51 protein-coding genes, 1 tRNA gene and 1 riboswitch (2 of these 53 running past the window's edge) are annotated in these 56,645 nt (G+C 63.3%); of the genes, 21 read left to right on the top strand and 31 right to left on the bottom strand.

The features are described from left to right. From JYP46_RS11790 to JYP46_RS11775, 4 genes are all read right to left on the bottom strand, one after another. A protein-coding gene (locus tag JYP46_RS11790; protein ID WP_113155724.1) for an FKBP-type peptidyl-prolyl cis-trans isomerase crosses the window boundary here: on the bottom strand, positions 1-211 show its 5' end (the start). Its footprint begins 224 nt before the window's first position; 211 of the gene's 435 nt are visible here — the first part of the coding sequence; it begins with the start codon at positions 209-211; its stop codon lies off the left edge, out of view. Positions 212-462: 251 nt separating this feature from the next. After that, on the bottom strand, positions 463-885 hold the full coding sequence (locus tag JYP46_RS11785; protein WP_206548184.1) for a VOC family protein: 423 nt from the start codon (positions 883-885) through the stop codon (positions 463-465). A 115-nt stretch (positions 886-1,000) separates the two neighbouring features. Then, entirely contained in the window at positions 1,001-2,254 is a 1,254-nt protein-coding gene (locus JYP46_RS11780; RefSeq protein ID WP_206548183.1) for an RNA polymerase sigma factor, read from the bottom strand. Next, complete coding sequence (locus tag JYP46_RS11775; RefSeq protein ID WP_113155721.1) at positions 2,251-2,637, bottom strand: YciI family protein; 387 nt, start codon at positions 2,635-2,637, stop codon at positions 2,251-2,253. The genes JYP46_RS11780 and JYP46_RS11775 overlap by 4 nt, the downstream gene beginning before the upstream one ends. Before the next feature lie 174 nt (positions 2,638-2,811). Between JYP46_RS11775 and JYP46_RS11770 the strand changes: the two genes are divergently transcribed. Further along, a complete protein-coding gene (locus tag JYP46_RS11770; RefSeq protein WP_113155720.1) occupies positions 2,812-3,516 on the top strand; it encodes an orotate phosphoribosyltransferase in 705 nt (234 codons plus the stop codon). A 139-nt stretch (positions 3,517-3,655) separates the two neighbouring features. Here JYP46_RS11770 and JYP46_RS11765 read toward each other — a convergent pair whose 3' ends face one another. Continuing rightward, positions 3,656-4,525, bottom strand: coding sequence for a dihydrodipicolinate synthase family protein (locus JYP46_RS11765; protein WP_206548182.1), 870 nt, complete (start codon positions 4,523-4,525; stop codon positions 3,656-3,658). Between the two features lie 194 nt (positions 4,526-4,719). Further along, positions 4,720-6,729, bottom strand: coding sequence for an OmpA family protein (locus JYP46_RS11760; RefSeq protein ID WP_206548181.1), 2,010 nt, complete (start codon positions 6,727-6,729; stop codon positions 4,720-4,722). A gap of 181 nt (positions 6,730-6,910) precedes the next feature. Here JYP46_RS11760 and JYP46_RS11755 point away from each other — a divergent pair, with 181 nt between their 5' ends. The 3 genes from JYP46_RS11755 (at position 6,911) to JYP46_RS11745 (ending at position 8,283) form a co-directional block, all read left to right on the top strand. Continuing rightward, positions 6,911-7,360, top strand: a complete 450-nt coding sequence (locus JYP46_RS11755; protein ID WP_113156378.1) for a YcgN family cysteine cluster protein — start codon at positions 6,911-6,913, stop codon at positions 7,358-7,360. Positions 7,361-7,412: 52 nt separating this feature from the next. Then, on the top strand, positions 7,413-7,829 hold the full coding sequence (locus JYP46_RS11750; RefSeq protein ID WP_206548180.1) for a nuclear transport factor 2 family protein: 417 nt from the start codon (positions 7,413-7,415) through the stop codon (positions 7,827-7,829). A gap of 103 nt (positions 7,830-7,932) precedes the next feature. Further along, on the top strand, positions 7,933-8,283 hold the full coding sequence (locus JYP46_RS11745) for a hypothetical protein (protein WP_113155717.1): 351 nt from the start codon (positions 7,933-7,935) through the stop codon (positions 8,281-8,283). Between the two features lie 217 nt (positions 8,284-8,500). Here the strand turns inward: JYP46_RS11745 and JYP46_RS11740 are convergent, their stop codons facing one another. Then, positions 8,501-9,229, bottom strand: coding sequence for an SIMPL domain-containing protein (locus JYP46_RS11740; RefSeq protein ID WP_113155716.1), 729 nt, complete (start codon positions 9,227-9,229; stop codon positions 8,501-8,503). Positions 9,230-9,339: 110 nt separating this feature from the next. Here JYP46_RS11740 and JYP46_RS11735 point away from each other — a divergent pair. Continuing rightward, positions 9,340-9,416 (top strand) — tRNA-Ile (locus JYP46_RS11735). A 415-nt stretch (positions 9,417-9,831) separates the two neighbouring features. Here the strand turns inward: JYP46_RS11735 and JYP46_RS11730 are convergent. The 3 genes from JYP46_RS11730 to JYP46_RS11720 form a co-directional block, all read right to left on the bottom strand. Next, a complete protein-coding gene (locus JYP46_RS11730) occupies positions 9,832-10,263 on the bottom strand; it encodes a hypothetical protein (protein WP_206548179.1) in 432 nt (143 codons plus the stop codon). Positions 10,264-10,458: 195 nt separating this feature from the next. After that, positions 10,459-14,103, bottom strand: a complete 3,645-nt coding sequence (locus JYP46_RS11725; RefSeq protein WP_206548178.1) for a DUF7929 domain-containing protein — start codon at positions 14,101-14,103, stop codon at positions 10,459-10,461. 11 nt (positions 14,104-14,114) lie between these two features. Then, positions 14,115-16,106 carry an NHL repeat-containing protein gene (locus tag JYP46_RS11720; RefSeq protein ID WP_206548177.1) on the bottom strand — a complete coding sequence of 664 codons (1,992 nt, stop codon included), beginning with the start codon at positions 16,104-16,106 and terminating at the stop codon, positions 14,115-14,117. A 468-nt stretch (positions 16,107-16,574) separates the two neighbouring features. Between JYP46_RS11720 and JYP46_RS11715 the strand changes: the two genes are divergently transcribed. Genes JYP46_RS11715 through JYP46_RS11705 form a run of 3 tightly spaced genes read left to right on the top strand, consistent with a single transcriptional unit; the run spans position 16,575 to position 19,154 of the window. Next, a complete protein-coding gene (locus JYP46_RS11715) occupies positions 16,575-17,147 on the top strand; it encodes a sigma-70 family RNA polymerase sigma factor (protein ID WP_206548176.1) in 573 nt (190 codons plus the stop codon). Further along, on the top strand, positions 17,144-17,800 hold the full coding sequence (locus tag JYP46_RS11710) for an anti-sigma factor (protein WP_113155712.1): 657 nt from the start codon (positions 17,144-17,146) through the stop codon (positions 17,798-17,800). The genes JYP46_RS11715 and JYP46_RS11710 overlap by 4 nt, the downstream gene beginning before the upstream one ends. Further along, entirely contained in the window at positions 17,793-19,154 is a 1,362-nt protein-coding gene (locus JYP46_RS11705) for a S8 family serine peptidase (protein WP_206548175.1), read from the top strand. Before JYP46_RS11710 ends, JYP46_RS11705 begins: the two co-directional genes overlap by 8 nt. On the opposite strand, the gene JYP46_RS11700 is transcribed toward JYP46_RS11705, so the two are convergent. The 4 genes from JYP46_RS11700 to JYP46_RS11685 are packed head-to-tail and all read right to left on the bottom strand — an operon-like array spanning position 19,151 to position 23,647. Next, entirely contained in the window at positions 19,151-19,939 is a 789-nt protein-coding gene (locus tag JYP46_RS11700) for an ABC transporter ATP-binding protein (RefSeq protein ID WP_206548174.1), read from the bottom strand. The genes JYP46_RS11705 and JYP46_RS11700 overlap by 4 nt on opposite strands. Beyond that, positions 19,939-20,919: a FecCD family ABC transporter permease gene (locus JYP46_RS11695; RefSeq protein ID WP_206543940.1), complete on the bottom strand. Its 981-nt coding sequence runs from the start codon at positions 20,917-20,919 to the stop codon at positions 19,939-19,941. The genes JYP46_RS11700 and JYP46_RS11695 overlap by 1 nt, the downstream gene beginning before the upstream one ends. Further along, the gene (locus JYP46_RS11690; RefSeq protein ID WP_206548173.1) at positions 20,916-21,785 is read right to left on the bottom strand and encodes an ABC transporter substrate-binding protein; all 870 of its coding nucleotides are present in this window, start codon (positions 21,783-21,785) and stop codon (positions 20,916-20,918) included. Before JYP46_RS11690 ends, JYP46_RS11695 begins: the two co-directional genes overlap by 4 nt. Continuing rightward, positions 21,785-23,647: a TonB-dependent receptor plug domain-containing protein gene (locus JYP46_RS11685; RefSeq protein ID WP_206548172.1), complete on the bottom strand. Its 1,863-nt coding sequence runs from the start codon at positions 23,645-23,647 to the stop codon at positions 21,785-21,787. The genes JYP46_RS11690 and JYP46_RS11685 overlap by 1 nt, the downstream gene beginning before the upstream one ends. Positions 23,648-23,772: 125 nt before the next feature. Beyond that, a riboswitch (cobalamin riboswitch) is annotated at positions 23,773-23,984 on the bottom strand. Positions 23,985-24,260: 276 nt separating this feature from the next. Here JYP46_RS11685 and JYP46_RS11680 point away from each other — a divergent pair. The 10 genes from JYP46_RS11680 (at position 24,261) to JYP46_RS11635 (ending at position 36,510) form a co-directional block, all read left to right on the top strand. Further along, on the top strand, positions 24,261-25,913 hold the full coding sequence (locus tag JYP46_RS11680; protein ID WP_206548171.1) for an ABC transporter substrate-binding protein: 1,653 nt from the start codon (positions 24,261-24,263) through the stop codon (positions 25,911-25,913). Positions 25,914-25,993: 80 nt separating this feature from the next. Then, on the top strand, positions 25,994-27,031 hold the full coding sequence (locus JYP46_RS11675) for an ABC transporter permease (protein WP_206543936.1): 1,038 nt from the start codon (positions 25,994-25,996) through the stop codon (positions 27,029-27,031). 12 nt (positions 27,032-27,043) lie between these two features. Further along, positions 27,044-28,201: an ABC transporter permease gene (locus tag JYP46_RS11670; protein WP_113155705.1), complete on the top strand. Its 1,158-nt coding sequence runs from the start codon at positions 27,044-27,046 to the stop codon at positions 28,199-28,201. 25 nt (positions 28,202-28,226) lie between these two features. Then, positions 28,227-30,341: a dipeptide ABC transporter ATP-binding protein gene (locus JYP46_RS11665; RefSeq protein WP_206548301.1), complete on the top strand. Its 2,115-nt coding sequence runs from the start codon at positions 28,227-28,229 to the stop codon at positions 30,339-30,341. Between the two features lie 156 nt (positions 30,342-30,497). Continuing rightward, the gene (locus tag JYP46_RS11660; protein WP_206548170.1) at positions 30,498-31,460 is read left to right on the top strand and encodes a peptidase inhibitor family I36 protein; all 963 of its coding nucleotides are present in this window, start codon (positions 30,498-30,500) and stop codon (positions 31,458-31,460) included. Positions 31,461-31,659: 199 nt separating this feature from the next. Next, positions 31,660-33,012: an NAD(P)-dependent oxidoreductase gene (locus JYP46_RS11655; protein ID WP_206548169.1), complete on the top strand. Its 1,353-nt coding sequence runs from the start codon at positions 31,660-31,662 to the stop codon at positions 33,010-33,012. A gap of 14 nt (positions 33,013-33,026) precedes the next feature. Then, positions 33,027-34,337 (top strand): NAD-dependent dihydropyrimidine dehydrogenase subunit PreA, encoded by a 1,311-nt coding sequence (gene preA / locus JYP46_RS11650; RefSeq protein WP_206543934.1) that lies wholly within the window; start codon positions 33,027-33,029, stop codon positions 34,335-34,337. Positions 34,338-34,467: 130 nt separating this feature from the next. Continuing rightward, positions 34,468-34,965 carry an RrF2 family transcriptional regulator gene (locus JYP46_RS11645; protein WP_206548168.1) on the top strand — a complete coding sequence of 166 codons (498 nt, stop codon included), beginning with the start codon at positions 34,468-34,470 and terminating at the stop codon, positions 34,963-34,965. 30 nt (positions 34,966-34,995) lie between these two features. Beyond that, positions 34,996-35,463 (top strand): carboxymuconolactone decarboxylase family protein, encoded by a 468-nt coding sequence (locus JYP46_RS11640; RefSeq protein WP_206543933.1) that lies wholly within the window; start codon positions 34,996-34,998, stop codon positions 35,461-35,463. 102 nt (positions 35,464-35,565) lie between these two features. After that, positions 35,566-36,510, top strand: a complete 945-nt coding sequence (locus tag JYP46_RS11635) for a DMT family transporter (RefSeq protein ID WP_236042182.1) — start codon at positions 35,566-35,568, stop codon at positions 36,508-36,510. A 2-nt stretch (positions 36,511-36,512) separates the two neighbouring features. On the opposite strand, the gene JYP46_RS11630 is transcribed toward JYP46_RS11635, so the two are convergent. The 4 genes from JYP46_RS11630 to paaI all read right to left on the bottom strand — a co-directional run bounded on the left by JYP46_RS11630 (position 36,513) and on the right by paaI (position 39,907). After that, positions 36,513-37,388 carry a PaaX family transcriptional regulator gene (locus JYP46_RS11630; protein WP_113155698.1) on the bottom strand — a complete coding sequence of 292 codons (876 nt, stop codon included), beginning with the start codon at positions 37,386-37,388 and terminating at the stop codon, positions 36,513-36,515. A gap of 40 nt (positions 37,389-37,428) precedes the next feature. After that, positions 37,429-38,025: a TetR/AcrR family transcriptional regulator gene (locus tag JYP46_RS11625; RefSeq protein WP_113155697.1), complete on the bottom strand. Its 597-nt coding sequence runs from the start codon at positions 38,023-38,025 to the stop codon at positions 37,429-37,431. Between the two features lie 106 nt (positions 38,026-38,131). Then, positions 38,132-39,442 (bottom strand): phenylacetate--CoA ligase PaaK, encoded by a 1,311-nt coding sequence (gene paaK / locus JYP46_RS11620; protein WP_206548167.1) that lies wholly within the window; start codon positions 39,440-39,442, stop codon positions 38,132-38,134. A gap of 27 nt (positions 39,443-39,469) precedes the next feature. Then, complete coding sequence (paaI, locus tag JYP46_RS11615) at positions 39,470-39,907, bottom strand: hydroxyphenylacetyl-CoA thioesterase PaaI (RefSeq protein WP_113155696.1); 438 nt, start codon at positions 39,905-39,907, stop codon at positions 39,470-39,472. Between the two features lie 115 nt (positions 39,908-40,022). Here paaI and JYP46_RS11610 point away from each other — a divergent pair, with 115 nt between their 5' ends. Continuing rightward, a complete protein-coding gene (locus JYP46_RS11610) occupies positions 40,023-41,261 on the top strand; it encodes a cytochrome P450 (protein ID WP_206548166.1) in 1,239 nt (412 codons plus the stop codon). Positions 41,262-41,279: 18 nt separating this feature from the next. After that, positions 41,280-43,310, top strand: coding sequence for a phenylacetic acid degradation bifunctional protein PaaZ (gene paaZ / locus JYP46_RS11605; protein ID WP_206543931.1), 2,031 nt, complete (start codon positions 41,280-41,282; stop codon positions 43,308-43,310). Positions 43,311-43,561: 251 nt separating this feature from the next. On the opposite strand, the gene JYP46_RS11600 is transcribed toward paaZ, so the two are convergent. The 5 genes from JYP46_RS11600 to pobA all read right to left on the bottom strand — a co-directional run bounded on the left by JYP46_RS11600 (position 43,562) and on the right by pobA (position 47,715). Continuing rightward, entirely contained in the window at positions 43,562-44,626 is a 1,065-nt protein-coding gene (locus tag JYP46_RS11600; protein WP_206548165.1) for a 3-carboxy-cis,cis-muconate cycloisomerase, read from the bottom strand. Between the two features lie 107 nt (positions 44,627-44,733). Beyond that, a complete protein-coding gene (gene pcaG / locus JYP46_RS11595) occupies positions 44,734-45,348 on the bottom strand; it encodes a protocatechuate 3,4-dioxygenase subunit alpha (protein ID WP_206548164.1) in 615 nt (204 codons plus the stop codon). After that, positions 45,348-46,088, bottom strand: coding sequence for a protocatechuate 3,4-dioxygenase subunit beta (pcaH, locus tag JYP46_RS11590; RefSeq protein WP_206548163.1), 741 nt, complete (start codon positions 46,086-46,088; stop codon positions 45,348-45,350). Before pcaH ends, pcaG begins: the two co-directional genes overlap by 1 nt. Beyond that, positions 46,085-46,483: a 4-carboxymuconolactone decarboxylase gene (pcaC, locus tag JYP46_RS11585; RefSeq protein ID WP_206548162.1), complete on the bottom strand. Its 399-nt coding sequence runs from the start codon at positions 46,481-46,483 to the stop codon at positions 46,085-46,087. Before pcaC ends, pcaH begins: the two co-directional genes overlap by 4 nt. Positions 46,484-46,542: 59 nt before the next feature. After that, a complete protein-coding gene (gene pobA, locus JYP46_RS11580) occupies positions 46,543-47,715 on the bottom strand; it encodes a 4-hydroxybenzoate 3-monooxygenase (protein ID WP_206548161.1) in 1,173 nt (390 codons plus the stop codon). Positions 47,716-47,826: 111 nt separating this feature from the next. Here pobA and JYP46_RS11575 point away from each other — a divergent pair, with 111 nt between their 5' ends. After that, positions 47,827-48,732: a helix-turn-helix domain-containing protein gene (locus JYP46_RS11575; RefSeq protein WP_206548160.1), complete on the top strand. Its 906-nt coding sequence runs from the start codon at positions 47,827-47,829 to the stop codon at positions 48,730-48,732. 110 nt (positions 48,733-48,842) lie between these two features. On the opposite strand, the gene JYP46_RS11570 is transcribed toward JYP46_RS11575, so the two are convergent. The 8 genes from JYP46_RS11570 to aptA all read right to left on the bottom strand — a co-directional run. Further along, positions 48,843-49,826, bottom strand: a complete 984-nt coding sequence (locus JYP46_RS11570; protein WP_113155688.1) for an ABC transporter substrate-binding protein — start codon at positions 49,824-49,826, stop codon at positions 48,843-48,845. A gap of 43 nt (positions 49,827-49,869) precedes the next feature. Further along, positions 49,870-50,730 (bottom strand): ABC transporter permease, encoded by an 861-nt coding sequence (locus JYP46_RS11565; protein WP_206543923.1) that lies wholly within the window; start codon positions 50,728-50,730, stop codon positions 49,870-49,872. Beyond that, positions 50,727-51,653, bottom strand: a complete 927-nt coding sequence (locus tag JYP46_RS11560) for an ABC transporter permease (RefSeq protein WP_206548159.1) — start codon at positions 51,651-51,653, stop codon at positions 50,727-50,729. The genes JYP46_RS11565 and JYP46_RS11560 overlap by 4 nt, the downstream gene beginning before the upstream one ends. Before the next feature lie 159 nt (positions 51,654-51,812). Then, on the bottom strand, positions 51,813-52,637 hold the full coding sequence (locus JYP46_RS11555) for an ABC transporter ATP-binding protein (RefSeq protein WP_113155686.1): 825 nt from the start codon (positions 52,635-52,637) through the stop codon (positions 51,813-51,815). 15 nt (positions 52,638-52,652) lie between these two features. Then, positions 52,653-54,104, bottom strand: coding sequence for a dihydropyrimidinase (hydA, locus tag JYP46_RS11550; protein ID WP_206543920.1), 1,452 nt, complete (start codon positions 54,102-54,104; stop codon positions 52,653-52,655). A gap of 51 nt (positions 54,105-54,155) precedes the next feature. After that, positions 54,156-55,406, bottom strand: a complete 1,251-nt coding sequence (locus JYP46_RS11545; protein WP_113155684.1) for a Zn-dependent hydrolase — start codon at positions 55,404-55,406, stop codon at positions 54,156-54,158. A 13-nt stretch (positions 55,407-55,419) separates the two neighbouring features. After that, positions 55,420-55,713 (bottom strand): cupin domain-containing protein, encoded by a 294-nt coding sequence (locus JYP46_RS11540; protein ID WP_090327048.1) that lies wholly within the window; start codon positions 55,711-55,713, stop codon positions 55,420-55,422. Position 55,714: 1 nt separating this feature from the next. Further along, positions 55,715-56,645, bottom strand: the 3' portion of a protein-coding gene (gene aptA / locus JYP46_RS11535; RefSeq protein WP_113155683.1) for an omega-aminotransferase AptA. The gene runs 398 nt beyond the window's last position; the window shows 931 of its 1,329 coding nt (coding positions 399-1,329); its start codon lies beyond the right edge, outside the window — the gene reads right to left on this strand; it ends in the stop codon at positions 55,715-55,717.

The raw sequence follows: 56,645 nt of genomic DNA, 5'->3' as shown, positions 1-56,645 counted from the left end.
CGCCATAGGCTTCTGCGGCAGGAATGGTCAGCGTTCCGCTCTCACCCTGCTTCATGCCCTGAATCTGCCGGTCGAGGCCGGGAATGATCTGGCCGCTGCCGACCTTGAACTCAAGCGGCTCGCGTCCGGCTGATGAATCGAACTGCGTGCCGTCAGCCAGCTTGCCAGTGTAATGAATCCTCACGACATCGCCGCTTTTGACCTGGCTCATGTCTGTCTCTCAATCGCTTTTGTGTGAGAAGATGGTGACGCGGCATAGCGCTCAGCGTCGGTGAACAGGGGGTGCGGCAGCGCCCTTCACCCCTTGCTGACACAGCCTAGTGCGTCAGATACGGCCCTGTAAAGCGATTGTGGCAAAACGGCCGGGGACAGCGCGGCGTCCCCGGCCTTTGCGGCAGTTCTTTCTGGCCCGGCGCTTGGGGAGCTGGTTGATGCGGACCAACCGCCGCGATCTCTGACGGTCTACTTTCCGGTGATGGCCCAGTTCACGCCAAACGGATCGCGGATCTGCCCGTAGCGGTCTCCCCAGAACATGCGCTCAAGCGGCATCACGACTTCCACGCCCGCGCCAACGGCGCGCGACCACCACCCGTCCACATCCTCCACGGCCAGTGTGAGCGTGTATCCGGAGTGCTCACGCAGTGGCTGGCCGTATTCCGGGTAGGCATCGCTCAGCATGATCGAGCCACCATGGATAAGGAGGTGGATGTGCATGGTGCGGCCGCTCTCATCCTCGGGATGGCGATGGATTTCGGTCGCGGCGAAGGCCTGCTCATAAAACGTGGCCGCCTTCGATGCGCCGTCCACCATCAGATAGGGGGCGACACCGCCCTGAACCTTGGGCAGTTCCTGATCTTCATCAACGGTTACGCTGGTTTCGGACATGATGGCTCTCTCCTCATTGGGGACCGGAAAGTCGGCCCATGTCGGAAGGACGAACAGCGCTTGGCCCTTCCGACAGTGAGCGTGCGTTTTCTTGAAATAAAGTGGGAGAGAGGCTTCAGTCTGCCGAAACCCGTTGGGACAGCCTGTCGAGATGTTCGCGAATATGGCTTGCCTCGGCGGGCGTGCGCGCAAGGGCGATTGCCCGGTTGAAGGCCTCGCGGGCCTCCGCCATGCGCCCGATCTCACTGAGATATGCGCCCCGAACACCATGGAAATAGAAATAGCCCGAAAGGCGGTCGGCAAGCGGGGCAATGAGCTTCAATGCGGCTTCCGGCCCCTTCGTCTTCGACACGGCAACCGACCGGTTCAGCGTGATGACCGGGGAAGGCGTCAGGTGTTCGAGCATCTGATAGAGCAGGTCGATCTCTTCCCAGTCCGTGTCCGCAGCCGTTCTGGCGCGAGAGTGCAGTGCGGCAATGGCCGCCTGAACCTGATAGGCCCCCGGCTGACGGTGGCGCAGCGCCTTGTCGACCAGCGCCAGCCCTTCATCTATGTTCGCCCTCTTCCAGAGTGTGCGGTCCTGATCTTCCAGAAGCACGGCCTTGCCTTCGGGGTCCGTGCGGGCGGGGCTTCGGGCATGTTGAAGCAACATCAGGGCCAGAAGCCCCATGATCTCGGGTTCTGCCGGAAACAGGCGCAACAGCAGGCGGCAAAGCCGGATCGCCTCATCACAGAGTGAAGCGCGCACGGTCTCATCGCCGCCCGAGGCTGAATAGCCCTCGTTGAAGACGAGATAGATCATGGTCGCAACTGCGCCGAGGCGTGCCGAACGCTCCACCGCATCGGGTGCGGCAAAAGGAATGTTCGCTTCCGCCACCCGACGCTTGGCGCGCGTAATGCGCTGTTCCATGGCGCGTTCATTGACGAGAAAGGCGCTCGCCACCTCCCGCACGCTGAGGCCGGAAACGACGCGCAGCGCCAGCGCCACCTGCTGCGTGGCAGGCAGGTCCGGGTGGCAGCAGACGAACATGAGGCGCAGGATGTCGTCGCGATAATGCGCGTCGTCCAGCCGTTCGGCGATGTCGGTTTCCGCATCCTCAAGATCGGAAATCCGGTCCTCGGGTGGCAGGGCGGTGTTGCGCCGGTCGCGCCGCACGCTGTCGAGCGCGGCATTGCGTCCGACAAAGATGAGCCAGGCAGCAGGATCGCGCGGCGGTCCCTTGAGCGGCCAGGTCTTCAGGGCGCGCAGGCACGCTTCCTGAAAGGCTTCTTCGGCCCGGTCCAGATCGCGGAAGTAACGCAGCAGCGCGCCCATCGCCTGTGGGCGAGCGCTTGTCAGCGCGTTCTCGATCCAGGCCAGTTCGGTCATAAGGTCAGGGTTTCCTTTCCAGTGAGATTGCCCTTTTCAAAGATCTGCATCGGGCGGATTTCGAAGGTGACGCTCTCGCCTTCCTTCATTCGCTTGGCGAAATCGACAACTTCATCAAGATTGTCGCAATCGACCACGTAGAAACCGAGAAGCTGTTCCTTGGTCTCGGCAAAGGGGCCGTCGAGCACGAGCTGTTCGCTGCCGGATGCGCGGATCGTGGTCGCAGCAGATGTGGGCATGAGGCGGATCGCAGGACCCATGCGCCCCTTGTCGACAAGCTCTTTCTGGACCCGGCGGCGCTTGGCCAGCACCGCGTCATCCTCTTCCTTGGACCAGGACATGACCACGTCTTCATTGTGGTAGCAGAGAATTGCATAGAGCATTCCGGTTCCTCTCTCGATTGGAAGACGGCGAAGCTTGCCGCAGTCCGACACGACGCGTCGAGAAAAAACTTCTGCGGATGGCGCAAAGCCATCCACCGGAATATTGTCAAGAAAACTTCCTACCGGCGTTCAATCCTGATAGCTGAAAGCCGCGTCACCAACCGAGAGCCAGCCATGTTCGCCAACACATTCCCTGATCGCGCCTTGATCGCCGAGACCGTGGCCAAGATGCTGATCGAGATCAAGGCGGTGCATTTTCGCGCCGATGAACCCTATACCTTCACTTCCGGGCTGAAGAGCCCCGTCTATATTGACTGCCGGAAACTGATTTCCTACCCGCGCATCCGCTCGGCCATCATGGACTTTGCGGCCTCCGTCGTGCTTCGCGACGCGGGCTTCGAGAAGTTCGATGCCGTTGCCGGCGGCGAGACGGCAGGCATTCCCTTCGCAGCCTGGCTTTCCGACAAGCTCGGCCTGCCCATGCTCTACGTGCGCAAGAAGCCCAAGGGCTTTGGCCGCGATGCGCAGATTGAAGGCGATCTGAATGAGGGCGCACGCCTTCTTCTGGTCGAAGACCTGACCACCGACGGCGGCAGCAAGCTGAAATTCGCCGAAGCCGTCCGCAAGGCCGGCGCCGAGGTAACCGACACCTTCGCCGTTTTCTACTACGGCATCTTCCCCGAAACGCCGAAGCGTCTGGAAGACGCCGGCATGCGCCTGCACTACCTCACCACTTGGTGGGATGTGCTGAAAGTTGCGCGTGCGGAGAAGCTGTTCGACGAGAAGACGCTCGACGAGGTGGAGAAGTTCCTCAACAAGCCGCTCGAATGGTCCGCTGCCAATGGTGGCATCGCCGAGCTCGGTGAAAAGGCCGGCTGATCGAGAGCCTTCCGGCCTCCGGGCCTGTAAAAAATAAAAAGCGGCAGTTCGGCTGGTCGGAACTGCCGCTTTCATTTTTCAGAAGCTTCCACTGCCCGGTGCATTTTGGTGACGCAGCACCGGCGGTGGGAGACGATATTCAGAGCGGGATTTCGTCGAGCGCCGCCTTCTGCGCGCTGGTGAGCGGCATGTGCGGCGGCAACGGCGCTTCAAAGCCGCTATCCCCGTGCAGCTTGCCCGTCAGATATTTCACAGCCGGAATGAGCGGCTGCGCCGAAATGGCCGTGCGCGCCGCCGAGGCCGCTTCCAGCGCATCGTCATTGGTCGGTTCCGACCAGAGCTTCGCAACGAGCGGAGCCGTCACGCTGGCGGTGGCCGATATGCAGCCGGCATAGCCTTCCGCCTCGGCCTTTGACAGAGCGGCCTCATTGCTTGGGAAAACGTCGAACCCTTCAATCTTCGCCAGTTTCGAGGCGTAATCGAGATCGCCGGAACTGTCTTTCGCGCCGATGATGCGCTGCGGGAAGGCGGCTTTCAGCCGGGCAGCGAATTCCGGGGAGAAGGTCAGTCCCGTCATCTGCGGGAAATTGTAGAGATAAATGTCGATGGGTGCGTCCGCCGTGGCCGTGACGAGGCGCTCGAACCAGGCAAACAGGCCGTCATCGCTGACCCCCTTGTAGTAATAGGGCGGCAGAACGAGTGCTGCGGCAAACCCAAGCGCGTGCGCGCGCCGCGTCAGTGCGATGGTCGTTTTGAGGTCGGGTGTGCCGGTGCCCACCATCAGCCGGGCCTTGTCGAGAGAACCGGCGGCGGCTTCCATGAGCGCAATGCGCTGATCCTGCGAGAATGAATTCGCCTCGCCAGTGGTGCCAAGCACGTTCAGCGCATCGCAGCCATTGTCGAGCGCCCATTCTGCATGGCGCAGGAAACGTTTGATGTTGGGATCGCCGGTTTCGGTCACGGGGGTGGGAACGGCGGCAATGACACCGCTTAAGCGTTTAGAGGTCACGGAAGAACTCCTTTGGATATGCGCTTCGATGTGTAGAGCATTTTGCACCGGGCAGGAAACAACCGACCATTGGGCCATTGCGCCGGGTCGCCCGGCCGCTGGCAAATGAAAACCCGGCCGGAGGAGGGAACGTCCGGCCGGGCTCTTTTCGCCCGCCCGGTTGTCCCGGGCTCGCGGCGGAAAGCTGTGCCTGTTTAGTTAGCGCTCGCGACCGGTGCGACAAGCGGGGTGATGCGCCTGAGCGCCACACGCCGGTTCTCACGCTCGCGCGCCTGCGTGTCGATCTTCAGGTAGCGCTCGCCATAGCCCTGCGTGACCAGGTTTTCCGGCGGAATGCCGAACACATCGGTCAGCGCGCGTGCGACGGATTCGGCGCGACGGTCCGAAAGCGCCAGATTGGCGAGATCCGAGCCTACGGCATCCGTATGCCCTTCGATCAGGAAGGTCTCGGCCGGGTTCCTCTCCAGCATGCGGTCGATGGCCGTGGCGATTGCCTCGAGCTCGTCGATCTCGCTTTCCTGAATTTCAGCCGAGCCGAACCCGAATTCGACCGTGTCGAGGTCGATGCGGCGCACCATGTCGCGCACCCGGGCCGAGCGCTTCACTTCCTCGAGCGAATACATGCGGCGTACCGGCTCCACCGGCGGCTTCTCAAGGAAGGTGTAATAGCGGTCGGGGTTTTCCACGCGCTCTGCCTCAAGAATGTAATCGCTCACCGGGATCGTGAGTCGCAGTGGCGGCAGGTCACGTGCCGGATCGCGCCAGCGATCGACCGTGTCCAGACGCTCATCCGGCACGAAGACCAGCACCTGCTCGCGCCCGTCCGGAGCAACACGCACGCGGCGGATCACGTCGCCATAGCGGTTGCGCACGGTGATCAGGCGAACGCCATTGGGGCGTGTCACCACCTCGCGCACGCGGCCGCGCTGTAGCTCCTCGTAATAGACCTCGTCCTCATCAAGGATCAGGCGGTCGCTGTCCGGGCTTTCGACGAAGATCTGGTTGTTGATCTCCACGATGGTGCGGTTGTCGTTGAACTCCTGCACGATTTCCGCATCCTCGCGCTGCTGACGCAGCTCCCGGCGGCGTTCGCGGCGCTCTTCGCGCGTCGTACCCATCTCGATCCGCTCGCCCTGTTCTTCAAGAATGTTGCGGATTTCCGTACGCAGCGCCTCCGGATCCAGTGCCTCGGCCTGCGCCTCCGCATCGCTTTCAGGCGGCGGTGCGGCAGCTTCGGCTTCAGGAGCTGTCGTTCGGGTTTCAGCCGGAGCGTCCGCATTGCCTTCCGGCGGCACCTCGTCCTGCACTTCAGGCTCTTTCTGGCTGTCTAGAACAGGTGCGGCGTTTTCCGGCAGCACGTCCTCTTCAGCCGCCTCCACATCGGTCCCGGCTTCCGCCTCTACCTCTGCGCTGTCTGCTTTGGGTTCCTCGTTTGCCTGGCTTTCATCGGCAGCAGGCTCATCCGGGGCAGGGGCGGCCTCCGGCTGCTCAGTCTCCGTTTCGACCGGCTCTTCGACAGCCGGCTCTTCGGTGGCCGTTTCGGGGGCAGCCGGTTCGGGCTCCGCCGTCTCGACAGCAGGCGCGTCTTCAGCGGGACTTGTCTCGGCCGCTGGCTGTTCTTCTTCGCTTTCCTGAGCTTCAGGTTCTGCCGGCTGCTCCTCAGTGGGTGCCGCAGGCTCTTCTTCCTCAGCCTCAACCGGAGCGGGTTCGGACGTCTCCGCCGCAGGCTCTTCCTCTGTCTCTACCGCTGGTTCTTCGGCTTTGGGGGCAGCCTCCTCCGCTGCGGGGTTCTCTGGCCGCGCCTCTGGCACGGGCGTTTCTTCAGCAGCCGGTGCAGCCTCCGGCTCGGCCGGGGCCTCGGCTTCCGGTTCGGCAATGGGCGCGGGCGGTGCCTCGTCAGCCTCGGGCGCCGCTTCAGGCGCCTCATCGACAGGGGCTGGTGCTGGGGCTGCCGCAGGCGCTTCCGGGGCGGGCTCTTCTGCCTCGCCAGCCTCTTCGTCAGCGCTTTCTTCCTGCTTGCCGCCGCCGCGCTTCTTCAAAAGGGCGCGCCATGCTTCTTCCGACATGCCCTCGGGTTTTTCCGCCTGCGCCAGCACCATGTCGGCGCTGCGCTCCTGCGCGAGCACCGGCTGGACGGCAAGCGGTGTGGCCGCGATGAGCAGGCCAAGGGCCGTGGTCGTCATGATCCGCTTTCGCGTCGTCATAAAATCTCTCCTGTGTGGGCGTCCCATCGCCGCCTAAACCGCTTCACGGGCAATCGGTTCCCATTTCGGTGAATTTGACACCGTTGCGTGTGAAAGCATGGCCGGGCGATGGCGCAGGCATGGCGAAAATGCGCCCAACAGCTCGCTTGACGCGCGCGAAAAGGCGGTCCAAAGCTCTGCCATGACAACGAATGAATTCTGGAAAACCAAACCGCTTTCCGCGCTCAGCAACAGGGAATGGGAGGCCCTGTGTGATGGCTGCGGCAAGTGCTGCCTCGCCAAGCTTGAGGATGAGGATACCGGCGACATCTACTGGACCAGTGTGGGCTGCCGCCTGTTCGACGGGGCAAGCTGCCGGTGCCATGATTATGAAAACCGCCTCGCGCGCGTGCCCGACTGCGTCCAGCTGACGCCCGAGAATGTCGGAACCATCCCCTGGCTGCCGGCAACCTGTGGCTATCGTCTCGTGGCGGAGGGCAAGGATCTCCTCTGGTGGCACCCGCTTATTTCCGGTGATCCCGAAACGGTGCATGAAGCCGGCATCTCCATGCGCGGGCGCGTGAAGGCCAGCGAAGACGATCTGGCGCAGCCGGAGGATTATTTCTCTTTCATTCTGGATGAGGAACCATAGGCCGCGAACGCGGCTTTCCTTCAGGCGAAAGAGCAAACACGGAGCAATGACCATGTCGGACGATGAAACGCTGAGCCTCGTGCAGTCCTTTCTGGATGCGCTGAACGCCAATGATCACGATGCCGCGCTGGCGCTGGTGAGCGAAGACGTTGCGCATGATCCTTTCGACGGTGAACGCGAGATCGGGCGCGACAGGCTGCGCTGGCGTCTGGGGCTCGAGGCGCGGCATTTCGATGAACGTTTCGCCGACATTGCGCTGATGAGCGCACCGGGCGGCGTGCGGGCTGCAGCCGAGTTCACCGTGCGCGGGACCTATCGCGCAACGGCCGAAGGCCTGCCGGAAGCGACCGGCCAGAATTACACGCTGCCGGGTGGCATGTTCTTCGAGATTGATGGCGGTGAAATCACCCGCATCAGGGAGCAGCGCAACCCGGTGCAGTGGCGCGCCGCATTGTCGCCCGGTCGCTGAATGCCATGTGAACGGCTCATTCCCGGGCCGTTCAGGCACACCCTGACAAAGTGCTTTTCATCACGGGGCGCGGAAGAAGTCCTGACCAACCGAGGAAAGCACCATGTTACACAAGCTCAAGATCGCAACCCTTTCGGCAATGATCGGTCTCGGCACGCTGGCAGCGGCCCCGACCACGGCGCAGGCGGACAATCTCTATTTCGGTTTCGGCATCGGCGGCCCCTCGGGTGGCTATGTCTACGGCCATAACGGACGCGGCCATCGTGCAGAACGCCCCCGCCGCAACCGCGCCTGCACGCCGCGTCAGGCAGTTCGCAAGGCTGAGCGTTTCGGCATGCGCCGGGCGCGCGTGGTGAAGGCCAACCGCAACATCATCCGCGTTGTCGGACGCACCCATTGGGGCCGCCAGCACATCGTGTTTGCACGCGCCCCGCGTTGCCCGGTGATCCGTTAGAGCAATTCCAGGAAAAGTGGGAACCGTTTTTCCGCGCAGAATTGCGTAAAAACAATTGGTTAGGGAGTGTCTCTAGCCAGTCTGTCGACCGGCAAGAAACACCCATTCAAAAAGAGAAAAGCCGCTGGCAGGGTGCCAGCGGCTTTTTTGTGCGTCACATGTTCTGTCTTGAGCGGTCTCCCGCCAGGCAGGGGCCTGACGGGAAAGCCAAGAAGGCCTAGTTGTCCAGTTCGAACGTGACGTTGACCTGCACCTGATAGGTGTTTTCGCCTGCTTCCACCGGAACGGATTCGGCCGACGCCTGCATCCGCACGGCCTTGCCGGCATAGGGCATGGGCGGGCGCTGCTGCATCTGCTCGGAGATCTCGACAATGTCGCCGAGCTTCAGGCCGGCGGCCTCTGCAAGCGTCTTCGCCTTGTCCATCGCGTTTGCCACCGCACGCTTGCGCGCTTCGGTAACGGTTTCCGACGGATCGTCATTGGTGAAGTTCAGGCCACCGCCCTGGTTCACGCCGAGCGACACGGAGCGGTCGAGAATTGCGCCGACCTTGTCCAGATCGCGGATGCGCACGGTCAGCGTGTTGCCCACCTCGTAACCGATGATGCGCGGGGCTTTCTCGTCATTCTTGTCGTTGGGGTAGACATAGCGCGGGTTGATCGACAGGCCGCCGGTCTGCAGATCGCGGGCTTCGACGCCGTCTTCCTTCATCGCGTCGATGACGGCGGTCATTGCCTCATTGTTGGCGTCGAGCGCCTCGCGCGCCGTCTCGGCCTCTCGCACGACGGCAATGTTGAGGATCGCCATGTCGGGGCTGACGGCGGCTTCTCCCTCGCCGGTCACGATGATTCGTCCGTCCTTGTCGCTGGCGACTGCCGGGCCGGCTGCCAGCAGCGAAGCGGCCAGCATCGGGGCTGCGAAGGCGGCGGGGAAGATGGATTTGGTCATGGAAATCTCCTTTTGCGATGTCCGCATACGGCAAGTAGACAGCGATTGTGTATCGATTGCGGCAAGATGACTTGTGCAGCGATGAAAAAGCAACTAATCCATCGCCCACCGGGCCTGTAGCTCAATTGGTTAGAGCCGGCGGCTCATAACCGCTTGGTTGGGGGTTCGAGTCCCTCCGGGCCCACCAATGACTTTTCAGTCGTTGATTTTGTTGGTCTTTTCCCGGTCTCTTCCGAATTTCTCTTGAGTTTCAGATGCGTTGATGCATCGCAGGATCCCGGGTGCTGACGGGCGAAAGGGTTCGTTCCGCGACCTCGAGCTTGGGGCAGGAGGACGGATATTTCGCCCGCCAGCGCCGCCAAGCTACCCAACTGGAATGCGTATTCTACTGGTGCGATAACGTAGTTGCCCATCGCCTGCTGTCGGGCAGGCCGACGCCTACGGCAGGGCGGATGAGGCGTCGGCCAGGCGGTCCGGGTCAGGTCCGCCGCATGCGCAGATGGCCGGATTCTCAACCAAAATGCGAATGACGAAATGTTGCTCGGGGTAACCGTTATACTCTGGAAGCAGGCGCTGCACCCGATCCTGCCTCCGTCAGGCATTCACTGGCGGACCAGTGTGAAGCGGATGCCATCGTCCACCACGCCGCCGGCGCGGCGTGCACTGCCATTGCGGGACAGATAGACCGTGCCGATGCCGGGCTGCGCTATGCCCGAGAGGGTGATGGTGTCGCCATCGCGCGCCCATTTGTTGACATCGGCAAACCCGTGAAGGCCGCCAAGACCGCTCACCTGATGGCAGGCGAATGGGGACACGCGCCCGCTGGTTCCGCCACTGCCGGCGCTGAAGGTAACGGTGCAGCTGTCGGTGCCGGTGCTCACGGCCGGTTCCACACGCCATTTGCCGATGATCGGGTCGCGGCTTTCGGAAAGTGTCGCGACAGGCGTGGTTGAAGGTCCGGGGCTTGTGCTTTCGGACACACAGCCGGCGAGAGCGACAACTGCCAGAAGGCCGAGTGTTGATGAGCGCCGCATTGCTTCCCCCTGAATTTGAAACACCAAAGACCCGCAGCCTTTTCGCATGACTGAGGGTTCTCCAAAGCGCATTCTATCGAACACGCATCATGCCGTGTGTCTCAGGCCTGTGCCGTTTGTCTCAAAGTGCTGGAAGAGGCCGATCTTTCGAAGAACCCCGCCGGCGGACCGGCGGGGCGTTTTCCGCGTACCGGCTTATTGCAACCGGCTGCCATCATTGCGTGGCTGCAGGAGCTGCGGGACCACCCGAAGCGGCACATTCGTCTGCGGCTGCTGGATCTTGCGGCAGTTCGGCGGTGTGCCGACAGTGCCACGCGGGCAGCGGGGCGCGACGATGGGACGGCAGTTCGGATAATTGCCCGTTGTGCCCTGCGGGCAGCGACGCTGCACGACCGGACGGCAGTTCGGGAACGTGCCTGTCGTGCCGCGCGGGCAGCGCGGCCGCACGATGGGCGCGCAATTGGGATAGCGCCCCGTCGTTCCGGGCGGGCATTGACGCTGCACTTCCGGCCTGCGGCAGGCACCGGCCACCAGCCGCGTTCCGCGCGGGCAGACACAACGTCCGTCCTGGGTGCGGATCTGGCCCGGAAGCAGGCGGCACTGCTGGCGGATCGGCCGGCAGTTGGGCGGTGTGCCCGTCGTTCCGCGCGGGCAATCCCGCTCCACCTGCGGTGTTACGCAGCGCCCGTTGGTCAGGCGTGTTCCGCGCGGGCAGACACAGCGTCCGTCCCGTGTGCGGATCTGCCCCGGCAGAAGCCGGCATTGCGGCCGGGGATCGGCCTGCGGCTTCGGATCAGGTTCACGCGGCGGTGTGGGGCGCGGCGTGGGCAGCGGCACCGGCGCGGTCTGCACGCCAACGCACTGGCCATTGCGGAAGGTGGTGCCTTCCGGACAGACACAGCGCCCCGCATTGTTGAGAACGAGACCCGGCGAACATTGCTGGTCCTCTTCCTCGTCCGCCAGAACCGTGAAGTCATGGCAGTCATAGGCGCGGTCGTCTTCTGCTCCGCCTGGTGCGCCCGAGAGCGAAGGCGCGGTGCGCACATCCGCTTCACGGTCGATCACGGCGGCGCAGTTCAGCCCGTTTGCGCCATTGGCCACTTCGTCGGCCAGACCGCCATCCACCGGCAGTTCGACGATCACCTCATGCGTGCGGCTTTCGCCGGCCGCAAGGGCAAGGTCGGTTTCGCAGGCAAATGGCAGTTCGGTCGGTTCCGGCGAGCAGCCAAAGGGCGGGTTCACCGAGACGATCCGTGCAGAAACACCACCGAAACCCTCGACCCGAAGCGCATCACCGATGCGGACCGGACCGGAGATGGAGGCGGGCCCCTCGTTGCGGATGGTGATCTGGAACCGGCACGGCTGGCCGATAAGGCACTCGGCATCGCCGGTCTTCTCGACCGAGATCTGCGTTCCGCCCTGCGCACAGGCCTCGCCGATGGGATAGACGATGTCGTCTCCCGGAGCCGGGCCGTAGGAACCGCGTGCGCAGTTCTCGAACCGCTCATTGGTCGAGACATCGACCGTCACATCGAAGTAACGCGAGACGCCGGGGGTCATGACCGCACCGGGGATCTGGCAGGTGAGGTTCGCTGCCGGAACCGCCCCGCACGACCATTCGGGACCATCCGGCGTAACCGTCTGAATGTCGACGGGCGCGCCACTGCCGATGATTTCCGCTGCATCGTTGACCCGAACCGGGCCGACGGGTGCGGCCGTGCCCGCATTGGTGATGCGGATGCGGCAGGCGACGCCTGCGGTCATGGACAGGACGGGTTCGCACGTCTTTTCGATGCGCATTTCCGCCTTGCCTTCCGGGACGCCCGGAATGGTCGCCGTGGCGCAGGCCTCGTTGTTGGCGAGGTTCGTTTCGCCTTCAAGCGGCGTCACCTTCGCGCAGTTCTCCACCACATTGGTCGGATAGTCGCCGACCACCGTGGTCACCAGAATGTCCGTCGATGCGCCGGGCACGAGATTCAGTCCCGGATGATCGCACTGGAACATGTTGCCGGCGAGCGGCGCACAGATCCAGGGCGGCGAAGGGCTGAAGCCTGCCGAGGCGACGTCGCCAGCCGGGAACGTGTCCACGAAGCTGACGGGGCCGTTGATCGGCGTTGCGCCTGCATTGAGGATGGTGACGACATAGGTGCAGAGCCCGTCAGGCGTGCAGATCGAAGGATCGGCGCGCTTGCGCACGGCAATGTCGGGCGTGTCGTCATCCGGCGGGGTGCAGCCGGGTGTGCCCGGCAGGCAGATGGCGATGGAGGCGCAGGCCTTGTCGTTGGTGGGATCGCCGAACGGGTCCTTGCCACTGGCCGTGTAGTCATATTCGGCGCAGTTGCGGATTGCACCCCAGACCCATGCCGGTCCCGGCTGGAAGCCGAGTTTGAGCTCCACGAAAGCGCCCGGATCGAGCGTGGTTTCGGGATGCTCGCATGACATGGGGCTCATCATCGGGGCGCAGACCCACGGTGCGTTGGGGCCGGAGACCACCGTTGCATTGCCGGGTGTCGTCACCTCGTCCAGCACGATCTTGCCGGTGTACGGGGCGTCGCCCGCATTGGTGACGCGAATGGTGAAATCGCACGAACCGTCGATTTCGCATTCGCTTTCGTCGGCCCGTTTTTCGACCTTGATGTCGGGTTCGCCCTCATCATCGGGCGGACATTCGAGGTCTTCCGGGATCTCGATGTCGACCATTTGCGAACAGCACAGGCCAACGCCCTCGGCCGGACCCGCATAGGTCTCGATGCCGGTGACGATCAGATGCACCGTATCGCCGGGAAGCGCACCGGTGATCTCCCATTCAAGCGTGCCGCCGCCGGCAGGAACCACCTGATCTGGCGGATCAATGGTGATGCCGGGCGTGGTCGAGGTCACGGTGACGACATTGCCCGCCATCTCCGGTCCCACGTCCATGCGATAGATATAGGCGCCGCCGCCGGGCAGACAGTCCACCTCGCCGGTTTCGACCGAGAAACAGGCCTCGTCCGGCCCGTCGCCCGGGGGTGGGGGAGGCGGTGGCGGCTCGCAATCCGTCACGTCGATGGTGATGGTTGTCGGATCGCCGGTTTTCCAGTCGCCATCATCCGGCAGAGCCGGGTCATGCGACGGGATGTTGGCCACGAGGCTGCCTGTCGCCGTGCGGATCACGGCCACATTGGCCTGATTGTCCACATTGACGATGGCGGGGAAGGCTGCCTGATCGATCTTCGCCTTGATGGTGATGTCGATGGCGCGTTCCGTCAGGCTGCCGTCGCCGTCGAGATCGGCGGCTGTCAGATGGAAATCCGACTGGGTGAGCGTGTCGTCCATGGTCGCGGTCGTGCTCACCACATGAGGTGAAACCGGCACGCCGCCAACGCCGATGATGTCGCCGCTGAAGGTCACGTCCACGATCGCCAGATTGGCGGGAAGCTGGTCCGTGAACTCGAACTTCACATTGGACAGGAATGCACCGAGACCCGGATGGGAAATCATGTCGGGTTCTCCGCGCACGCCAAGGCGCAGGCGGTATTCCACATAATCGCAATCAAGCTGTCTTCCGCGCTTTTCGAGGAACGGCGTCAGCACGGGCTCGACTTCCGGCATTTTCGGTTCGAGCTCGATGCGCGGGCCGTCTGCGTCGCCCGGTGTTTCAAGCACTTCGATTTCTTCAAGCACACGCCCTTGAGCGTGGGCCTGACCGATGCCGGCAAACGGCATGAGCGCTGTGGAGAGCGCCATGCCGGCCACCAGCAGCCAGCGCGGCGTGCGCGCTTTGTCTGCAAGGGGTTTCATGATCGTCTCCATGACGGTTTTGAACGTGAACCGTTCGGCGGGATGGGTGAACATGGTCATCTCTCCCTCCCTCACGGCGCACAGGATTCAAGCGGCGTTTCAAGCGGCAACGTCACCTTGCAACAGGGGAAGTAGCCACCCGCATCGGCATCGGACTTTCTGAAGAAGCAAAGGCCGAGATCGACGGTTTCACCAGGGATATGGCCATTGATGCCGAGCGTGAACGGCGTGGCCAGACCGGGAACCGTCTGCCTGGACAGGGAAACGGCGATGCCGGGCGTCAGCGATTTCGCGGAAAGCGTATCGCCGCCGATGCCAGCGCGGTCATGGATGTAAAGATCGGCTTCGAGCCCTGCCGGCGTGCAGAAATACGCCGCCGTCTCCAGCTCGATACAGGGCGGGAGATCGTTCGGGGGCGGGAAACCGGGTGGCCAGCCGGGAACCGGAATTTCACCCGGATAGGGGATTGGTTCGTAGTAGCCGGCGCGGCCCTCACAGGGACGCCAGACCTCCACGTCGCCCACATGGCCCTTCACCTCGGGGTCTTCGAAAAAACCGTCGTAATCGGCAAACCAGGAGCCGAAGGGCGGCTCGTTCTTCGGCCGCACAAGGGTGCTTCGCGTGAGTTGCGCCCCGTGAACGGCAAGAGGCCCGCCTTCGATGAGCTGTTCTTCAAGGGCAGGGTTGTCGCGCAGCCTGTCGCCGGTCTTCACCAGCGTGCTTGCGCATGCATTGCGGTTGAAGAAGCCTTCGGCATCGTACCCGTATTGCAGGTCGATGCCGCCGGCCGTCTGACGATAGGGTTCGGGAAACCCGACCGCATATTCCTGGGGCGTCGGTACCCAGATGCTATCGGTTTCCGGGTCATCGGGGCTTTCGCGCCAGTAGCGCAGCACCGATGCCTCGCCGCTATCGGCAAAGCTGGAATAGTCGTAGCGGTTTTCAACCTCGCCGCGCTGGGCGAGATACATGAAGCCGCGCGTGTCGAAGGCGATGTCGGTGACCGGGAGTTCTTCCTCGGCTTCCACCGTCAGCTCCCAGCGCGGATCGCCGGCAAATGCGCCGTCACGGGCAATGCCCACCGACCAGATTTCCGCCTCTTCGCCGACCGCGTAGTAGAGGCGTCCGCCATGCATGGCGAGGCCATAAACGCGGCGCTCTTCCTGCGTGTAGCCCCAGCTCTTCGGCTCTTCCGTGTCGAAGGCTGCGCCCTGAATGTCCATCACCGCGCCATCGTCGGCCACGGGATCGAGCCCGCGCGCCGGTCGCCCGTCAACGCCGTGATCGAATGTGTCGATCAGATTGCCGTCGATATCGATGCGGTGAATGAGGCCGCTGTCGAGATCGGAGGCGAAGAACTGGCGGTGCGAGCGGTCAAAGGCGATGTTGCCGATGCCCGGACCACTATTGGTGTCGATATCGGCAAACAGTGTGACCGCGCCGGTTATCCCGTCGATCTTCCAGATCGAACCGGGACCGCCGCCATTCTTCTCACCGAACTGGCCGTCCATGAAACGGGCGCCGGCCTTGCCGCGGCGCTGCCGCTCGGGCCGCCCGTCCTCATCCTCGTCCTCCGTAACGATCTGGAGGCCGTGCATGGATGTGGCTGCGGCATAGAGATTGGGCACGATGGCCGTGGTCTCTTCGCGCCTGCCATCATCATAGGCAAGGCCGAACACCTGACCGATTTCGGAGGCCGGTGTCTCGAAGGGCGGTGGCGTGAAGACCACCTGTCCGGTCGGCGGGCTGCCGAGCCAGGTCATGTCGAAGATGCGCAGCGAGGCGCGAGCGGTGTCGATGAAGGTTTCGTCCACCGGGTCCACACCCGGCAGAAGCCCCTCTTCGAAACCGGGAATGACCGTGCCGGGAAATCCCGTCATGGCCATGAAGCCCGGCTGGATGATCGCGCCGTCCTGTGCGTGTGCAGGTGCGTGCAGCGCGAATCCCGCCATCATGGCGAGCGTGATGGCTGCCGTGCCTGCGCGAAGATGTCTGGTGAAAAAAGCGGGTCGCAGAATTGCGCGCCCGTCACCTCGTGCCGGGAACCGGTGGTCCTGCCGCATAACGTGCCTCCCGATACCGTTTCGGGAGGTGCCCGGCCGGGCGTACCTGGTGCGCCCGATCCCCTTGATTCCGGTGTGTTCCCCCGAAGCGAGGTTCTTTTCTACCCCGTCTGGATCAAGACTACGCCTCGGCTTACCCAAGGTCAACAAAGCCGCCCCGGCCATGCGCCGCGGCGGCTTCAACAACCGTTTGCAGTTGATATGCCGTGTCATCACAACACTCCTTTCCGGGCGCGCACCATGCGTACCCTGAAGCCTGTGTCGGTCGCGGCAGTGAAAAGGTTCACGCCCCGGGGAAGTGGTGGGGGAACTGGTGGGGAACAGGTGGGGAATTGGCTTGTGCTGCGCCGGGGTTGAACGATGGGCCTGTTCCCACAGCCTGGCAAATGGACTAGTTTTTTCGGGAGTTGGGGGAAAAGCGATGAACCGGAACGTCCCGTCGCGACACACACTCTCGAAGAGCCGGTCATGAGCGGTGCAATGGGCCAGACGTCCGACGCCGAACTCGTGGCCAGAACGGCGCGCGGCGACAAGGCGGCGCTGAGGCTCTTGTTCATGCGTCATCACACGCGGGTCTACCGCTTCGTGATGCGCCAGACGGGATCGGAAACCATGGCGGACGAAATCGCGAATGAAGTGTTTCTGGAGGTGTGGCGTCAGGCGCCCCGCTTCGAGGCGCGCTCGCAGGTCACCACCTGGCTTCTGGGCATTGCCCGCTTCAAGGCGCTTTCCATGTTGCGCAAGCGCCGGGAAAGCGCTCTGGAAGAAGGGCAGGCCGAGGCCGTGCCGGACGGCGCGGACACGCCGGAGGTCGCAACAATGAAGGACGACAAGGCGACGGCGCTGCGCGGCTTCGTCAATGAATTGTCCGAAGAGCACCGCACTGTGGTCGATCTTGCCTATTATCACGGCAAGTCGGTGACCGAGATCGGCGAGATCCTCTCGGTGCCCGTCGCAACGGTAAAAACCAGAATGTTTTACGCCCGCAAGAAGCTTGGAGAAGCGCTGCAGGCGTCAGGATATGATCGAGGCTGGCCATGAGCGAGAACGCACAATCGAACCGGCGCGACCGGCTGGAAGCGCTGCTGCCGTTCTTCCTGAATGGCACGCTCTCGGGCGCTGAACTGCGTGAGGTGGAAGAATGGCTCGCCTCCGATCCCGAGGCGCTCGCCTCTCTTGCGGAAGCCGAAGGCGAGTATTCGGCAACCCTTGCAGACAATGAGGCAATCCATCCGCCGGCCGATGCGCTGGCGCGCTTCTCGGCGGCGCTGGCCGAAGAGGCCGGGCCTGACCGGGCGGCAGGGCTTACGCTGCGCGAGCGGTTTGCCCGCTTCCTCCCCTCGCTTCCCGTGCAGGCGGCCTGGGTGGCTGCCGGGCTGGCGCTCGCCATTCTCGTCGGCCAGACCGTCTGGCTCAACCTGTCCCAGAACGAGCAATTCTCCGTCGCTGGCGCAGATCGTGAAGCGGCCCCCTTCGTTTTCGTGACCTTCAGGGCCGATGCGTCCATGGCGGAGGTGTCGGCGCTGCTCGATGAAAGCGGTGTCGAGATCGCTGCCGGGCCATTGCCGGGCGGGCTCTACCGTGTGCTTGTGCCCGCAGAAACGGCTGCCCAATATGACGGGATCGCTGCCGCGCTGGCGGAGGCAAGCGTGGTGGAAACCGTTGTGACGGGGCGCAGACCTGCCGATGAATAGGCCTCTCACGCGCATTCTGACCGGCATCCTGCTCACCGCCTTCGCGGGCGGTTCCGCATTCGCCCAGACCACGCCCGACCCGCAGGCCGCACCGGACGGGACGCGCGTCGAGACACAGCCCGCCGGGCGTCACGTGGTCTATCTGCCGCAGATGCTGGCCGAGCTTTTCGGACCTGGAGCGGGCCGCGATGCGCCTGCACAGCCCGCCACACCCGGTGGCGGACCCTCGCCGACCCTTCCCGCACCCGCCGGGGCAGGAGCCTTTTCCCCGCCGGTCGCGCCGCAGCGCGCCATATCCGGGGCTTTCGTGCCCGACGAAGTGCTTGTCACGCTGGATGGCGATGAAGGCGTGGCGGCCGCCGTTGCCGCGCAGTTCGGGCTTGAACTGCGTTCCGCCCGTGCGTCCACGCTTCTGGGCCGCACCGTTGCGCGGTTTGGCATTCCCGATGGCCGCCCGGTGGGCTTCGTTCTTGCCCAGCTTGCCGGCGATGGCCGGCTGGCCGACCGTGTGCCCAACCATGTTTTCCAGCTTCAGCAGGCGGCGGGCGTGGTGAACTACGCCTTTGAACGCATTGCGCTCGATGCCGGTGCTGCAAGCGGCGAGAATGTGAGTGTGGCGGTCATCGACACCGCGCTCGACGGAGACCATCCGGCTCTGAGGGGGCGTGTGGCGGGCACGTTCGATGCGCTGCCCGACATGGAGGTGGCTGACCGGGATCACGGCACATCCATCTCCGGCCTGATCGCCGGCGGCGAGACCTTTCGCGGCATCGCGCCGGGCGTACGCCTACTTCATGCGCGCGCTTTCGAGAGCGGCGTGTCCAGCACGAATGTGCTGCTCGCCGCACTCGACTGGGCGGTGGAAGAGGGCGCGCAGATCGTGAATATGAGCTTTGTCGGGCCGGAAAACCCGCTCTTTTCCGCTGCCTGCAACAATGCGATGGCGCGTGGCGTCGTTCTGGTGGCTGCGGCCGGCAACAACGGACCGGGCGCGCCTTTCGGTTATCCGGCAGCCTATGAGGATGTGATCGCCGTGACCGCCACCGACGTTCACGACCGGCTGATGGGCCAGGCCAATCGCGGCCGCTACATCGACCTCTCCGCACCGGGCGTGAACGTTGTCGCGCCCATCCCCGGTGGTATGGATGTGGTGACGGGCACGTCTTTCGCCGCCGCGATCGTTTCCGGTGCGATTGCCAATCTCATGCATGCCGGCGAGGACGCCGCGCCCGAAGCGCTGGCCGAACTTCTGCGCACCACTGCGGTGGATCTGGGAGCGCCGGGCCGGGATGAAGAGTTCGGCGATGGTCTTCTGAATGCCAAGGCGGCCATGGCGGAGCGTACCGGCAATTAGTCTCTGTTCTGACTTTTTGTGAGGCCGACGGGGGCGATGATGAGGCCATCTTCGTCGCGTGCGCGATGGGCCTTCACGCCATAGATCTCCGCCAGATGCGCTTCCGAAAGCACCGTTTCCGGTGTGCCGAAGGCTGCCAGCCTGCCCTTGTTCAGGAGCATGACCCGGTCGCACCAGCGCGCCGCCAGCGTCAGATCGTGGAGCGATACCAGAACCGTGCGCCCTTCATTCTCTGCAAGCCGCTTCAGCGACTGCATGAGGGTGATCTGATGTGCCGGGTCGAGGCCGGAGGCCGGTTCGTCAGCGATCAGCAGCGGGGTCTGCTGCGCAATGGCGCGCGCCATCAGTACACGCGCCTGCTCGCCGCCTGAAAGCTCGGTGGCGATCCGGTCGGCGAGCGGGGTCACATCGGCCATCTCCATCGCGCGGGCGATGGCCGCTTCATCACCGGCATCCGGGCGGCGTCCGAAGGCGCGCCAGGGCAGGCGGCCCAGCGCCACCAGATCGCGCACGGTGAGACGCCAGCCAATAATGCGCTGTTGCGGCAGATAGGCGATAAGGCGCGCGCGTTCGGCCGGGCTGATCGCGGTGAGATCGTGCGCGCCGAGCCGCATCGCGCCTTCAGCCGGCAATTGCCCGGTCAGCGCACGCATCAGTGTGGACTTGCCTGCGCCATTGGGACCGAGCAGCCCGATCACCTGACCCGGTTCGATGTCGAAACCGACGCCCTCAAGCACCCGCCTGCCACCAAGCTTCACGCTGATATTGTCCGCCTGCAGCCTCATCACAGCATCTCCCGGCGGGCGCGGATCACGAGCCACAGGAAGAAGGGCGCGCCGATTAGCGCCGTCAGAACGCCGACATTCAGTTCGCCCGCCGGCAAAACGAGCCGGGCGGCAATGTCGGCAGCCAGAAGCAGCGCCGCGCCGCCGAGGCCTGCCGGAAGCAAGAGGCTGCTTGGCATGCGGTTCGTGAGCGGGCGGATCAGATGCGGCACCACGAGCCCGATGAAGCCGATGGTGCCGGCCACCGCCGTCGCCGCTCCCACCGAAAGCGCCACACCGGCGACGATCAGGAAACGCGCGCGGCCCATATGAATGCCGAGATTGCCGGCAGCCTCTTCGCCGAGCGACAGCGCATCAATGGCGCGCGCCGAAAGCGCAATCAGCAGCCAGCCGGCGGCCATCAGCGGCAGGGCAAGCAGCACATGCTCCATGGAGCGGTCCTTGAGCGAGCCCAGCAGCCAGAAGATGATTTCATAGGCGGCGAACGGATTGGGCGAGAGGTTGAGCACCAGAGAGGTCAGCGCGCCGGCAAGGCTCGATAGCGCGACGCCGGCCAGAATGAGTGTGAGCGTGGAGCCCTGACGCGCTGCAATGGCAAGCAGGATGAGCACGGCGGCAAGCGCACCGATCAGCGCCCCGGCGGGCAGCGCGTAGAGCGAGCTTCCCGCAAGCCCCGAATAGAACACGGCGACCGCGCCGAGTGCGGCCATGGACGAAACGCCGATCACGCCGGGTTCGGCGAGCGGGTTGCGCAAAAACCCTTGCAGAACCGCGCCTGAAAGGCCGAGTGAAAAGCCGATGGCAAGGCCGAGCAGGGCGCGCGGAAGGCGGATTTCGCGCATGATGATGGCGGCTGCTTCACCGCCGCCGGCGAAAAGCCCTGCAATGCTGTCTCCGATCCCAAGCGCAGCCGGCCCGACCAGCAGCGACAGGATGAAGAGCGCAAGGGCGAGCATTGCGAGCGAGATGGAGAGCTTCATTGCGTGGCGTCCTGCGGGCAGGGCGCGATTTCGGCGCGCAGGCTTGCCAGCGCGCGCACGGCTTCAATCACGGCGGGCGACCCGCAGGACCATGCGCCTGCAGGCACGAATGCGCCGATGCGCGTGTCGGGCAGCGCGGCAATTGCCGGATGGCGCGGCACATGTTCGCCAAGGGTGGGCGCGCCCTCTGACGCGCTGGTGACGATGACGTCGGGCCGGGCGGCGATGACCTGTTCGAGCGGGAAGGGCGCAACGCCCACCAGTCCGAGATCAGCCGCGAGATTGGCAAAGCCCGCCGCCTGCATAACGGAATCGGCCAGCGTTCCGCTGCCAAGCGCGACCCCGTTCTGATCATAGGCGATCATGGTGGGGCGCATGTCGCACTGGCTTTTTGCGATGGCATCAAGCTCCTGCGAAAAATCCTCGGCCAGCTTCTCGGCCCGCGCTTCCTGACCGAGAAGCGCGCCCATGCGGCGGATTTCTCCCGGAATGGTGTCGAGCGTCTGCACGAAGGAAAACTCCTCGACCCTGAAGCCGAGCCTCTTCAGAAGCGCGGTCGTGTTGTGCAGCGAGTAGGTGCCGGTCACCACGAGGTCCGGTTTTTCCAGAAACACTTCTTCGGCAAGACCGCGATTGACCGGAAAATCCTGCGCCTTCTCATGCAGCATGGAAAGGTCCGGCTCGCGGGCAAGGAAGGAAACCGAGATCAGCTGTTCCGGTTCGGCAAGCGTCATGGCGAGCTGATCGGTGCACAGATTGAGCGACATCACCCGCTCGGGCGCAGCTGAAACCGGCGCACTGAGAAGCGCGCCGGCCAGAAATGTCAGGCCGGAAAGGCGGGAGAGGCGTTTCCGGCGCTCACGCATCAGGGCGCGAACTTTGCCTGGAACCCGGCGAACACCGAGAAGCCGGGCGTGTTGTAGCCGCGCACCGTCTGATAATCCTGATCGAGCAGGTTCTCCGCGCGCACATAGAGCTCGGTGTCCTCGGTCGGCTTGTAGGCCACCTTGGCGTTGACCAGCAGGTAATCGTCCAGCTTGAAATTGCCCGTGTCCACCGTGTCGATGGCCGCCTTGGCCGAGGCCGAAATGGTCCATTTCTCGGCAGGCCGAATACTGGCGACCAGCCCGATCTCGTGGCGCGGCACGCGCGGCAGCCGTGCATCGTTCTGATCCACCGAATGCGTGTAGGTGTAGGCTCCGGTGAGGTCGAACCAGTCGGTCGCGGCATAGCTGAGCGAGGCCTCGACACCGCGCATGCGCGACGTGCCGGGGATCTGGTCATACTGGGTCGTGTAACCGATCAGATCGTCGATCTCGAGCTGGAAATAGGTGATGTCGGCGATTGCCCTGTCGTTCCAGAAACGCTGCTCCACGCCAATGTCGAAACCGAAGCTGGTTTCAGGTCGCAGATTGGGGGTTGCCCCGAACGGACCGAAAAGCTCGTTGAGGCTGGGTGCACGGAAGCCGGTTCCCACCGAGCCGTGCAGACGCGTTCCGGTCGCATCGATGAGATAGGAGGCGGTTGCCCGGTATGTGGTGTGCCCGCCGAATTCGCTGTGCTCGTCCTGCCTGAGGCCGGCTGTCAGCGTCAGGTTTTCAACCGGCGTGGCAATGGCCTCGCCCCAGACGCCTGCGATCCAGAAATCGGAATCGATCTGGGGGTTGAACATGCCGGCGGGAAAGACTGCGCTCTGACGTTCGTAATCCGCGCCACCCTGAACCGTCAGCCATTCATTGACGTCGAATGCGCCCAGATAATCGGCCTTGTAGCGGCGACCGTCATAAGAGCCGTCGAACGCGGTGCCGGTGATGGAGCGTTCCAGGTCGAAGGCCTGCACGGAAACCGTGTTGCGGAAGCGGCCGTCCATCAGGTCGAGATTGAAGCCGGCCCGGCCGGCCAGCTGTTTGCTGTGGTTGGTCGCCGTCAGATTGTCGCTCGGCAGAATGGTGCCGAAGCCCTGATTGTCGAACTCGGCTTCCGCGTCGATGTAGAGCGCCGAGCCGAATACGGAGAACACGTCGGAAAATGCATGCTCGGCATTCACGTCGAAGGTGACGTTCTCATAGCCATCGCGCTCCGTGCCCGTAGCCGCAGCCGAAATGCCGTCGGTGCGGTAGCCGGTTGCGTTGATGGAGAGTTTCGACTGTTCGTTCGCCGCCCTGAAGCCGTAGGAGCCGCCGACCGTGCCGTGCGAGCCGCCTTCGCCCTGAATGATATGGGCGATGCCCGGTTCGATGTCGCCCAGCGTCGACAGGCTGATCACACCGGCAATCGCATCGGAGCCGTAAAGCGTGCTCTGCGATCCCTTCAGCACTTCGATGCTCTGCAGGCCGCCCGACAGAAGATACTGGTAGGACGTCTGCACCTGCGGGCTGGTCGGATCGGAAATGTCGATGCCGTTATAGAGCGTCTTCACATAGCGGCGCGGCGCGCCGCGGATCGAAAGGCTGCCCTCTGCGCCAACGCCACCCGGCGATGAGAGGCTCACACCCGGCAGCAGGTCGAGATACTCGACGGCCAGCGGCAGGGACTGTTCCTCGATCTCTTCACGACCCACCACGTTCACCGTCGACCCCACGGTGGAGGCCTCTGCCGGTGTGCGGTTGGGCGTGATGACCAGTTTTTCAAGCACATAGTCTTCTGCGCCCGCCATGGTGGCTGAAAGGCCCGTCAGCAACGCCGAAGCGCTGAGCAGGAGCCGGGTGCGATAACGTCTGGATGGCATGCGTGCTCTCCATGAGAATGCTGCTTCTTTTGCTGGAGAGCGATGGCTGTCTGAATCTGTCCCCCGCCAGCGATGACATTTCGTCACCACTGCGAGATCCACAGCCCCGGAAGCGTCCCGCATCCGGTCGGTGACGGCTCAAGGCAGGTTTCCTGGCTCGCGCTTCATCGGCTTCCTCGCCTTCCCGGGGCATTGCACCCAGTGGCATAGGAGGAGCCTCGGCGCTCACAGTTGCGGGAGCAGCCACGGCTGCGGCCTGATCATGCAGGGCCGTTCCGTGTTCCCTTTTCCCCGGCATGCGAGTGCCTGCCGGAGCACCTCAAGCGAACAAAATTCGCTTACCAACTGGCTCCGGCAGCGTCAATTGCGGCCTGTGGGACGGCTGTTCCACCCATAACGGTGCAGGTGGCGGGTATTGTCAGTACAGGTTTCGGAAATTGTTGCGAAATCGGCTCTATTTGTCAGTTTTGCGGCTCATTTGTCGCAAACTCGTCATTTCAACGGTCGAAAAACCTGCAAAACTTACCATTGGCCCCGGTCGTTTTTTGACATCGCTGGCGCGATGGGAAATGCTGAACACAAACTGATAACGGCAAGAAATGGGAGTGCGTCGATGACGTTTTTCAAGAGCAATGGCGAGAAAGTGCCAGCCCGCGTCGCCGAAATGGCGAACGAAGCGCGCGTCGGAAAAATGGACAGACGTGAGTTCCTGGCGCTCGCAAGCGCACTCGGCGCATCGACAGCCGCCGCCTACGGCATGCTCGGCCTTGCCGCGCCCACACATGCGCTCGCTCAGGAGCCCAAGATGGGCGGCACGCTGCGTGTGGCCATGTTCATCAAGGATCCGAAAGACCCGCGCACGGCCGACTGGTCCGAGATCGCGAACGCCATGCGCCAGACGCTTGAGCCGCTGGTGAAATACACGCGCGACTTCACCTTTGAGGGCCGGCTTCTGGAGAGCTGGGAGGTCAACGAAGACGCCACCGAGTACATTCTCCACGTGCGTCCGGGCGTGACCTGGAACAATGGCGACGCCTTTACCGCAGACGATGTGATCTACAACTTCAACCGCTGGTGCGATCAGACGGTGGAGGGCAACTCCATGCCCGCCCGCATGGCCGCACTCATCGATCCGGAGACCAAGAAGGCGCGCGAAGGCGCGATCGAGAAGGTCGACGACATGACGGTGAAGCTCAACCTGTCAGCCCCTGACATTTCCATCATTCCCGGCATGGCCGACTATCCGGGCCTGATCGTGCATCCGAGCTTTGATGAGACGGGCCGTGATTTCATCGTCAATCCCATCGGCACCGGTCCCTTCGAACTCGTTTCATACGAAGTGGGCAACCGCGTCGAGCTGAAGAAGCGCGAAGACGGCAAGTGGTGGGGCGGCGAGGCCTATCTCGATGGCATCGAGTTCATCGATTACGGCACCGATCCATCGGCCATGGTAAGCGCCTTCGAATCCGGCGAGATCCACACCAATTACGAGACCACCGCCGATTTCGTGGACATTCTCGACGCCATTGGCCTGGTCAAGTCCGAGGTCACCACGGCAACGACGATTGTGGCCCGCACCAATGTCAACAACAAGCCGTATGACGATGAGCGGGTGCGCCGCGCGCTGCAGATGGCCGTGGACAACGCCACAGTTCTGGCGCTTGGCTACGACAATGCCGGCGAGGTGGCCGAGAACCACCATGTTTGCCCGATCCATCCCGAATATGCGGAGCTGCCCAAGATCGAGCGCAATGTGGACGCGGCCAAGGCGCTGATGGAAGAGGCCGGCCAGATGGAGCATGAGCACGAGCTGATCTCGGTCGACGAGGACTGGCACAAGAACACCGGCGACGCCATTGCCGCGCAGCTTCGCGAGGCGGGTTTCAAGGTCAAACGCACCGTTCTGCCGGGCTCGACCTTCTGGAACGACTGGACGAAATACCCGCTGTCCATGACCAACTGGAACATGCGCCCGCTCGGCATTCAGGTGGTCGCGCTCGCTTATCGCACAGGCGAGGCGTGGAACGAGTCCGCCTATTCCAATCCCGAACTCGACAAGCTGATCGAACAGGCGCTGGCCATTCCGGACCCCGACAGCCGCCGCGAGGTGATGAAGCAGATCGAAGAGATCCTTCAGGGCTCCGGCATCATCATCCAGCCCTATTGGCGCAAACTCTACAATCACTCCGTGGAGACCGTGATGAACCACGGCATGCACCAGACCTTCGAGATCGACCTGGAAAAGGTCTGGCTCGACGAGGGCTGAGACCCGGAACAGGGGGCCGCACGGGCCCCCATTGCGCAGGCAACCAACAACAACCTCCGTAAACGGGGGAAGGGGAAACCGTGCTTGGATTTATTCTGAGACGTATGGGCGTCATGGCATTGACGATGCTGTGCCTGACCCTTGTCGTGTTCTTTCTGGTCAATCTGGAGCCCAATCTCAAAAAGCTAGCGATCAGCCAGCTCGACATGCGCTCCTCGGCTGAAGAGCTCGAAAGCTGGCTTGAGAAGAACGGCTACCGGCAGAATTTTTTTGTGCGCTATGGCCAATGGCTCGGCGTCGTCCAGAAACAGCCCAACATCGACCCCGAAACGGGCGTCGCCACGCCACGGTTTTCCTATTGCGACGAACCCGCCGAGCCCTATTACGGCGGCATTTTGCAGGGTGATTTCGGCTGCTCCACCAAGTTCAAGGTGCCGGTGGCCGAAAAGCTCTTTCCGGCTCTGGGCGCCACCGGCATCCTCATGTTCTGGGTGATGGTGGTGATGGTGCCCGTCGCGCTCCTGATCGGCGTTCTGGCCGGAATGCGGGAGGGCAGCCGCACTGACCGCACCCTTTCGGTCGCCTCCATCGCCACCACGGCGACGCCCGAATATGTGTCGGGCGTGATCTTCGCCGTCATCTTCGCTTCCTGGCTCGGCTGGCTCAACGGCTCCGCCGCCACCGCCACGCGGCAGGGCATTTCGTTTTACAATTTCACCCTGCCGGTCATGACCATGGCGATCTACGGCATCGGCTATATCGCGCGCATGACGCGGGCCTCGATGGTCGAGGTGATGACGCAGCAATACATCCGTACGGCGCGCCTCAAGGGGCTCGGCTTCCGCACCGTCGTGCTCAAACACGCGCTGCGCAATGCGCTGATCGCACCGTTCACGGTCATCATGCTCCAGTTCCCCTGGCTTTTGACCGGCGTGGTCATCGTCGAGGTGATGTTCCGGTATCAGGGGTTTGGCTTCACGCTGGTGGAGGCGGCGAGCAACAACGATATCGACCTGTTGCTCGGCTGCTCGCTGGTCTCGGTTTTCGTGGTTTTGTCGACGCAGCTCATTTCCGATGTCGGCTATGCCTATCTCAATCCGCGCATCCGCGTGCAGTAGGGAGGACGCGCGATGCAAGTGGATTATCTTGGAACCTTCGGCATCATTCTTGGCGTTCTGGCGCGCTTCTGGCCGGTCTGGGTGGCGCTGGCGATCATTCTGGTTTTAAGCCTGCGCTTTCGCAGCCGGCTCGGCCTTTACGGCCAGCTTTTCGACACGGGCGTTGGCATTACCGGCGTCATGATCTGCTGCTTCTGGCTGTTCACTGCAATCTTCGCCGGCACGGTCGCCCCCTTCGACCCGCTGGCGCAGTTCCCGATCATGAAGAACGTGCTGCCCGGCGCCATCGAGCCGGAGACGGGACAGGCTTTCCTCTTCGGTGGCGACAGGCTCGCGCGTGACGTCTTTTCACGCATGGTCTATGGCAGCCAGATCGTGCTGATCATCGCCCCGGCGGCCACGCTGTTTGCGCTGATGGTGGGCACCACGCTTGGTCTGCCCGCCGGCTATTATGGTGGGCGCATCGACAGTCTCCTGTCGTTCCTCGCCAATCTGGTGCTGGCCTTCCCGGTCATCCTGCTCTTCTACCTGCTGGTCACGCCGGGCATTCGCGAAACACCGATCCCGCAATGGATGGCGGGCACATTCTTCATTTTCCCGATCATCTTTTTCGTGACGTTGTTCTGGACGCGCTATCGCAGCCGCCCGCAATTGCTGGCCATCCAGCTCGCGCTGACGCTTCTGATCGGCGGCTGGATTTATGTCGGCCTCGTCTTCGACGCCGATCCGCTCGGCATCATCTCGATCAGCTCCAACCAGCTCAACATCTTCGTTGCGGTGGTGTTTGCTTCATCGCCCGGCGTTTTCCGCATCGTGCGGGGCCTCGTCATGGACATCAAGACCCGGGACTATGTGGCCGCCGCCCAGACGCGGGGTGAAACGCCCTGGTACATCATGCTTTGGGAAGTGCTGCCCAATGCGCGCGGGCCGCTCATTGTCGATGTGTGCCTGCGCATCGGCTACACAACCATTCTGCTCGGCACGCTTGGCTATTTCGGCCTCGGTCTTGCGCCCGAAAGTCCCGACTGGGGCACCGGCATCAAGGAATCGAGCCGCCTTCTGCGCGCCTATGTGCATCCTGCGCTTCCGCCCGTCTTCGCCCTCATGTCCTTCGTTCTGGGGCTGAACCTGCTCGCCGATGCGCTGCGTGAGCAATCGCTGAAGGATTGAGTGGATGAACACTGAAAGCGACGCCATGAACGAAGCCATCAGCACGACGCGCAGCGTGAATGCTGACGAACCGATCCTCGAGATCGAGAAACTGTCCATCTCCTTCTTCACTCGGGCCGGTGAGATACCGGCGGTGATGGATTTTTCCTGCAGGGTCATGCCGGGCGAGGCCATGGGCATTGTCGGCGAATCCGGCTGCGGCAAGTCCACCGTGGCGCTCGGCATCATGCGCGATCTTTCCAATGTGGGGCAGATCGTCGGCGGCCGCATCCGCTTCAAGGGGCGGGACATGGCCGGGATGAGCGAGGAGGAGTTGCGCCAGATACGCGGCAACGAGATCGCCATGATCTATCAGGAGCCGATGGCGAGCCTGAACCCGGCCATGAAGATCGGCAAACAGCTCATGGAAGTGCCAATCATCCATGACCGTGTGTCGAAGGATGAAGCCTGGAACCGCGCGCTGGAGATGGTGGAGGCCGTTCGCCTGCCGGACCCGGAGCGCATCATGCGCTCGTTCCCGCACCAGCTTTCGGGCGGCCAGCAACAGCGCATCGTCATCGCCATGGCGCTTCTGTCAAAGCCGGCACTGCTTCTTCTGGATGAGCCAACCACCGCGCTCGATGTCACGGTCGAGGCGGGCATCGTGGAACTGGTGAAGGGGCTCGGCAAGAAATACGGCACGTCGATGATCTTCGTGTCGCACAATCTGGGCCTGATCCTGGAAACCTGCGACCGCGTCACCGTCATGTATTCCGGCGAGGCGGTGGAAACGGGCCGCGTCGAGGATGTCTTCGACCGCATGAGGCACCCCTATACACAGGGCCTGTTCCGCTCGATCCCGTTGCCCGGCGCAGACAAGAACGCCCGGCCGCTGATCGCCATCCCCGGCCAGTTGCCGCTGCCGCATGAGCGTCCCGATGGCTGTAATTTCGGCCCACGCTGCCAGCACTTCAAGGCGGGCCTGTGCGATGCCGGCGATATTCCCATGCGCGCGATCGAGGGGCATGAGCAGCACCGTTCGCGCTGCGTGCGTTTCGACGATATCGACTGGAAGGCGCTGCCGGAGGGGGCGCTTGTGGAGCAGGAGCCTGTTGAGCCCGGCGCTCCCATGCTGCGGATCGAGAATCTCAAAAAGTATTATCACGTTGCCGCAAACAGCATTTTCGGCGGTGGCGACACCAAGACGGTGAAGGCCAACGAGCAGATCAGCTTCGAGGCGCGCGAGTCCGAGACGGTGGCCATCGTTGGCGAATCCGGCTGCGGAAAATCGACGCTCGCCAAGGTGCTTCTGGGGCTTGAGACGGCGACTGATGGCACGGTGATGCTCGGCAATGAACCGATCCAGGCGACGCCGGTCGAAGACCGCTCCACCGGCACGGTCGCCAGCATCCAGATGGTGTTCCAGAACCCGTTCGACACGCTCAATCCGAGCCATTCCGTCGGCTCGCAGATCATCCGCACGCTGGAAAAATTCAACATCGGGAAGACGCTGGCCGACCGAAAGCAGCGCATGCTGGAGCTGCTCGACCTGGTCAAGCTGCCGCGCGCCTTCGCCGAGCGCATGCCACGCCAGCTTTCGGGCGGTCAGAAGCAGCGCATAGGCGTCGCCCGGGCCTTTGCCGGAAATGCAAAGGTTGTTGTGGCAGACGAGCCGGTCTCCGCGCTCGATGTTTCGGTGCAGGCGGCGGTGACCGAGCTGCTGATGGATATTCAGCGCAAGAACAAGACGACCATGCTGTTCATCAGCCACGATCTCTCGGTCGTGCGCTATCTCGCCGACCGGGTGGTGGTCATGTATCTCGGCCACATTGTCGAGCAGGGCACGACCGACCAGATATTCGCGCCGCCCTACCACCCCTATACGGAGGCGCTTCTTTCCGCGATCCCCATCGCCGATACCTCGGTGCGCAAGAAGCACATCGTTCTGGAAGGGGACATACCCTCAGCCATGAACCCGCCCTCGGGCTGCCCGTTCCAGACGCGCTGCCGCTACAAGGATCAGGTTCCGGGCGGAAAGTGTGAGCGCGAGGTGCCGCCGCTGAAGGATCTGGGCAATGGCCATTTCAGCCTGTGCTGGCTGGATGGTGCAACGCTTGCGGGCATGGAGCCGGTCATCAGCTTCGACGCGCCATCGGATTGATCGGCGCGCCCGGCCGGAGGGCGGGCCGTGGCGTTTGCGCCGCGCGCCCTGTCTGCGCCTGTCGTCAACATCATCGTTTTGTTCAATGACTTCTGGATATGCGGCTGATTTTCCATCACTTTGCGCCGACTAACCGGATTGCAACAGGAGATTCGCATGCCCTCGGGGTTCTTCCGCTTCCTTCTCATGGCGTTCGCCGCTCTTGGCCTGGCGGCCGCGCTGTCGGTTCCGGCGCGCGCGCAGCAGAATGTTCAGGCAGTGGTCACGACCGATCTCAACATGCGCGAAGGCCCCGGCACACGCTATCGCGTGGTTCTGACCATTCCGAATGGCGCGCGCGTGGTGACGCTGCGCTGCACCGACCGTTATGAATGGTGCGAAGTGGGTTATGCGGGGCGCACGGGCTGGGTTTCCGCGCGTTATCTGCGCGACACAAGGCCGGCTTACAGGGATCGCCCGATCTCCGATATCGGATCGACGCTCGGGCTCAAATTGTTTGATTTCGTCATGCGCGAGCTGGATGATCGCCGCCGTGACGACACCGCTTTCGACAATGACGACCGTTTCGACGGTGATCGCCGCCCGACCCCGCGCAATGTGTGCTTTTACGACCGTCCGAACTTTCAGGGCCGCCGTCTCTGCGCCGGCATTGGCGACGATGCGCGCGTGATGGATCGCAACTGGGATGGCCGCGTGGCCTCGATCCGCGTTGGCGAGCGCACCTCCGTCGAGATCTGCTCAAGGATCGACTATGCCGGTCGCTGCGATCTCCTCACCCGTGATGTGCCTTCTCTGCGCCGGGGCGACACGGTTTCGTCCTTCCGGGTTTATCGCCGCCGGCCGGGCGACGAGGGCAGCTATGACCGGGTCCGTCGCGCCTGTTTTTACGAGCGTGTCGATTTCCGGGGCGCGAGCATCTGTTTCGATGCCGGTGATGGCACGGCGCGCCTGCCGCGCGAATGGAACAACCGCATCTCCTCGGTGACGCTTGAGGGCGGTGCCGAGGCGCGTGTCTGCGAGCGGCGCAATTTCGGCGGCTGGTGTGAAACCATCCGTCGCGACACCCGCCGACTGCGCGACATTTACAACGACGACATCAGTTCCATCGAGGTCTTCTGATCGCCCATTGCAGGGCCGTCCGCATCGCAAACGCCGCCCTTGCCGGGCGGCGTTTTTTGTTTGATATCCGCGGCTTGTAAATATGAATTGTAAATTCATGTTTTAATTCAAGAGGATGCGGCGGGGTCGAAAATTTGACCGATTGATAAAAAAAAGAAACTGCGCTAGCCTTTCCCCAATAATAAAAGGGGAATACGGAATGGCTGATGGTCTCTACGCGGACGGCATCGCCGCCGGCCGCCTTTCCGGTGAGGAATACGAAAAGAACTTCGCCGACCTGCATCCACCGCTCGACCGCCATGAGGCGGCCGTCGAGGCGGACAGGTGCTACTTCTGCTTCGATGCGCCGTGCACCACGGCGTGTCCGACATCGATCGACATACCCATGTTCATCCGGCAGATCGCGACGGACAATCCGTTGGGTTCGGCCAGAACGATCTTCGACCAGAACATTCTGGGCGGCATGTGCGCCCGCGTCTGTCCCACGGAGACCCTCTGCGAGGAGGCCTGCGTGCGTGAGGAGGCAGAGGGCAAGCCGGTCCAGATCGGCAGGCTCCAGCGCTATGCCACGGACGCGGCCATGGAGGCTGACGCGCAGTTCTATGAACGCGCTGCGCCAACCGGCAAGAGCGTTGCCATTGTCGGGGCAGGGCCCGCAGGCCTTGCCTGTGCGCACCGTCTGGCCATGCATGGTCATGACGTGACGATCCTTGAGGCGCGGCCCAAGCCCGGCGGGCTCAACGAGTTCGGCATTGCCGCCTACAAGACGCCCAATGGCTTCGCCCAGGCCGAGGTCGATTACCTTATGGCCATTGGCGGCATCCGTCTTGAGGAAGGAAAGGCGCTGGGGCGTGATTTTTCGCTTGGCGATTTAACGCGTGATCACGACGCCGTCTTTCTTGGCATGGGGCTTGCCGGCGTCAATGCGCTCGGTGCGGAAGGCGAAGCGGCTGACGGCGTCGAGAGCGCGGTCGACTACATTGCCCATCTGCGTCAGGCGAGGGATCTCGCCAGCCTGCCGGTCGGTCGGCGTGTCGTCGTCATCGGCGGCGGCATGACGGCCATCGACGCAGCCGTACAGGCGCGGCTTCTGGGCGCGGAGGAGGTCACGATCTGCTACCGGCGCGGCCAGGAACACATGAACGCTTCGGCGTTCGAGCAGGATCTGGCGGCGTCCAAAGGCGTCACCATAAGGCACTGGCTCCAACCAACGCGAATCATCGCCGACAATGGCCGGGTGAGCGGCATCGAGCTTGAATACACGGCGCTGAAGGACGGCAGGCTTTCAGGCACCGGCGAAACGCTGACGCTGCGCGCCGATCAGGTCTTCAAGGCCATTGGCCAGTCCTTCGAGGCAGGCGTTCTGAACGGCAGCACCGCGTCGGTTGAGCTTGAAGGGCGTCGCATCAAGACCGATGCGGAAGGGCGCACCTCCATGCCGAACGTCTGGGCCGGTGGCGATTGCATCGCCGGCGGCGACGATCTCACCGTATCGGCGGTCGCGCAGGGGCGCGACGCAGCCGAGAGCATTCATCGCGCATTGGCCGGCTGAGGAGCGGAAAACCCATGGCAGACATTCGCAGCAATTTCGTCGGCATCAAGTCTCCCAATCCCTTCTGGCTTGCTTCCGCACCACCCACAGACAAGGCCTACAATGTCGAGCGCGCCTTCAAGGCGGGCTGGGGTGGCGTCGTCTGGAAGACACTGGGCGAGGAGGGGCCTCCGGTCGTCAATGTCAACGGACCCCGCTACGGCGCGATCTGGGGCGCGGACCGCCGGCTTCTCGGCCTCAACAACATCGAGCTCATCACCGACCGCGACCTTTATCTGAACCTGCGCGAAATCAAGCAGGTGAAGAAGAACTGGCCGGACCGGGCGCTCATCGTTTCGCTCATGGTGCCGTGTGAGGAGCAGGCGTGGAAAGCCATCCTTCCGCTGGTGGAAGAGACGGAAGCCGATGGTATCGAGCTCAATTTCGGCTGTCCGCACGGTATGAGCGAGCGCGGAATGGGCGCAGCCGTTGGCCAGGTGCCCGAATATGTCGAGATGGTGGTGCGCTGGTGCAAGCAGAACACGCGCATGCCCGTCATCACCAAGCTCACGCCCAACATCACCGATGTGCGCCAGCCCGCCCGCGCGGCCCATGCCGGCGGCACGGATGCGGTGTCGCTCATCAACACGATCAATTCCATCACCTCGGTCAATCTCGACAATTTCGCGCCCGAACCCACCATCGACGGCAAGGGCTCCCATGGCGGCTATTGCGGCCCGGCGGTAAAGCCCATCGCGCTCAACATGGTGGCCGAGATCGCCCGCGATCCGCAGACCGCAGGCCTGCCCATCTCCGGCATTGGCGGCATCACCACATGGCGCGATGCCGCCGAGTTTCTGGCGCTGGGGTCCGGTACGGTTCAGGTCTGCACCGCCGCCATGACCTACGGTTTCAAGATCGTCGAGGAGATGATCGAGGGGCTTGAAAACTGGATGGACGCCAAGGGGCACGCCACGCTCGATGACGTGATCGGCCGCGCGGCGCCCAATGTCACCGACTGGCAGTATCTGAACCTCAACTATGTCACCAAGGCGCGCATTGATCAGGACCAGTGCATCAAGTGCGGTCGCTGCCACATCGCCTGCGAGGACACGTCTCATCAGGCAATCACGGCCATGGTCGACGGCAAGCGTCATTTCGAGGTGATCGAAGAGGAGTGCGTCGGCTGCAATCTGTGCGTCAATGTCTGTCCGGTGGAGGGCTGCATCGACATGGTGCCGCTGGCCGCCGGGGCGCTCGACAAGCGCACGGGCGAGAAGGTCGAGCCGGTCTACGCCAACTGGACGACGCATCCGAACAACCCTTCCAAAGTGGCTGCGGAATAGGTCTGGCGGCGGCGGTTATCCGCCGCCGTTTTTCTTTGAGCGTCTGTCAGGAAATGGCAGAAGCAACGTCTACTCCTATTGCGGATAATTATTATCCAGGATATATTTTATCCGCAATAGGGAGATCGACATGAAACTGAGTGAAGGCGTTGAGGCGGCGATCCATTGCGCCACGCTTCTTGCGCAGCTGGAAGAGGGGCGCACCATGCCGGCCGGCGCGCTTGCCGAATATCACGGCCTCTCGCCAAGTTATCTGCTCAAGCATTTGAAAACGCTGACGGCCGCCCGCATTCTCGAATCGGTTTCCGGGCCCCATGGCGGCTATCGCCTGGCGCGGTCGGCGGATGCGATCACCCTGCTGGACGTGGTGCTTGCCATCGAGGGGCCGCAGCCGGCCTTTCGCTGTGCGGAGATCCGCCAGCGCGGGCCGGGTGCGCTGGAACCCGAGGTCTATGCCGCGCCCTGCAACATCAACGCCGCCATGCTGCGCGCCGAGCAGGCCTATCGCGCCGAGCTGCGCAAGACGCGGCTGAGTGACGTGATCTCCGACTATCTGGGGGAGGCCGATCCGCGCGCGCTCGCCTTCAGCTGCGCCTTCGTTGCGCGAAACCAGCGTCCGCAGGGCTGACGCCATCTTCTGAAATGGAAAGGAATGATCATGCAAGAACGCCTGAACTATGTGAAGACCGAGCCGAAACTGCTTGGCGCGATCTTCAATCTCAAGAAGGCGGTGAACGAAAGCGGCCTCGATCAAGGGCTGATCCATCTGGTGAACCTGCGCGCCTCGCAGATCAATGGCTGCTCCTATTGTGTCGACATGCACACCCGCGAGGCGCGGCGCGATGGCGAGAGCGAGCAGCGTGTGCATCTCGTCTCGGCATGGCGTGAATCCCCGCTCTATACCGGGCGTGAGCGCGCAGCCCTTGCCTGGACCGAGCGTCTGACGCACATCTCCGACGGCCCGGTCGAGGATGCGCTCTACAATGAGATGCTGGAGCATTTCTCCGAGCAGGAGCTGGTGCAGCTTACCGTGCTCGTCGGTCTCATCAATGTGTGGAACCGCATCGCGATCCCGTTCCGCTCGGTCCATCCGGTGATCGCCGATGATGCGTCGGCTGCCGCCTGATCCCTTTTAAGCCAGAACACGCCTTTCTGCCGAGCAGCCCGAAATCCGGTTTGGATTTCCGGGCTGTTCCTTTAGGCTGAATGGCGTTCTTCGGGGGATGCATTGACTGACACGGTAGAGACGAAGGCCGCGCGGCGCGAGGCGTATCGCACCAGCGCGACGGGGGTGCAAAAGCGGCTTGGCCATTTGGCCATGCTGGCCTTTGCAACACTGGTCGCCGGCTCCTTCTCTCTGGGGTCGATGGCCGCGCAGCATATCGGCCCGGTCGCGCTCAATGCCGCCCGTTTCCTGATCGGCATTGTCTTCATGGGGCTGGTGGTGCGCTTTGTGCTGCGCCAGCCGCTTCCCTTCCCGAAAGCCCCGTGGCGCTTTCTGGTTCTGGGCGGCCTGATGGCGTTCTATTTCGTCACCATGTTCGTGGCGCTCGGCATGACCAGCCCGGTCTCGACCGGCGCGGTCTTCACGCTGATGCCGCTGCTCAGCGCCTTTTTCGGTTATCTCTTCCTGCGGCAGGTGCCGCGCGGGCTCGTTATCCCGAGTCTCGTTCTGGCCGGTCTCGGCTCGGTCTGGGTCATTTTCGACGGCAATTTCGAAGCCATGCGCCGCTTCGACATGGGCGAGGGGGAGCTGATTTTCTTTGTCGGAGTCATCGGGCATGCGGCCTATGCCTCGCTCGTCCGGCTCTACAATCGCGGCGAGCCGGTCTTCGCCTTCACCTTCTGGACGCTGCTGGCCACAGGCGTGCTGATTGCGCTTTACGGCGTGGGCGAGATCGCCGCGACCGACTGGTTCGCCCTGCCGTCGATCACCTGGCTGGCGATCTTCTATCTGGCGATCTTCACCACGGCCGGCACGTTCTTCCTGCTCCAGTTTGCCGCCCTGCGGCTGCCCGCCTCCAAGGTGCTCGCCTATAACTACCTCACACCGACGCTGATCATCGTGTTCGAAGGTCTGCTCGGCCATGGCTGGGCGAGCCTTTCGGTGATGGTTGGCGCCGTGGTGACCATTCTCGGCCTGGTCATTCTGGCGCTGTCGCCCGAAGGCTGAGTTCAGTCGCCGAAGCGCCGTCCGAACCCTTTTGGATCAACCAGCGCCGGCAGGCCGGTTTCATCGAGCCACGCTTCGCTCGGTGCGCTCAGTCTGCGATAGATGTCGCGCACCAGCCTGCGTGCCGTCTCGCCCGGCCAGTCCTGCGGCAGGAGCGCGGTCGGCAGGCCGGGATCGCGCAGCACGATGCGTCGCCAGTCATGAATGAGCAGGGTGCGTGCCGCCATCGCGTCGATGGGCGCGGGCATATGCGTTCCGGCAAGCTGATCGGCCAGCGGCGTGTAATCGGCAATCAGCTCCGCATAGGCGGCGGCGATCTCGTCTGAAGGCCAGAGGCTGCGCAGCATTTCGGGATGTTCGGCGCTTGAACCGTGGATCACCAGCATGTCCGCGAGCACGGCGTCGCCGTTCGGCATTCTGGTGCGTGGCAGCAGGTGAACCCCTTCCGCGATCTTCAGGAAGCCGCGCTCCTTCAGCGCCTCGTCATGTTCGCCATTGCCGTTGGGCGGCGCGATCGCCACCGTCCACGAGCCATCCCAGTCGGGCGCGCCCGCTGCATAGATGCGCCGTGTCGCCAGGTCGAAGGCGTGCTGGCCATGCCGGTCCAGCGAGAAGAAGGAGTTGCGGCCGCGCCGTTCGCGCACCACCCAGCCATCGCCGGCAAGCCGCGACATGGCGGTGCGCAGCGCACCGGCCTCGATGCCCAGCCGCGCCATCACGGTTTGAAGTGCGGCCAGCGGCGCTTCGCCGCCACGCGGCACGATGGCGTCGCCGAACAGGGTGATCACCAGTGACCAGACCCTGAGGCGGCCGCGCCCGTGCAGGCGGTCGATCAGATCGGAAAGGGTGGTTTCTGCAGTTTCGGTCGGCGCATCCATGCCATCCACATGCCACGGGACGGGGAGGCGGGCAAGATTGTCAGTCGAGCCCCTTCACGCCACTCACCAGAAGATGCGTGGCAAGCTTCGCATAGTCCTGCCGGGAGATGCCGCGATCCTCGCGGAACCACATGTAAAACCAGTTGAGCATGCCGAACAGGCTCATCGTCACCGGTTTCAGAAGCGGCCTGTTGTCGAAGACTTCCGGGTTCACCTGCCGCACCGCTTCGGCAAACAGCGCAACCAGCCGGCGCTCCAGCGCTTTCAGCTCTTCCTGCTGTGCGTCGGGCAGAAGCTGAAGGCCGGAAAGCTGCACGCGGTGCTCATTGTCCGCATCGCGATAGGCGTCGAGCAGCGCCGTCACCAGCCCTTCCAGCCGCTCCTGCGGAGCTTCATGGGGCTGGTCAGCCTCTTCCACGGCTTCCACCAGTTCCTGCAAATGCGTTTCGATAATGTCGAAAAGCAGCGCTTCCTTGGAGGTGTAGTAGTGATAGAGCAGCGCCTTCGAAACGCCGAGTTCCGTTGCAAGCTGGTTCATCGAGGCGCGGTCATAGCCGTCACGCGCGAAGATGCGCGCTGCGCCATGCAGCATGGCGTCGCGCTTGTCGTCATAATCCTTGGCTCGGGTGCGGGCCATCAATGCATATCCCGGGGGCGTTTGTGCGTTTGTGCGTCTGTGTCGCCCCTCGCGCCGTTCACGGGCGGGAAGGGGCGAGTCACTGTTGAAATGAGCGTCGGTACTCTCACTGTTTGTCGCGCTTGTCGATGATGCGCACGGCCTTGCCCTGGCTGCGGGCCACGCCGCCGGGGTCGGTCGCGTTGACGCGCACCGTCACGCCGACCACATCCTTGATGCGTTCGCCGAGCTGGCGGCAGGCCGCAAGCCGCACTTCTTCGCCCGCTTCCAGCGCTTCCATCTCCACATGAATGGTCATCGCATCCATGCGGCCTTCCTGCGTCAGCTCGATCTGGAAATGCGGCGCGAGCCCGTTGACGGTGAGGATCTGCTCCTCGATCTGGGTGGGAAACACATTGACCCCGCGCAGGATCATCATGTCGTCCGAGCGGCCGGTGATCTTCTCCATGCGGCGCATGGAGCGCGCCGTGCCCGGCAGAAGCCGCGTCAGGTCGCGCGTGCGGTAGCGCACGATGGGGAAGGCTTCCTTGGTGAGCGAGGTGAAAACCAGCTCGCCCTTTTCGCCGTCCGGCAGCACTTCGCCGGTCTCCGGGTCGATGATCTCGGGATAGAAATGGTCTTCCCAGATATGTAGCCCGTCCTTGGTCTCCACACACTCATTGGCAACACCCGGTCCCATCACTTCCGACAGGCCGTAAATGTCGACCGCATGCATGTCGAATGCGTCTTCGATCTCGGCGCGCATGGCGTTGGTCCATGGCTCGGCGCCGAAAATGCCCACCTTGAGCGGGCTCTTGCGCGGGTCGAGGCCGCGCGCGCGGTATTCATCGAGGATCGACAGCATGTAGGAGGGCGTGACCATGATCGTGTCGGCCCGAAAATCCTCGATCAGCGTCACCTGCCGCGTGGTCATGCCGCCCGATGCCGGCACCACCGTCGCGCCCAGCCGCTCCGCGCCGTAATGCGCACCCAGACCGCCCGTGAAGAGCCCATAGCCATAGGCCACGTGAACGATGTCGCCCGCCCGCGTGCCGGATGCGCGGATCGAGCGCGCCATCACCTCGGCCCAGGTGTCGATGTCCTTTGCGGTGTAGCCCACAACGGTCGGCTTGCCGGTCGTGCCGGATGAGGCGTGAATGCGCGCCACCTTCTCGCGCGGCACGGCGAACATGCCGAACGGATAATTGTCGCGCAGGTCCGTCTTCACCGTGAAGGGGAATTTCGACAGGTCGGAAAGCTGCTTCAGATCGTCGGGATGAACACCGGCGGCGTCGAAGCTCTTCTTGTAATGCGGTACGTTTTCATAGGCGTGCCTGAGCGACCATTTGAGGCGCACAAGCTGCAGGGCCTGGATTTCATCGCGCGAGGCGATTTCGATCGGGTCCAGGTCTTCCTTTTTGGGGGGCAGGTCTTTCATCATTATCTCCCGAAGATGAGGATGCCGTCAGGCGTCTTCCTCGAAATGCTTGCCGCCAATGACGCGGGAATTGCCGCGAAACTCCGCGATGACTTTGCCGTTCTGGTTCTCCACGCGAACATCATAGATGCCCGAGCGCCCGAACCGCGCCACCTCGCGCGCCACCGCTGTAAGCCGGTCGCCGAGCGCGCCGGGCGCAACGAAGGTGATGGAATTGTGCTGCGCGACAACGATCTGGTTGTAGGAGTTGCACGCAAAGGCGAAGGCGGAATCCGCCAGTGTGAAGATGTAGCCGCCGTGGCAGATGTCGTGCCCGTTCGTGTGGTGCGTTTCCACCGTCATCGACAGGGTGGCGCTGCCCGGCGCCACCGCATCAAGGCTGCATCCGAGCCATTGCGAGGCGTCGTCGCGCGCCCACATGGCTGCTGCGCTGCGCTCTGCGATCTCCTGTGGAGACAGTTGCATTTGTGACATCTAGGCTCCTCCCAACGGCGTCGGTGAAAGCAGACTTGCATAAACCGACCGGTCGGTCAATAATACTGTTGAGAGGAGGCGGTGGGGCCGCTTCCGGGAGGAGAGCATGACAAAAACGGCAGACAACGCTGCAACCAATGGCGAGAAACTGGCGGAGGGCTTTGAATTGACGGCGCTGCCCGCGGGCTTCGTGGACGATCCGTTTCCGGTCTATCACGCACTTCTGGAGCACGCGCCCCTGAAGCGTTTCGCCGACGGGTCGGTCATGCTGTCGCGCTATGAGGATCTCGACCGCGTCTATCGCGACACGAAAACCTTTTCCTCCGACAAGAAGGCCGAGTTCCTGCCGAAGTTCGGCGACACGCCGCTTTACGAGCATCACACGACGAGCCTCGTCTTCAACGATCCGCCGCTCCACACACGGGTGCGCAAGATCATGATGGGCGCGCTCACGCCGCGTGCGCTGGCAGCGCTTGAGCCGGGTCTGATCACGCTGGTCGATGGCTTGCTCGACCGTATGGAAGAGAAGGGCGAGGTCGATCTCATCGAGGATTTCGCCGCCGCGATCCCCATCGAGGTGATCGGCAATCTGTTCGATATTCCCCACGAGGCGCGCGAGCCGCTGCGCGACTGGTCGCTTGCCATTCTTGGTGCGCTCGAACCGGTTCTCACCGACGAGCAGCTCAAATGGGGCAACACCTCTGTCACCGATTTCAAGGCGTTCCTGAAGGACATTGCCGATGATCGCCGGCGCAATCCCGGTGATCCGGCGACCGACGTCCTGACCCGTCTCATCAATGGCAATGAGGGCGAAGAGCTCTCCGAGGTGGAGCTTCTGCAGAACTGCATCTTCATCCTCAATGCCGGTCACGAGACCACCACGAACCTCATCGGCAACGCCCTTTATGAGCTATTGCACTGGCCTGAAGAGAAGGCGCGGCTTGAAGCCGACCCGGACCTGATCGCGACGGCGGTCGATGAGTTCTTGCGTTTCCAGAGCCCCAACCAGCTCGGCAACCGCATGGCGGTGGAGCCGGTGGAGTTCCATGGCGAAACCGTGGAGCCGGGCACGCCGATCCATCTGTGCATTGGTGCTGCCAACCGCGATCCGCGCCAGTTTGCCGATCCGGACCGGCTTGATGTGGGGCGCAGGCCCAACAAGCATCTGGCCTTTGCCGGTGGGCCTCATCTGTGCGCGGGCTTCTCGCTTGCGCGCATGGAAGGGCGCATCGGCATTTCGCATTTTCTCAAACGTTTCCCCGACTACCGGATGACGGGCGAGCCGGAACGCACCGGACGTGTGCGCTTTCGCGGCTTCTCCCGGCTGCCGGCGCGGGTGCGCTGATCAATAAAGGAGTTTTCCATGAGCGTGATGCGGCTTGAAAGCTATGCGGCAGGGGCGTGGGTTGCGCCCTCGGGCGATCTCAAACCCCTGCGGAGTGCGGTCACCGGCGATGTGGTTGCCGAACTCGGTTCGCAGAAGCTGGATTTCGCCGGCATGGCCGATCATGCCCGCCAGGTGGGCGGGCCGGCGCTGCGCGCGATGACGTTCCACGACCGCGCCTTCGCCATCAAGGCGCTGGCGCAGTATCTGAACGACCGCCGCGAAGCGCTCTACGAGCTTTCCTACGAGACCGGTGCGACCAAGCCTGACTCGATGATCGACATTGATGGCGGCATCGGCACGCTGTTCGTCTATTCGTCCAAGGCCCGGCGTGAGCTGCCCGATGACAGGGTCTATGTGGATGGCGCGCTGGAGCAGCTTTCCCGCTCCGGAAACTTCGTTGGCCAGCACGTGGCGACCCCACTTCAGGGCGTGGCCGTCCACATCAACGCCTTCAACTTCCCCGTCTGGGGCATGCTGGAAAAGCTTGCACCGACGCTGATCGCCGGCGTTCCGGCCATCGTCAAACCGGCCTCCGCCACCGCGTGGCTGGCTGAAGCCTGTTTCCGCATGATCGTGGAATCCGGCCTGTTCCCGGAAGGCGCGGTTCAGTTCATTGCGGGTTCCACCGGAGACCTGCTTGACCGCCTGACCGGTCAGGACGTGGTGTCCTTCACGGGCTCCGCCTCCACCGCATCCATGCTGCGCGCCAACCCGAAGATCATCGGCAATTCCGTGCGCTTCGTGGCCGAGCAGGATTCGCTCAACGCTTCGGTGCTTGGGCCGGATGCAGCCCCCGGAACGCCTGAATTCGACGCTTTCATCAAGGAAGTGCACCGCGAGATGACGGCCAAGGCCGGCCAGAAATGCACCGCTGTACGCCGTATTTTCGTGCCCGACGCACACCGCGATGCGGTCACCGACGCGCTCATCGCCCGGCTTGAGAAGACCGTAGTCGGTAATCCGCGCAGCGAAGGCGTGCGGATGGGCGCGCTCGCAAGCCTCGCCCAGCGCGACGACGTTCTTGAGAAGGCCGGCATTCTCGCCACCGAGGCCCGCCGTGTCTTCGGCGATCCGGATGCGTTTTCGGTCACCGATGCCGATGCCGGAGCGGGCGCATTCGTGCCGCCCATGCTGTTCTCCTGCGACGATCCCGATGGCGCTCAGAAGCTGCATTCGGTCGAGGCGTTCGGCCCCGTGTCCACCATCATGCCGTACCGGGATCTCGGCCATGCGCTGAAACTCGCCAATCGCGGCGAGGGCTCGCTTGTCGCCTCGGTCTTCACGCATGACCCGGCGGTGGCCCGGCAGGCGGTTCTGGAAGCGGGCGCTTTCCATGGCCGGCTCTATTTCGCCAACCGCGACACCGGTAAGGAGGCAACCGGCCACGGTTCGCCGCTGCCGCACATGGTGCATGGCGGTCCGGGCCGCGCCGGCGGCGGCGAGGAGCTGGGCGGCGTCCGTGGCGTGATGCACTACATGCAGCGCACCGCGATCCAGGCGAGCCCCGATCTGATCGCCGGCATCACCAACCGCTATGTGGCTGGCGCTTCGACCGAAGAGAAAGAGCCGCATCCCTTCCGCCTGACCTTTGGCGAACTGGAGCCCGGCCGCACACTCTGGGCCGGTCCGCGCGAGGTGACGCTGGCGGACATCGAGCATTTCGCCGAGTTCACCGGTGATACGTTCTACGCGCATATGGACGAGGAGGCGGCTGCCGCCAATCCGTTCTTCCCCGGCCGCGTCGCCCATGGCTATCTCATCCTGTCCTTTGCGGCAGGCATGTTCGTGGAGGCTGCGCCCGGACCGGTGCTCGCCAATTACGGCCTCGACAATCTGCGCTTCATGAAGCCGGTTTCCCCCGGCGACACGCTGAAAGTGCGCCTCACGGTCAAGCAGAAGACCCGCCGCAAGGACGAATATGGCGAAGTGCGCTGGGATGTCGGCGTCTACAATCAGGAAGGCGAGCAGGTTGCCGCCTACGAACTCCTGACCATGAACGCCATGTAGCGTGGGGCGATTTGGGGCGTCCTTTGCCATGTCCTCCGGCATTCTGGAGAACTGGCGCAGCGCCCCTCATCCCCCTGCCGGGACCTTCTCCCCGCCTGCGGGGAGAAGGCAGCGTTGCACCGCCACGTTTCTGTGGAGCGCCACCGGTTGAAAATTGACCCACCACGTCGAGGTCTCCCTCTCCCCGCTGGCGGGGAGAGGGTAAGGGTGAGGGGCGAGCGCCGACGGACGCCCGGGAACACAGCGCCCTGCTAAACGCTCCTGGCCTTGAACGCCAGCCCGTCCACCAGTTCCGAAGCCTTGAGCAAGGCCGCACCCGTTGCGACAACCATCTGCGGCAGAAGCATCCACTCCAGCGTCCACGCCGCGCCGGAGCGTTCGTTTTCATGCACCAGCGCCTGATGCACGCCACCCACCAGCGTGGCGTTGAAGCGCGCGAGCGTCACCAGCGCTTCGGCGGCGACCGGGTTCTTCTTGTGCGGCATGGCGGAAGATCCGCCGCCCGCCGCCAGTTCGATCTCACCAATTTCGCTCTGCGCGGCAAGCACGATGTCCTGCCCCATTTTGCCGAGGCTTCCGCTGATCAGCGAGAGAACGGAGGCAAAAGCGGCGATCCCGTCGCGCTCGCTGTGGCGGGCATGGTCGGGCTGCGCAAGGCCAAGCCGTGCCGCCAGCCGCCCGGCAACGGCCTCGCCCTTGTGGCCGAGCTTGTCGAGCGTGCCGGCTGCGCCACCGAAATGCAGCACCGCGATGTCGCCCTGAACCGTCTCCAGCCGTCGCACATCGCGGATGAGCGGTTCACGCCATGACCGGATTTTCCGGCTGGCGGAAACGGGAATGGCGGCCTGCATGCGCGTATGCGCCATCACTTTGGTCTGTCCGTCCCGCGTCTCCAAAGCCTCCAGCGCGTCAATCAGCCCGGCAAGCCGCCGCGCAAGAATCGCCACCGCATCGCGCACCCGCAGTGCAAACCCCGTATCGATCACGTCCTGGCTGGTCGAGCCGAAATGGAGATGCGCCCTGACGTCTTCGGGAAGGGCTGCGCGTAATTCCCTGACCAGCGCCGGCACAACCACCCCGTCCTGCGCCACGCCGGCCTTCAGACCGGCCACATCCGGGCTGAAGCGCGCTAGCGTCGCGGTGATCGTCTCCGCCGCCGGGCGCGGAATGACGCCCTCATCGGCTTCGGCTTCGGCAAGCGCGGCCTCGAATTTCAGCACCGCGTCGAGTTCCGCCCGCGCGGAAAAGAGATGCGCGAGCTCCTCGTCGCCAAGCAGGCCTGAAAGGATGGGATGATCGAACACGGAGATGGTCATGCGGCAAATGTCCCGGTTGGCGTTCTGAGTAGCTCAATAACACATCTGCCGCCGGGCGATTGGCCCGGCGGCAGGTTGATGCGGCAAAAAAGAAAGCGGGGTGTCGTTCAGATGTCGAAGAACACCGTTTCCATCTCCCCCTGGAGATGGATGTCGAACGTGTAGATGTCGCCGTCGCGGCTGGCGATCAGCGTCGGCACGCGGTTTCGATGTTCGATCCGCGCGAGCACCGGGTCCTCGGCGTTTGCTGCCTCTTCGTCACCGAAATACAGGCGCGTCGCCAGCCCCAGATTGATGCCGCGCGCCACGATCCAGAGATTGATGTGCGGCGCCATCATGCGTCCACCGGGGAAGGGAACCGGTCCGGGCTTGATCGTCTCGAAGCGGATTTCGCCGCTTTCCATGTCGGAGGGAAACCGCCCCCAGCCGCTGAAGGCAGGGTCCGCCGCGCCGCGCGTCTCCGAAGGGGAGTTGTAAAGCCCCTCGGCGTCGGCCTGCCAGGTTTCCACCAGCGCGTCCTTCAGAACCGAGCCCGTTCCGTCAAACACGCGGATCACCACGCTGATGCGCTCGCCCTTCGTCTGGTCGCTGACGAGCGATGCGCCGAGATCGTCAGGGAAGATGCCTTCAATGCCGCAGAAATTCGGCGTCAGGCCGATATGGACGTAAGGGCCGGCGGTCTGCGACGCGCTTTCCTTCAGGCGATTGAGATCCTGGGCCATCAATTGCCCTCCATGCGGTTTTCAAAAAGGGTCGAGCGGCGGCCACGCAGAACGATGTCGAACTTGTAGGCGCGCGCATCCATCGGCACGGTCGCCTCCATGTCGAGCGCCGCGATCAGCCCCTCGATGGCCCTGCGGTCGGGAATGGTGCCGACAATCGGGCATTTCCAGATCATCGGATCGCCCTCGAAATACATCTGCGTGATCAGGCGCTGAACGAAACCGTGTCCGAACACGGAGAAGTGGATATGCGCCGGCCGCCAGTCATTGATGCCGTTCGGCCAGGGATAGGCTCCAGGCATGATCGTGCGGAAGGAATAATTGCCGTCTTCGTCGGTGATGGTCCGCCCGCAGCCGCCGAAATTGGGGTCCAGCGGAGCGAGGTAGCCGTCCTTCTTGTGCCGGTAGCGGCCGCCTGCATTGGCCTGCCAGAACTCGACCAGAACATTGGGGACGGGGCGCGCATTCTCGTCCAGAACCCGGCCATAGACGATGATGCGCGGTCCAATCGCGCTTTCGCCGGAGCGCGCATGGTTCAGCGTCAGGTCGTTGTCGAGCGCGCCCAGAATGCCGTGCCCGAATGTCGGTCCGGTGATCTCAGACGGCGTGTGCGGAAAGGCGATCGGCGCTTTCTGCGGCGAGCGCACGACGGATGTCTTGTAAAGCGGGGTCAGCGCTGGCGGTTGCCAGGCGCGGTCGCGCTGGAAGAAGCCGCCGGTTTCCGGTCTCTGGTTCTTCATGCCTTGTCTTCCTCCATCGCCGCAAGCGTCTGCTTGACGATCTTGATTGCATGGTTTGCCGCAGGCACGCCGGCATAGATGGCCACGTGCAGCATGGCCTCGCGCAGATCCTTCGCGCTCGCTCCTGTATTGGCGGTGGCGCGTACATGCATGGCAAGTTCCTCGTCCTGTCCGAGCGCTGCCAGAAGCGCGATGGTCACCATCGAGCGCTCACGCTTTGTCCATTCGGGCCGCGACCAGACGTGTCCCCAGGCGGCTTCCGTGATGAGTTCCTGAAAAGGCTCGTCAAAGGCGGTCTTGCGGGCTTGCGCATTGTCCACCCAGGCATCGCCCAGCACCGCGCGACGCGTCTTCATGCCCTCCTTGTGTCGGGCGCTTTCTTCCTTGCTGGACATGCTATTCTCCTTGGTAGTCTGGGGCCGACCGTAGGGCCGGGTATTCTAATGGCAGGGGATCAGAAGGGCAGGCCGACATAGTTTTCGGCGAGCATGGTAAGTGCTGCGCGCGACTGGAACAGATAGTCGAGCTCCGCATGCTGGATGCGCTGGCCGAATGTGCCCTGATCGGGGAAGCGGTGAAGCGTGCTGGTCATCCACCAGGAAAACCGCTCCGCTTTCCACACGCGGGCCAGCGCCTTCTGCGAATAGGCGTCGAGGCCGGCCGTGGATTTTTCGATGTAATATTCTCGAAGCGCATCAAAGAGATAGCGCACGTCGCTCGCAGCGAGATTCAGGCCCTTTGCGCCGGTTGGCGGCACGATATGCGCCGCGTCGCCGGCGAGGAATAATCGGCCAAAACGCATGGGCTCGGCGACGAAGGAGCGTAACGGCGCGATGGATTTCTCGATGGAGGCGCCGGTGGTCATGGCCTCGGCGGTGGCGTCCGGCAGGCGGCGGCGGATCTCGTCCCAGAAGCGCGCATCCGTCCATTCTTCGACGCGCTCATCGGCGGCCACCTGCACATAGTAGCGGCTGCGTGTGGTGGAGCGCATGGAGCATAAGGCAAAGCCGCGCGGATGATTGGCGTAGATCAGTTCGTCGCCCACCGGCGGCACGTCGGCGATGATGCCAAGCCAGCCAAACGGATAGATGCGCTCAAACGTCTCCAGCGCCTCATGCGGGATCGACTGCCGCGCAATGCCGTGAAACCCGTCGCAACCGGCAATGAAATCACAGGCGATGCGGTGCGTCTGGCCGTCTTTCTCATAAGTCACGGAAGGGGTGTCGGTATCGAAACCGTGCGGCTGCACGTCCCGCGCTTCGTAGACCGTCTGCGCGCCGATGGCGTCGCGCCCGTCCATCAGATCATGAGTGACTTCGGTTTGCCCGTAGACGAGAACCCGTTTGCCGCCGGTCAGCGTGTGAAGGTCGACCCGGTGGCGGCGATTGTCGAAGGCCAGATCGAAACCGTCATGCGGCAGGCCTTCGGCCCGCATGCGTGCGCCGACGCCGGCTTCGTCCAGCATGGCGGCGGTGCCTTCCTCCAGAACGCCGGCGCGGATGCGCGAAAGCACATGCGCTCTGGATGCGCGCTCCAGAATCACATTGTCGATCCCGGCGCGCGATAAGAGCTGCCCCAATAATAACCCGGCCGGGCCGGAGCCGATGATGGCGACCTGAGTCCGCACGATGGCAATCCTCCCAATTGCATCGCGAAGAGTGGTTGTTTCCGTCGGGTGCGGCAATGGACATTTCCGGCAAACGATTGCACTATTCGCGCATCGTGCGGGAGGGGGCCGGTGCAGAGATCGATACCGAATTACAGACTTTACCAAGAAAAAACAGGCGAATCTCCTGATTTCTGGCTGCATTGCGAAACGCTCTCCGTTCGCAGTTCACTGCACAATTGGGAAATTTCGGTGCACCGCCATTCCGCGCTTTTCCAGATATTCTGGGTGACGGAGGGCGAGGGCATCATGATGGCCGAAGGACAGGCCGATTGTCATTTTACCGCCCCTTGCGCGCTTTTCATTCCGCCCGGCGCTGCACATGGCTTCCGCTTTCTCGGCCAGTCCGAAGGGCTGGTGACCACGGTTCTGGCAGACCGGCTTTCCCTGCCCATCGCCGCCGACCGGACCCTTGCCGATTTCTTCGCTTCCACCCGTATCGTTCCGCTGGGCGAGCCTGATGCTTCCACCGGGGAGGGCGGTGCGCAGGTGGGGCGTCTCCTGCGGCGCATTCACGCCGAAAACGGGCGGAGGGACATTGGCCGCGATCTCATTCTGGATGCGCTTTTGACGGAGGTTCTGGTCTGGCTGGCGCGTCTTGGCGCAAGGGCCGGCTTGCCGAAGAAAGCCATGTCGACGCGGGACAATGCACGCATGGAGGCGCTCGATACGCTGATCGCCGCGCATTTTCGCGAGCATCGCCCGGTTGGTTTCTACGCCGGACGCGTGGGCGTCTCCGTTGCGCAGTTGAACCGCATCGCAAGACAGGAGGCCGGCGTCAGCGTTTCGCAGCTCATCGCCCGCCGCCTGCTCGATGTGGCCCGGCGTGATCTGGTGTTCACGCCAACCCCGGTGCAGGCCATCGCCTATTCGCTGGGTTTTCAGGACCCGGCCTATTTCAATCGCTTCTTCCGGCGGCAGACAGGCGCTACGCCCGGCGCGTATCGCGAGGCGGAACGTCGGCGCATGGCCGCCTGAAAGGCTCCGGTCAGAACAAAGAAAAGGGGCCGTTTGGCCCCTTCCTTTTCGCCTCTTCCCTGGAAAAGCATGGGTTGTGTTGTCAGCCGGGCGTCGAGCCCGGCCAGCCATCACATCGCCTTGTTGGAAATGTCGTGCGTGAATGCGCCTTCCGGCTCCTTGGTGATCACCGGATCGGAACCGCCCTGCAGCAGCGTGTCGACGGTCTGCTGGTACGCAGCTTCATCCAGCGTCGGGCTGTCGCCCAGAAGCTTGGCAATCTCGCGCGTCATGCGCTTCTGGTGCTTTTCGGTCTGCGCACCGGTCGCATCATTGTCGAGCACGATGAGCGCCGCCTCATCCGGGTTGTCCTTGGCCCACATCCAGCCCTTCATGGAGGCTTTCACGAAGCGCGCCATCTTGTCCACGAATTCAGGGTCCTGAAGCTTGTCTTCCAGCACATAGAGCCCGTCTTCGAGCGTGGCCACGCCCTCGTCCGTGTAGTTGAATACAACGATGTCGTCTTCGCTCAGCCCGGCGTCGATCACCTGCCAGTATTCATTGTAGGTCATGGCGGTGATGCAGTCGGCCTGCTTCTGCAAAAGCGGGTCGACATTGAAGCCGATTTTCTGGATGGTCACGCCGTTTTCGGAACCGTCGCGCGGCAGGTCGAGCTTCGACAGCCAGCTATAGAGCGGATATTCATTGCCGAAGAACCAGGTGCCGAGCGTCTTGCCCTTGAAGTCTTCCGGCTTTTCGATGCCGGTCTCCTTGCGGCAGACCATGGTCAGGCCAGAGCGCGCGAAAGGCTGGGCGATGTTGACCACCGGCACGCCCTTTTCGCGTGCGGCCAGTGCTGACGGGAGCCAGTCCACCATCACGTCCGCGCCGCCGCCGGCCAGCACCTGGACGGGCGCAATGTCCGGCCCGCCGGGTTTGATCTCGACGTTGAGGTCTTCTTCCTCGTAGAAACCCTGATCCTTGGCGACGTAGTAGCCGGCGAACTGCGCCTGCGTTACCCATTTGAGCTGCAGGGTCACGTCGTCGGCTGCAAGAGCTTGCGAAGCGGCGAGCATCAGCGCGCCGGAAAGTATGCCTGTGACTGCGTGTTTCATTTCGCTTCCCTCTTTGATTGGGCCGTTCTCCTCACGGCCGTGATTATCCACTCCTGATGGATGGATGCCAGAAGGTGACAGCGCGCTCCAGAAGCGCGACCGCACCATAGAAGAGCGAACCGGCGAGTGCGGCAACGGCAATCTCGGCCCACACCATGTCGATGTTCATGCGCCCCACCTCGGTTGAGATGCGGAACCCCATGCCCACAATCGGCGTGCCGAAGAATTCGGCGACGATGGCCCCGATCAGCGCCAGCGTGGAATTGATTTTCAGCGCGTTGAAGATGAAGGGGGCGGCTGCCGGCAGGCGCAGCTTGAAGAGCGTCTGCCAGTAGGATGATGCATAGGTGCGCATCAGGTCGCGGTCGATGGCGGTAGAGGCGGTCAGCCCCTGCACCGTGTTCACCAGCATGGGAAAGAAGGTCATGATGATCACGACGGCGGCCTTGGAGGGCCAGTCGAAGCCGAACCACATGACCATGATCGGCGCAACGCCGATGATCGGCAGCGCGGAGACGAAATTGCCCAGCGGCATCAGGCCGCGCTGCAGGAAGGGCGAGCGGTCGATGGCGATGGCCGTCAGGAAGCCTGCGCCGCAGCCGATGGCGTAGCCGATCAGCACCGCTTTCAGGAAGGTCTGCTGAAAGTCCGCCCACAGGGTGGGAACGGAGGAGACCAGCCGCGCCCAGATGGCGCTTGGCGGCGTCAGAAGCACGGGCGAGATGTTGAAGCCGCGCACCAGCCCTTCCCAGACCACCAGAAGCGTGATGCCGAAAATGGCCGGGATCAGAATGCCGAGCGCGCGTTTGGCCGATGCCGAGCGCGGGTTGAGCCGCGCAAGCCACTCATTGAGCGCCCAGGCCCCTGCCCAGAAAAGAAAGGCTCCCGTCAGCGCCCAGTTCATGGCTTTTCTCCCATCCGCGCCATCACCATGCGCTGGCCGATGCCCACCACGCCCACCAGAATGGCGGCGAGTGCGGCCGCCATGAAGAGGGCAGACCAGATCTGCACCGTCTGGCCGTAATAGGAGCCGGCCAGAAGCCGCGCGCCGAGGCCCGAAACAGCACCCGTCGGCAGTTCGCCGACAATCGCCCCCACAAGGCTGATCGCCACCGCCACCTTCATGGAGGTGAAGAGATAGGGAAGGGCGGCTGGCCAGCGCAGTTTCCAGAAGGTCTGTGCGCCGCTGGCATTGTAGGTCCGCATCAGGTCGAGCTGGAAGGCTTCGGGGCTGCGGAAACCCTTCACCATGCCCACCACCACGGGAAAGAAGGACAGATAGGTGGAAATCAGCGCCTTGGGCAGAAGGCCCGAGAGGCCGATGGCGTTCAGCACCACGATGATCATTGGCGCAACCGCCAGGATCGGGATCGTCTGGCTGGCGATCACCCAGGGCATTACCGATTTGTCCATCGCCCTGTTGTGCACGATGCCGACGGCCAGCAGCACGCCGAGCGCGGTGCCGATCACGAAGCCGAGCAGGGTGGAGGAGAGGGTGATCCAGGCGTGATAGAACAGGTTGCGCTTGGAGGTGAGCCGGGTGCCGACCGTGGTTTTCCAGATTTCCGCCACCACCTGATGCGGCGAGGGCAAAACGGGCCGCTCCTGCGCCATCGTATCGCGCACGAGATCGGCGGCTGTCCATTCCGTCCCCGCGCGCTCATAGGCGTCGATCTGCCATGGCGCGTTCAGATAGACGGTGAAGGCGTACCAGATCAGAACGATGACGCCGAGCACGATCAGGATCGGTAGCGTCTTGCCCTCCACCGCACGGCGAAAGAAGGGCGTTGTCGCGCCCGCCGGCGCCGTTCCCGCCGCCGCCGTCATGGCGTCACCTTTGGGGCGGGGCGCTCGCCCCTCATCCTCACCTTCTCCCCGCAGGCGGGGAGAAGGGGGCGTAGACGGTGTCGCTTCGTCCTTCTCCCCGTGCGCGGGGAGAAGGTGCCGGCAGGCGGATGAGGGGCAGCGCTGGCGGTGGACATTTCCCTAGTCATCGCCATGCCCCGCTCTCAGCCCATCGCGCACCCGGTGTGCGATCTCCAGAAACTCCGGTGTTTCGCGGATGTCGAGCGGCCGCTCCCTTGGCAGGGGCGAAACGATCACATCCGTCACGCGGCCGGGCCGTGGCGACATGACGACGATGCGCGTCGACAGATAAACCGCCTCCGGTATCGAGTGTGTCACGAAGCCGATTGTCTTGCCGGTGCGCGCCCACAGTTCGAGAAGCTGCTCGTTCAGATGGTCGCGCACGATCTCGTCGAGCGCGCCGAACGGCTCGTCCATGAGAAGAAGGTCGGCGTCAAAGGCCAGCGCCCGCGCAATCGAGGCGCGTTGCTGCATGCCGCCGGAGAGCTGCCATGGGAACTTCTTCTCAAAGCCCGCAAGGTTCACCAGATCGAGCGTGCGGTGCACGCGCTCCTTCTGCTCCGCCCGCGAATAGCCCATGATTTCCAGCGGCAGGGCGACATTCTGCTCGATGGTGCGCCAGGGAAAGAGCCCCGCCGCCTGAAACACGTAGCCATAGGCCCGCTTGCGGCGGGCCTCTTCCGGCGTCATCCCGTTGACGAGGATTTCGCCGGCGGTCGGCTGCTCCAAATCGGCGATCACGCGCAGAAACGTGGTCTTGCCGCAGCCCGATGGGCCGATGAAGGAGACGAACTCGCCCTTGTTGATGGTCAGGTCCACATCGGCGAGCGCGCGCACCGGCCCGTCATTGGTCTCGAAGGTGAGGCCAAGCCCCTTGGCTTCCACGACGGGCTGGCTGGTTTGAGGGGAGGACGCTTCCTGGCGAATGGCTGGGTTGGCGTTCACTGGATCCGTACCCCCTTAAACGCCGCTTGCCGGAATGCCCGTCCGCTCCACCCTGCGTGGCGCGGTCACTTCCTTCCATTGCGACAGCGCCCTGTTCACCGCCATATGCGGTTCGCGCTCCACGAATTTTCCGTGGCCCGGCTTCGCTTTGACCACGCCATCCTCGACCACGATCTCGCCGCGCGACAGAACGGTCTTCGGCAGGCCCTTCACCTCGATGCCCTCGAACACATTGTAATCGATGGCCGATTGCTGGCTCTTTGCCGAAATCGTCTTCGTGGCTTCCGGATCCCAGATCACGATGTCCGCGTCCGCGCCTTCAACGATCGCGCCCTTCCGCGGATACATGTTGAGGATTTTCGCAATGTTGGTGGAGGTGACGGCGACGAACTCGTTCATGGTCAGCCGCCCGGTGTTGACCCCGCGTGTCCAGAGCACCGGCATGCGGTCTTCCAGTCCGCCCGTGCCGTTCGGGATCTTTGTGAAATCGCCAACGCCATAGCGCTTCTGCTCGGTGGAGAAGGCGCAATGGTCGGTTGCCACCACCTGTAACGAGCCTGCCTGCAGCCCCGCCCACAGCGAATCCTGATGCTGCTTGTTGCGGAAGGGCGGGCTCATCACCCGCCGCGCCGCATGGTCCCAGTCGGCATTGGCATATTCGCTTTCATCCAGCACCAGATGCTGGATCAGCGGTTCGCCGTAAACGCGCATGCCCTTCTGCCGCGCCCGGCGGATCGCCTCATGGCTCTGTTCACAGGACGTGTGCACCACATAAAGCGGCGTGCCCGCCATGTCGGCGATCATGATGGCGCGGTTTGTGGCCTCGCCCTCCACTTCGGGCGGGCGCGAATAGGCGTGCGCCTCCGGCCCGTTATTGCCTTCCTCCATCAGCTTTGCCTGAAGCTGCGCGACCACATCGCCATTCTCGGCATGAACGAGCGGCAGCGCGCCAATCTCGGCGCAGCGCTGGAACGACGAATACATCTCGTCATCGTCCACCATCAGCGCGCCCTTGTAGGCCATGAAGTGCTTGAAGGAGGTGATGCCCTTTTCCACCACCTGCGGCATCTCGTTGAAAACCTGCTCGCCCCACCAGGTGATCGCCATGTGGAAGGAATAGTCGCAGGTCGCCCGGGTCGACTTGTTGTCCCACATCTGGATGGCTTCCAGCAGAGACTGGCCGGGCGAGGGCAGGCAGAAATCCACCACCATGGTGGTGCCGCCGGAAACGGCGGCGCGTGTTCCGCTTTCGAAATCGTCGCTTGAATAGGTGCCCATGAAGGGCATTTCGAGATGGGTATGCGGGTCGATCCCGCCCGGCATCACATAGCAGCCGGTGGCGTCGATCTCGTGATCGCCATGTAGATCGTGGCCGATCGCCACGATCTTGTCATGCTGCACGAGAATGTCGGCCTTCCACGTCCGGTCGGCCGTGACGATGGTTCCGTTTCTGATGACCTTGGACATGAGTTTCCCCTCTTATTGTGTTGTCCTCGGCGGATATGCAGGATCGTCAGATCATTCGACGATCTCCGCCGTTTCCACCACGGCATGGAACAGGACATCCGCGCCGCCCTGCGCCCACTCCTTCGTGATCTCTTCCGCCTCATTGTGCGAAAGCCCGTCGACGCAGGGGCACATCACCATGGCGGTCGGCGCCACGCGGTTGATCCAGCAGGCGTCGTGACCAGCGCCCGAAACGATGTCGCGATGCGAATAGCCAAGCCGTTCGGCGGCGTCACGGATCGCCTTCACGCAGCCCTCGTCGAAGGTGACCGGGGCGAAATGGCCGACCGGCTCGATCTCGAACTTGATGTCGAGCGCGTCGCAGATGGTTTCGATGCCCGCCTCGATCTTCGCGCGCATCCTGTTCAGCGTCTTCTCGTCGGGCGAGCGGATGTCTACGGTGAACACCGTCTTGCCCGGAATGACGTTGCGGGAATTGGGGTAGACCTCCACATGGCCGATGGCGCCCACGGCGTTCGGCTGGTAGTCCATCGCCACTTCGTGCACCAGCTCCGTTACCCGCGCCATGCCGAGCCCGGCATTGCGGCGCTTTGGCATCGGCGTCGAGCCGGTGTGGCTCTCCTTGCCGGTCAGCGTCACCTGCAGCCACCACAGGCCCTGCCCATGGGTGACAACGCCGATATCGACGAATTCGTCTTCAAGGATCGGGCCCTGCTCGATGTGCAGTTCGAAGAAGGCCTTCATCTTGCGCTGGCCAACGGGCTCGTCGCCCTTCCAGCCGATGCGCTCCAGCTCGTCGCCGAAGCGCTTGCCTTCCGCATCCGTGCGGTCATAGGCCCAGTCGCGCTCATGCACGCCGGCAAACACGCCCGACGCCAGCATGGCCGGGGCGAAGCGCGTGCCTTCCTCATTGGTCCAGTTGGTCACCACGACGGGATGCTTGGTCTTGATGCCCAGATCGTTCATCGAGCGGATGACTTCGAGCCCGCCCAGAACGCCGAGTACACCGTCATACTTGCCGCCCGTCGGCTGGGTGTCGAGATGCGAGCCGACATAGACGGGCAGGGCGTCCGGGTCGGTGCCTGCGCGCGTTGCGAACATGGTGCCCATTTCGTCCACGCCCATTTCGAGCCCGGCTTCCTCGCACCATTTCTGAAAGAGCCTGCGGCCTTCGCCGTCTTCGTCCGTCAGTGTCTGGCGGTTGTTGCCGCCGGCCACACCGGGCCCGATCTTCGCCATCTCCATGAGTGAATCCCAGAGGCGGTCGGCGTTGATCTTTAAGTTCTCGCCCGGTGCGGCCATGTTGCGTATTCCCTTACTTCAATTCGACTTCGACGAACGACATCGGTTTGTCGCCGCCATTGATGACATTGTGCTCCACGCCCTCGTCGCGGCGGTAGGAAACGCCCGCTTCAAGGTTGTTGTGCACGGTTTCGCCGCCCGGCATTTCCAGATGGAAAGCGCAGGGCGTGAGCGTGGTGATGACATAGTCCATGCCATGGCGGTGCCAGCCGGTCTCCGCCCCCGGCGCGAAATCCCAGCGGGTCACGCGCACGCGCTCGTCTTCGATCAGCACCTCATGGGTGGCCTTTTCGCGTTCCGTCGCCATATCAGTCAATCATCCTCAAAACGTCGCGCAGATTGTCGATCAGCTCATCGATCTGGCCGCGGGAGATGATCAGCGGCGGCGAAAGCGCGATGATGTCGCCCGTGGTGCGGATCAGGAACCCGCGCTCATAGGCCTTGAGGAAGGCCGAGAAGGCGCGCTTGGTCGGTTCGCCGGGAATGCTCTCCAGCTCCACCGCGCCGACAAGGCCGATATTGCGAATGTCGATCACATGCGGCTCGCCCTTGAGCGAATGCAGCGCGTCGGCCCAGTGGTCGGCAAGCTCCGAGGCGCGCGTGAGCAGCCCCTCTTCCTGATAGGTGTCGAGCGTTGCCAGACCCGCCGCACAGGCAATCGGATTGCCCGAATAGGTGTAGCCGTGGAAGAACTCGATCAGGTGCTCCGGCCCGTTCATGAAGGCGTCGTGGATTTCCTTCTTCACGAACACCGCGCCCATCGGGATGACGCCGTTGGTCACGCCCTTGGCGGTGGTCATGATGTCCGGCACCACGCCGAAATAATCCGCAGCAAACGGCGCGCCGAGGCGGCCGAAACCGGTGATGACCTCATCGAAGATCAAGAGGATGCCGTGCTTGTCGCAGATGTCGCGCAGGCGCTTCAGATAGCCCTTCGGTGGGATCAGAACACCCGTCGAACCGGCCACCGGCTCGACGATCACCGCTGCCACCGTCGAGGCGTCATGCAGCGCAACGATGCGCTCCAGCTCGTCGGCTAGGTCGCCGCCATGCTCCGGCTCGCCGCGCGTGAATGCGTTTTCGCCGGGCAGATGCGTGTGCGGCATGTGGTCAACGCCCGTCAGAAGCGTGCCGAACATCTTGCGGTTGGACACGATGCCGCCCACCGAGATGCCGCCGAAATTCACGCCATGATAGCCGCGCTCGCGGCCGATCAGGCGGAAGCGCGAGCCGTCCCCC

Source organism: Nitratireductor aquimarinus, from assembly GCF_017255295.1.
Lineage (GTDB): Bacteria > Pseudomonadota > Alphaproteobacteria > Rhizobiales > Rhizobiaceae > Nitratireductor > Nitratireductor aquimarinus.
Note: the sequence above shows the minus strand (reverse complement) of the source record. Positions and strands in the feature narration are given on the sequence as shown.

Excerpts from the sequence above, each read along its gene's own strand:
- paaZ (WP_206543931.1), top strand. The coding sequence starts at position 41,280 with ATGAGCGTGATGCGGCTTGAAAGCTATGCGGCAGGGGCGTGGGTTGCG.
- JYP46_RS11640 (WP_206543933.1), top strand. The coding sequence starts at position 34,996 with ATGCAAGAACGCCTGAACTATGTGAAGACCGAGCCGAAACTGCTTGGC.
- JYP46_RS11660 (WP_206548170.1), top strand. The coding sequence starts at position 30,498 with ATGCCCTCGGGGTTCTTCCGCTTCCTTCTCATGGCGTTCGCCGCTCTT.
- JYP46_RS11715 (WP_206548176.1), top strand. The coding sequence starts at position 16,575 with ATGAGCGGTGCAATGGGCCAGACGTCCGACGCCGAACTCGTGGCCAGA.
- JYP46_RS11655 (WP_206548169.1), top strand. The coding sequence starts at position 31,660 with ATGGCTGATGGTCTCTACGCGGACGGCATCGCCGCCGGCCGCCTTTCC.
- JYP46_RS11760 (WP_206548181.1), bottom strand. The coding sequence starts at position 6,729 with ATGACGACGCGAAAGCGGATCATGACGACCACGGCCCTTGGCCTGCTC.
- JYP46_RS11680 (WP_206548171.1), top strand. The coding sequence starts at position 24,261 with ATGACGTTTTTCAAGAGCAATGGCGAGAAAGTGCCAGCCCGCGTCGCC.
- JYP46_RS11540 (WP_090327048.1), bottom strand. The coding sequence starts at position 55,713 with ATGGCGACGGAACGCGAAAAGGCCACCCATGAGGTGCTGATCGAAGAC.
- JYP46_RS11670 (WP_113155705.1), top strand. The coding sequence starts at position 27,044 with ATGCAAGTGGATTATCTTGGAACCTTCGGCATCATTCTTGGCGTTCTG.
- JYP46_RS11730 (WP_206548179.1), bottom strand. The coding sequence starts at position 10,263 with ATGCGGCGCTCATCAACACTCGGCCTTCTGGCAGTTGTCGCTCTCGCC.
- JYP46_RS11725 (WP_206548178.1), bottom strand. The coding sequence starts at position 14,103 with ATGACCATGTTCACCCATCCCGCCGAACGGTTCACGTTCAAAACCGTC.
- JYP46_RS11750 (WP_206548180.1), top strand. The coding sequence starts at position 7,413 with ATGTCGGACGATGAAACGCTGAGCCTCGTGCAGTCCTTTCTGGATGCG.
- JYP46_RS11645 (WP_206548168.1), top strand. The coding sequence starts at position 34,468 with ATGAAACTGAGTGAAGGCGTTGAGGCGGCGATCCATTGCGCCACGCTT.
- JYP46_RS11665 (WP_206548301.1), top strand. The coding sequence starts at position 28,227 with ATGAACGAAGCCATCAGCACGACGCGCAGCGTGAATGCTGACGAACCG.
- JYP46_RS11570 (WP_113155688.1), bottom strand. The coding sequence starts at position 49,826 with ATGAAACACGCAGTCACAGGCATACTTTCCGGCGCGCTGATGCTCGCC.
- paaK (WP_206548167.1), bottom strand. The coding sequence starts at position 39,442 with ATGAAAGACCTGCCCCCCAAAAAGGAAGACCTGGACCCGATCGAAATC.
- JYP46_RS11720 (WP_206548177.1), bottom strand. The coding sequence starts at position 16,106 with ATGCGGCAGGACCACCGGTTCCCGGCACGAGGTGACGGGCGCGCAATT.
- JYP46_RS11545 (WP_113155684.1), bottom strand. The coding sequence starts at position 55,406 with ATGGCCGCACCGGGCGAGAACTTAAAGATCAACGCCGACCGCCTCTGG.
- preA (WP_206543934.1), top strand. The coding sequence starts at position 33,027 with ATGGCAGACATTCGCAGCAATTTCGTCGGCATCAAGTCTCCCAATCCC.
- pcaH (WP_206548163.1), bottom strand. The coding sequence starts at position 46,088 with ATGAAGAACCAGAGACCGGAAACCGGCGGCTTCTTCCAGCGCGACCGC.
- JYP46_RS11565 (WP_206543923.1), bottom strand. The coding sequence starts at position 50,730 with ATGAACTGGGCGCTGACGGGAGCCTTTCTTTTCTGGGCAGGGGCCTGG.
- JYP46_RS11785 (WP_206548184.1), bottom strand. The coding sequence starts at position 885 with ATGTCCGAAACCAGCGTAACCGTTGATGAAGATCAGGAACTGCCCAAG.
- pcaC (WP_206548162.1), bottom strand. The coding sequence starts at position 46,483 with ATGTCCAGCAAGGAAGAAAGCGCCCGACACAAGGAGGGCATGAAGACG.
- JYP46_RS11775 (WP_113155721.1), bottom strand. The coding sequence starts at position 2,637 with ATGCTCTATGCAATTCTCTGCTACCACAATGAAGACGTGGTCATGTCC.
- JYP46_RS11610 (WP_206548166.1), top strand. The coding sequence starts at position 40,023 with ATGACAAAAACGGCAGACAACGCTGCAACCAATGGCGAGAAACTGGCG.
- JYP46_RS11700 (WP_206548174.1), bottom strand. The coding sequence starts at position 19,939 with ATGAGGCTGCAGGCGGACAATATCAGCGTGAAGCTTGGTGGCAGGCGG.
- JYP46_RS11560 (WP_206548159.1), bottom strand. The coding sequence starts at position 51,653 with ATGACGGCGGCGGCGGGAACGGCGCCGGCGGGCGCGACAACGCCCTTC.
- JYP46_RS11740 (WP_113155716.1), bottom strand. The coding sequence starts at position 9,229 with ATGACCAAATCCATCTTCCCCGCCGCCTTCGCAGCCCCGATGCTGGCC.
- JYP46_RS11600 (WP_206548165.1), bottom strand. The coding sequence starts at position 44,626 with ATGACCATCTCCGTGTTCGATCATCCCATCCTTTCAGGCCTGCTTGGC.
- paaI (WP_113155696.1), bottom strand. The coding sequence starts at position 39,907 with ATGCAACTGTCTCCACAGGAGATCGCAGAGCGCAGCGCAGCAGCCATG.
- JYP46_RS11630 (WP_113155698.1), bottom strand. The coding sequence starts at position 37,388 with ATGGATGCGCCGACCGAAACTGCAGAAACCACCCTTTCCGATCTGATC.
- JYP46_RS11710 (WP_113155712.1), top strand. The coding sequence starts at position 17,144 with ATGAGCGAGAACGCACAATCGAACCGGCGCGACCGGCTGGAAGCGCTG.
- JYP46_RS11685 (WP_206548172.1), bottom strand. The coding sequence starts at position 23,647 with ATGCCATCCAGACGTTATCGCACCCGGCTCCTGCTCAGCGCTTCGGCG.
- hydA (WP_206543920.1), bottom strand. The coding sequence starts at position 54,104 with ATGTCCAAGGTCATCAGAAACGGAACCATCGTCACGGCCGACCGGACG.
- pcaG (WP_206548164.1), bottom strand. The coding sequence starts at position 45,348 with ATGGCCCAGGATCTCAATCGCCTGAAGGAAAGCGCGTCGCAGACCGCC.
- JYP46_RS11690 (WP_206548173.1), bottom strand. The coding sequence starts at position 21,785 with ATGCGTGAGCGCCGGAAACGCCTCTCCCGCCTTTCCGGCCTGACATTT.
- JYP46_RS11780 (WP_206548183.1), bottom strand. The coding sequence starts at position 2,254 with ATGACCGAACTGGCCTGGATCGAGAACGCGCTGACAAGCGCTCGCCCA.
- JYP46_RS11695 (WP_206543940.1), bottom strand. The coding sequence starts at position 20,919 with ATGAAGCTCTCCATCTCGCTCGCAATGCTCGCCCTTGCGCTCTTCATC.
- JYP46_RS11755 (WP_113156378.1), top strand. The coding sequence starts at position 6,911 with ATGACAACGAATGAATTCTGGAAAACCAAACCGCTTTCCGCGCTCAGC.
- JYP46_RS11770 (WP_113155720.1), top strand. The coding sequence starts at position 2,812 with ATGTTCGCCAACACATTCCCTGATCGCGCCTTGATCGCCGAGACCGTG.
- JYP46_RS11705 (WP_206548175.1), top strand. The coding sequence starts at position 17,793 with ATGAATAGGCCTCTCACGCGCATTCTGACCGGCATCCTGCTCACCGCC.
- JYP46_RS11625 (WP_113155697.1), bottom strand. The coding sequence starts at position 38,025 with ATGGCCCGCACCCGAGCCAAGGATTATGACGACAAGCGCGACGCCATG.
- JYP46_RS11745 (WP_113155717.1), top strand. The coding sequence starts at position 7,933 with ATGTTACACAAGCTCAAGATCGCAACCCTTTCGGCAATGATCGGTCTC.